General features: G+C 63.7%; 35 protein-coding genes (1 of these 35 running past the window's edge). 8 read left to right on the forward strand and 27 right to left on the reverse strand.

What is annotated here, in order from left to right; all coding sequences use genetic code 11:
• Nucleotides 1-94: 94 nt before the first annotated feature.
• The 18 genes from IPF85_RS07690 to IPF85_RS07775 form a co-directional block, all read right to left on the reverse strand.
• Nucleotides 95-499, reverse strand: coding sequence for a ParB/RepB/Spo0J family partition protein (locus tag IPF85_RS07690; protein WP_343407486.1), 405 nt, complete (start codon nt 497-499; stop codon nt 95-97).
• Complete coding sequence (locus IPF85_RS07695; protein ID WP_343407487.1) at nt 429-1,097, reverse strand: hypothetical protein; 669 nt, start codon at nt 1,095-1,097, stop codon at nt 429-431. The genes IPF85_RS07690 and IPF85_RS07695 overlap by 71 nt, the downstream gene beginning before the upstream one ends.
• 8 nt (nt 1,098-1,105) lie before the next feature.
• Nucleotides 1,106-1,378: a WXG100 family type VII secretion target gene (locus IPF85_RS07700; RefSeq protein ID WP_343407488.1), complete on the reverse strand. Its 273-nt coding sequence runs from the start codon at nt 1,376-1,378 to the stop codon at nt 1,106-1,108.
• Between the two features lie 311 nt (nt 1,379-1,689).
• Nucleotides 1,690-2,928 (reverse strand): calcium-binding protein, encoded by a 1,239-nt coding sequence (locus IPF85_RS07705; protein WP_343407489.1) that lies wholly within the window; start codon nt 2,926-2,928, stop codon nt 1,690-1,692.
• Nucleotides 2,882-6,103: a hypothetical protein gene (locus IPF85_RS07710; RefSeq protein WP_343407641.1), complete on the reverse strand. Its 3,222-nt coding sequence runs from the start codon at nt 6,101-6,103 to the stop codon at nt 2,882-2,884. The genes IPF85_RS07705 and IPF85_RS07710 overlap by 47 nt, the downstream gene beginning before the upstream one ends.
• 58 nt (nt 6,104-6,161) lie before the next feature.
• Nucleotides 6,162-9,707, reverse strand: coding sequence for a LamG-like jellyroll fold domain-containing protein (locus IPF85_RS07715; RefSeq protein WP_343407490.1), 3,546 nt, complete (start codon nt 9,705-9,707; stop codon nt 6,162-6,164).
• A gap of 131 nt (nt 9,708-9,838) precedes the next feature.
• Nucleotides 9,839-13,582, reverse strand: coding sequence for a hypothetical protein (locus tag IPF85_RS07720; protein ID WP_343407491.1), 3,744 nt, complete (start codon nt 13,580-13,582; stop codon nt 9,839-9,841).
• Between the two features lie 305 nt (nt 13,583-13,887).
• Complete coding sequence (locus IPF85_RS07725) at nt 13,888-14,223, reverse strand: hypothetical protein (RefSeq protein WP_343407492.1); 336 nt, start codon at nt 14,221-14,223, stop codon at nt 13,888-13,890.
• Nucleotides 14,220-14,456, reverse strand: a complete 237-nt coding sequence (locus tag IPF85_RS07730) for a hypothetical protein (RefSeq protein ID WP_343407493.1) — start codon at nt 14,454-14,456, stop codon at nt 14,220-14,222. The genes IPF85_RS07725 and IPF85_RS07730 overlap by 4 nt, the downstream gene beginning before the upstream one ends.
• Entirely contained in the window at nt 14,453-14,710 is a 258-nt protein-coding gene (locus tag IPF85_RS07735; protein ID WP_343407494.1) for a calcium-binding protein, read from the reverse strand. The genes IPF85_RS07730 and IPF85_RS07735 overlap by 4 nt, the downstream gene beginning before the upstream one ends.
• Before the next feature lie 40 nt (nt 14,711-14,750).
• Nucleotides 14,751-14,891 carry a hypothetical protein gene (locus IPF85_RS07740; RefSeq protein ID WP_343407495.1) on the reverse strand — a complete coding sequence of 47 codons (141 nt, stop codon included), beginning with the start codon at nt 14,889-14,891 and terminating at the stop codon, nt 14,751-14,753.
• Nucleotides 14,858-23,068: a LamG-like jellyroll fold domain-containing protein gene (locus tag IPF85_RS07745; protein ID WP_343407496.1), complete on the reverse strand. Its 8,211-nt coding sequence runs from the start codon at nt 23,066-23,068 to the stop codon at nt 14,858-14,860. Before IPF85_RS07745 ends, IPF85_RS07740 begins: the two co-directional genes overlap by 34 nt.
• Nucleotides 22,954-24,186, reverse strand: coding sequence for an FG-GAP repeat protein (locus IPF85_RS07750; protein WP_343407497.1), 1,233 nt, complete (start codon nt 24,184-24,186; stop codon nt 22,954-22,956). The genes IPF85_RS07745 and IPF85_RS07750 overlap by 115 nt, the downstream gene beginning before the upstream one ends.
• A gap of 515 nt (nt 24,187-24,701) precedes the next feature.
• Nucleotides 24,702-27,806 carry a hypothetical protein gene (locus IPF85_RS07755; protein WP_343407498.1) on the reverse strand — a complete coding sequence of 1,035 codons (3,105 nt, stop codon included), beginning with the start codon at nt 27,804-27,806 and terminating at the stop codon, nt 24,702-24,704.
• A 262-nt stretch (nt 27,807-28,068) separates the two neighbouring features.
• Entirely contained in the window at nt 28,069-28,410 is a 342-nt protein-coding gene (locus tag IPF85_RS07760; protein ID WP_343407499.1) for a hypothetical protein, read from the reverse strand.
• Nucleotides 28,398-28,712 (reverse strand): hypothetical protein, encoded by a 315-nt coding sequence (locus IPF85_RS07765; protein ID WP_343407500.1) that lies wholly within the window; start codon nt 28,710-28,712, stop codon nt 28,398-28,400. The genes IPF85_RS07760 and IPF85_RS07765 overlap by 13 nt, the downstream gene beginning before the upstream one ends.
• Before the next feature lie 162 nt (nt 28,713-28,874).
• Nucleotides 28,875-30,377 carry a calcium-binding protein gene (locus IPF85_RS07770; RefSeq protein WP_343407501.1) on the reverse strand — a complete coding sequence of 501 codons (1,503 nt, stop codon included), beginning with the start codon at nt 30,375-30,377 and terminating at the stop codon, nt 28,875-28,877.
• 2,314 nt (nt 30,378-32,691) lie between these two features.
• Nucleotides 32,692-33,459, reverse strand: coding sequence for a hypothetical protein (locus IPF85_RS07775; RefSeq protein WP_343407502.1), 768 nt, complete (start codon nt 33,457-33,459; stop codon nt 32,692-32,694).
• A 224-nt stretch (nt 33,460-33,683) separates the two neighbouring features.
• Between IPF85_RS07775 and IPF85_RS07780 the strand changes: the two genes are divergently transcribed.
• Nucleotides 33,684-34,808 carry a hypothetical protein gene (locus tag IPF85_RS07780; RefSeq protein WP_343407503.1) on the forward strand — a complete coding sequence of 375 codons (1,125 nt, stop codon included), beginning with the start codon at nt 33,684-33,686 and terminating at the stop codon, nt 34,806-34,808.
• Between the two features lie 141 nt (nt 34,809-34,949).
• Here IPF85_RS07780 and IPF85_RS07785 read toward each other — a convergent pair whose 3' ends face one another.
• Nucleotides 34,950-36,638 (reverse strand): tRNA uridine(34) 5-carboxymethylaminomethyl modification radical SAM/GNAT enzyme Elp3, encoded by a 1,689-nt coding sequence (locus IPF85_RS07785; RefSeq protein WP_343407504.1) that lies wholly within the window; start codon nt 36,636-36,638, stop codon nt 34,950-34,952.
• Nucleotides 36,639-36,778: 140 nt separating this feature from the next.
• Here IPF85_RS07785 and IPF85_RS07790 point away from each other — a divergent pair, with 140 nt between their 5' ends.
• A complete protein-coding gene (locus IPF85_RS07790; protein WP_343407505.1) occupies nt 36,779-37,522 on the forward strand; it encodes a class I SAM-dependent methyltransferase in 744 nt (247 codons plus the stop codon).
• Nucleotides 37,523-38,020: 498 nt separating this feature from the next.
• Here IPF85_RS07790 and IPF85_RS07795 read toward each other — a convergent pair whose 3' ends face one another.
• The 8 genes from IPF85_RS07795 to sat all read right to left on the reverse strand — a co-directional run bounded on the left by IPF85_RS07795 (nt 38,021) and on the right by sat (nt 53,386).
• On the reverse strand, nt 38,021-40,498 hold the full coding sequence (locus IPF85_RS07795) for a right-handed parallel beta-helix repeat-containing protein (protein WP_343407506.1): 2,478 nt from the start codon (nt 40,496-40,498) through the stop codon (nt 38,021-38,023).
• Nucleotides 40,499-40,654: 156 nt separating this feature from the next.
• Nucleotides 40,655-43,048, reverse strand: a complete 2,394-nt coding sequence (locus tag IPF85_RS07800) for a right-handed parallel beta-helix repeat-containing protein (RefSeq protein WP_343407507.1) — start codon at nt 43,046-43,048, stop codon at nt 40,655-40,657.
• 387 nt (nt 43,049-43,435) lie between these two features.
• Nucleotides 43,436-46,444, reverse strand: coding sequence for a right-handed parallel beta-helix repeat-containing protein (locus IPF85_RS07805; RefSeq protein ID WP_343407508.1), 3,009 nt, complete (start codon nt 46,442-46,444; stop codon nt 43,436-43,438).
• A gap of 344 nt (nt 46,445-46,788) precedes the next feature.
• Nucleotides 46,789-48,402 carry a CAP domain-containing protein gene (locus IPF85_RS07810; RefSeq protein WP_343407509.1) on the reverse strand — a complete coding sequence of 538 codons (1,614 nt, stop codon included), beginning with the start codon at nt 48,400-48,402 and terminating at the stop codon, nt 46,789-46,791.
• Nucleotides 48,403-48,588: 186 nt separating this feature from the next.
• On the reverse strand, nt 48,589-49,980 hold the full coding sequence (locus tag IPF85_RS07815; RefSeq protein ID WP_343407510.1) for an alkaline phosphatase family protein: 1,392 nt from the start codon (nt 49,978-49,980) through the stop codon (nt 48,589-48,591).
• Between the two features lie 79 nt (nt 49,981-50,059).
• Nucleotides 50,060-50,677 carry an adenylyl-sulfate kinase gene (gene cysC, locus IPF85_RS07820; RefSeq protein ID WP_343407511.1) on the reverse strand — a complete coding sequence of 206 codons (618 nt, stop codon included), beginning with the start codon at nt 50,675-50,677 and terminating at the stop codon, nt 50,060-50,062.
• 70 nt (nt 50,678-50,747) lie between these two features.
• Nucleotides 50,748-52,121 (reverse strand): alkaline phosphatase family protein, encoded by a 1,374-nt coding sequence (locus IPF85_RS07825; RefSeq protein ID WP_343407512.1) that lies wholly within the window; start codon nt 52,119-52,121, stop codon nt 50,748-50,750.
• A 29-nt stretch (nt 52,122-52,150) separates the two neighbouring features.
• The gene (gene sat, locus IPF85_RS07830) at nt 52,151-53,386 is read right to left on the reverse strand and encodes a sulfate adenylyltransferase (protein WP_343407513.1); all 1,236 of its coding nucleotides are present in this window, start codon (nt 53,384-53,386) and stop codon (nt 52,151-52,153) included.
• A gap of 283 nt (nt 53,387-53,669) precedes the next feature.
• On the opposite strand from sat, the gene lepB reads away from it, so the two are divergent.
• The 6 genes from lepB to IPF85_RS07860 form a co-directional block, all read left to right on the forward strand.
• The gene (gene lepB, locus IPF85_RS07835) at nt 53,670-54,362 is read left to right on the forward strand and encodes a signal peptidase I (protein WP_343407514.1); all 693 of its coding nucleotides are present in this window, start codon (nt 53,670-53,672) and stop codon (nt 54,360-54,362) included.
• A 57-nt stretch (nt 54,363-54,419) separates the two neighbouring features.
• Nucleotides 54,420-55,133, forward strand: a complete 714-nt coding sequence (rpiB, locus tag IPF85_RS07840) for a ribose 5-phosphate isomerase B (protein WP_343407515.1) — start codon at nt 54,420-54,422, stop codon at nt 55,131-55,133.
• Nucleotides 55,134-55,342: 209 nt separating this feature from the next.
• Entirely contained in the window at nt 55,343-56,005 is a 663-nt protein-coding gene (gene deoC, locus IPF85_RS07845; RefSeq protein ID WP_343407642.1) for a deoxyribose-phosphate aldolase, read from the forward strand.
• Nucleotides 56,006-56,112: 107 nt separating this feature from the next.
• Nucleotides 56,113-56,364: a hypothetical protein gene (locus tag IPF85_RS07850; RefSeq protein WP_343407516.1), complete on the forward strand. Its 252-nt coding sequence runs from the start codon at nt 56,113-56,115 to the stop codon at nt 56,362-56,364.
• Between the two features lie 21 nt (nt 56,365-56,385).
• Nucleotides 56,386-56,676 carry a EutN/CcmL family microcompartment protein gene (locus tag IPF85_RS07855; protein WP_343407517.1) on the forward strand — a complete coding sequence of 97 codons (291 nt, stop codon included), beginning with the start codon at nt 56,386-56,388 and terminating at the stop codon, nt 56,674-56,676.
• A 10-nt stretch (nt 56,677-56,686) separates the two neighbouring features.
• A protein-coding gene (locus IPF85_RS07860; protein WP_343407518.1) for an aldehyde dehydrogenase family protein crosses the window boundary here: on the forward strand, nt 56,687-57,671 show its 5' portion. 530 nt of this gene lie beyond the right edge of the window; the window shows 985 of its 1,515 coding nt (coding positions 1-985); its start codon is at nt 56,687-56,689; its stop codon lies beyond the right edge, outside the window.

The raw sequence follows: 57,671 nt of genomic DNA on the forward strand, positions 1-57,671 counted from the left end.
ACCTGGTCGGTCCAGGTTTCGCCGGTGGCGTCCCAACGGGCCTGCAGCAGCTTCCAGGCGGCGTCGAGATCGGCGGCGTGGGCGGAAAGGGTGGTCATGAGTTTATTACCTTTGCCGGGATCGTCGTCCAGCCCAGTTCCTGTGCGACCGCCAGCCGGTGGTAGCCGTTGAGCACCCGGTAGCGGTCGCCGACTCGTTCCAGGACAATGGCGTTGTCACCGTAGAAAACCCGGTAGATGTTGTAGTGGCTCTGCGCCTCTGTCGTGCCTCCCTCCCGCGCCTCCTGAGCCGCGTCGTAAAGCCATTGATCGGTTGCACCCTGGCTGATCCAGCGGCGTACCTGCGTCAGCTTCGCAAACCCTGCGACCATCTCCGCCTTGGATACTTTATGGTAGTCGGCTTCGTCACGCACCGGCGAATCGCTGAGGTCAATCATGTTCAAGGGGATGTCGCGGATGTCGGGATGGAATTCTTGCAGGGTGGGTTCCCGGCCAGACAAGTCTGGCGCTCCGGCTCCGGACGGCGGAAGAACCGTCCTCGCCTGCCCGTCCCATGGCGGCGCCGATGACTACCCCAGCGCCGAAGGCCAGCGCGCCGGCCAGTACGCCGCCGGCCGTGATGCCGCCTGACGCGTACGATCGCAGCACGGTGACCTTGCTGCGCAGCACTTCGATGGATTTGACCGTCTCGGTCTGCAAGGTGACGCGCAGGCGGCTGGCATCGCGGGCGTAAATTTCCGCTTCGGCCTGGACCGCCTGCCGCGCCTGGGTCGCCATGCGCTCCTCGGTCTCAGCCTGCGCCAGGCGGCGCCGCGCGTCGAGAAACGCCAGTTCTTCACGGCCGCACGAGGGCGGATGGTCGCGGTCGCCGGAATTCAGGCAGCGCTGGTAGGCCGCCAAAGTCAGTCGCACCTCCTCTTGCCGGCGCTGCACCTCACCCCGCCAATGGCGTTGGCGCTCCTCCAGCCAGTCGAGCGTGCGCTGCACCTCGCGGGCGATCGCGGCCAGCGTGGCCTGCGCCTGGTCGGCGTAGCGAACCAGGCCGGTCTGCAGCTCTTCGAGGGCGTCAATGGCGCGGACTTCGACGGTTGGGGACATGGTGTGTGTTAGCGCTGCGACAGATACTCGCGCAGGCGGCTGGCCTTGCGCAAGAGGAATGGGATATGCTCATCAGAGGAGTGCATGAACTGCGCCAGCACGCGCATCGTTTGCTCGAACTCCTGGCCGTACTTCTGGTGCTCCTGGTCGCGCCAGGTGTCGCCCAGTTGGCGAAATTGGGCGTTCAGACGTGTCATGCTCTCTTTGAGTTGGCCGTTGAACTGCTTGAGATCGCGCGCGAAGCGCTCTAGCTCTTCAGGGTTAGCAATGGCTTGGGACACAGCGGATGCTCCTTTTTCAGGCGATGCAAAGGAACGATTGGATGCGGCGCTATTGTAGCTGGTTTTTTTATTTCGCAAATCAGGCTTAGTCTGACCGGGCTGCGGGCGCAAGGATGAAGATACGGGCCTCACCTCAACCCCCGGCCCCTTCTCCTCTCCGCGCGGCGGAGAGGAGAAGGGGGGAGAGGGCGAGCGTCTTTGTAGGTCCGGCCTCCTGGTCGGACGGCGTCGGCGCAGGGAAGCGTGACCTGCCGCAGAGGGCGTCGTCACGCCGGAGACGTGACCTACGGGTGGGGGGCGCTATTCCAAGTTTAGCAGATGACACTCTCCACGGTACTGACCGCATCCGGCCCGCTGAGCACATCGTAGGCGGTGTCGGCGCCGCTGCCGCCCTTGACCGTGTCCAACGCGCCGTCGCCGCCGCAGCCGCCGCCGGCGTAGAGGATGTCGTTGCCCGCGTCGCCAAACACCTTGTCCGCGCCGGCGCCGCCATCGAGGGTGTCGTTGCCGACCTGTCCAGAGAGGGTGTCGTCGCCATTGCCGCCGTTCATGATGTCATCGTTCGGCCCGCTTTCCGTACCGCCAACCAGCGTGTCATTGCCGTCGCCGCCGTTCATGGTGTCGTTGCCCGCGTTGCCGTAGAGGGCATCGTCCCCGCCATCCCCAGCCAGCAGATCGTTGCCATTGCCGCCGTTGATCGTGTCTGCGCCGTCGCCGCCGGCCAGGGTGTCGCTGCCATTGTTGCCGTTCAGGCGATTGGCGCTGCCGTCGCCGCTGATGACATCGTCGAAGTTGGAGCCGTTGACATTCTCGATGGTCCCCACCACCAGCACATCGCTGTTGCCAAAGCCGTCGTTGCTTGCCACGCCCGCGCCCAGGTCAAGGGCAATGCCCGCCGACGCCACCTGGTAGCTGGCCGTGTCGTTGCCCGCGCCGCCGTCGAGGGTGTCGTTGCCATCGCGGCCAACCAACGTGTCGTTGCCGTCACCGCCGTTCAGGCTATCGTCGCCCTCTGCACCGGCCAGGGTGTCATCGCCCAGGCCGCCGCCCAGGGTGTCATCGCCCAGGCCGCCGCGCAGCAGGTCGTTGCCCGCACCGCCTGTCAGTTGATCGTTGCCCACTCCGCCGAACAGCATGGAAGGGCGGGGCGCCGTCAACCCAGAGGCATCAACGCTGTCATTACCGCCGTGCGCGCGCACCGACAAGGCCGTCACATCGCCGGTCGCATAGGCATAGCTGCTGCCATTGAACGTCACGTTGCTGATCGTTCCATCGCCGCTGACCGTCAGGCTGTCATCCGTGGCATCCGCGCCATGCACATAGACCGGGGATGCGCCCAGGTGATAGACCCCGTCGAAGACCGCGGTGTGGCCCAGCGAGGAGACCGCCAGCAGATAGTAGTCCCGGTCCGTGTCCACCACCGGCAGCACGATTTCGGTACCGAGGGCGAACTGCTTGCTGCCCACGGTTGCGGCCGGCACGATCGTCACCACCGACGTGCGTTCATCGCCGCTGCTCAGCACGGTATCGTCCGAGACGTAGAAGCTCACGCTGAAGGACTGTCCGGCCGTGGCGGTGGTGTAGGTGATGATGCCGGTGGCGAAGCCGTTGGCCGTGGAAGCTCAGCGGCGCGCCTGGTGTGGCCGTGGGGGTAGCCGTCGGCGTGACGGTTGGGGTTGGCGTGATCGTCGGGGTGCGGGTCGGCGTGCCTGTGGCCGTGGGGGTTGCCGTTGGGGTGGCGGTGGGCAACGGCGGGGCGCCGATAGCCGCGAACAGCGAGAGGTGACTGATGGTCACAACCAGGCGATTATTGACAGTGTCACGCTCGATGAGTGTGATGCCGGCGGAAGACCACTGGTTAGCGGCGGTGTCGAAGTAGGAGAGCATCAGGGTGTTCTCATCCAGCCCGACCAGGTCGCTGTCGGCATAATCCAGGGTGACGGTGACGGGCGCCAGGAAGACGAAGCCGGGCTGCAACACGCTGTTGACCGAGGCGTCCAGGGTGAAGGCATGCCCAGCAAGCTGGAAGCCGACCGGCGCCGATGGCTGAGAGCCGACTTCCTGCATGGTCAGCGTGGTGGTCTGCGTCACCGCATCGCCGGGAACCTGCACCGTGATCTGCATCCCGGAGGTCGCGGTGTAGGTCAGGGTGGCTGCGACGCCGGCGTCAACCACCACGGTGGCGATAGGGCCGGGCGCAGCGGTCGGCGTAGCTGTGGGCGTTGGGGTAACCGTGGGCGTTGGCATGGCTGTGGCGCAGCTGCCAACGGCCAACCCACCGCCATTGGTGGCCGCATAGACGATATCGTTGACGAAGACGCCGCGAACGTCGTTGCTGCCCAGACCGTTGGCGGTGGTGCGACGGGTGAAAGTGGCGCCGCCGTCGGTTGACGCATAGAGGCCACGACGGGTGGCGGCGTAAACAGCGCTGCCAGTGGCCGAGACGCCGCCGACGTCGTTGTTGGTCGAGCCGGAGTTACCGAGCTTGTTGACAAAGGTGGCGCCGCCGTTGGTCGAGATCGAAAGGCCCGACTGCGTGCCGGCATACACCGCGTTACCGCTCACAGCGGCGGCCAACACCAGGTTACTGCCCAGGCCGTTGGCGGTGGTGCGGTTGCTGAAGGTCGCTCCGCCATCGGTCGAGATGGAGAGGCCGGCGGTGGTGGCGACGTAGACCGCACTACCGTTGGCGGCCACGCCGTTGACGTCGTTGCTGCCCAGGCCGTTGGCGGTGGTGCGGTTGCTGAAGGTCGCACCGCTATCGGTGGAGATAGAGAGGCCGCCCGCGGTCGCCGCGTAGACCGTGCTGCCGTTGGCGAACACGCCCTTGACGCTGTTGTGGCCGAGACCCGCGGCCGTGGTCTTATTGATGAAGGTGCTGCCGCCGTCGGTCGAGATCGCCAGGCCGCCCAGGGTTGCGGCGTAGATCGTGCTGCCCAGGGCATGGACGCCGCGCACATCATTGTGGCCCAGGCCGTTGGCGGTGGTGCGGTTGACGAAAGAAGCGCCGCCGTTGGCGGAGATGGCCAGGCCGTTGGCGGTTGCGACATACACCAGGGCGCCATCGGCGTAAGCGCCCCAGGTCTGGTTGCTGCCCAAGCCGTGGGCCGTCGTCCTGCTCGTAAACGTTCCGGGCGGGCTGGCCTGACAGACGGGCGGCGTCGGCGTCGGCGTTGGGGTGATCGTCGGCGTGACTGTCGGCGTGCGCGTCGGGGTTGCGGTCGGCGTGCGCGTCGCCGTTGGCGTAGATGTGTCAGTCGGGGTGGCCGTTGGCGTCGGGGTTGGCGTGTCAGTCGGCGCGGCCGTCGGGGTGGGCGTTGGCGTCGCAGTGGCAGGCAGCGGGGTGTCGGTCGGTGTGGCCGTTGGCGTCGGTGTATCGGTCGGAGTCGCGGTCGGCGGCACAGGCGTGTCGGTCGGCGTGGCCGTCGGTGTGCGAGTCGGGGTCGCGGTCGGCGGCACAGGCGTGTCGGTCGGGGTGGCCGTCGGTGTGCGAGTCGGGGTGTCGGTTGGGGTGGCGGTCGGCGGCACAGGCGTATCGGTTGGGGTGGCGGTCGGCGGCAGCGGGGTATCGGTCGGGGTCGCGGTTGGCGGCACAGGCGGCGGTCGGCGTGGCGTCGGCGGCAGTGTCGGGGTCGCGGTTGGCGGCACAGGCGTGTCGGTCGGCGTGGCCGTCGGGAGTCGGGGTCGCGGTGGCACGGCGTCGTCGGGGTGGCGGCACAGGCGTGTTGGTGGCAGTGGTGGCCGTCGGCGGGTCGTCGGGGTGGCGGTCGGCGGGGTCGTGGGGTGGCCGTCGGGGGGGTCGGGGGTGTGAGTCGGAGTCGCCGTCGCCGTGTTCGTTGGCGTGACGGTCGGGGTCGCCGTCGGGGTGTGAGTCGGAGTCGCCGTCGCCGTGTTCGTTGGCGTGGCGGTCGGGGTCGCCGTCGGGGTGTGAGTCGGAGTCGCCGTCGCCGTGTTCGTTGACGTGGCGGTCGGCGTGGGCGTCGGCGTGCGAGTTGGGGTCACTGTCGGCGTGTCCGTTGACGTGGCGGTCGGCGTACTCGTCGGCGTGGGCGTCGGGGGGCCGCAACCGCCGATGGACAAGCCGCCTTCCGTGGCGACATAGACCGCGCTGGCCGTGACATGAACGCCATAGATCCGGTTATCACCCAAACCGTCCGCAGTGGTCTTGTTGGCAAAGCTGCTGCCGTCGGTCGAGATAGACAGGCCGATTGCCGTCGCAGCATAGATCGTGCTGCCGCTGGCATAAACGCCATAGAGGTAGTTGTCTCCCAGCCCGTTGGCAGTCGTCTTGTTGGCGAAAGTGCCGCCGCCATCGGTCGAGATGTACAAACCGTTGCTCCGCGTTGCCGCATAAATCATACCGCTGCCGGCATATGCTCCGGTAACGTACCTACCGCCCAAGTAATTCGTGAAGGTGGCGCCGCCGTCGGTCGAGATGGACAGGCCGCCATAGGTCGCGGCGTAGACCGCGCTACCGCTCACATACACGTCCGTGACATAGTTGCTGCCCAAGCCGTTCGTGGTGGTCCGGTTGGTGAACGTAGCCCCGCCATCGGTCGAGACCGATAGGCCGCCTCCCCATGTCGCCGCGTAGATCGTGCCGCCGCTGGCATAGACACCCTTCACCCAGTCGTTGCCCAAGCCGCCGGCGGTCGTTCTGTTGGTGAAGCTGCTGCCGCCGTCGGTGGAGATGGACAGGCCGCTCCCCGTCGCGGCATACACCATGCTGCCGCTGGCGTAAACGTCGCTGACCTGGTTGCTGCCCAAGCCGTTGGCGGTCGTTCTACTGACGAAGGCATTGCCGCCGTCGGTCGAGATCGCCAGGCCGCCGCCATAGGTCGCAGCATAGACCGTACTGCCGCTGACATAGACGCCAAGGACATTGTTGTAGCCCAAACCGTTGGCAGTGGTCTTGTTGACGAACGAAGTGGGCGGAATGAGTTCGCAAGCGAGCGCCGACGTATTGGTTGGGGTCACCGTCGGTGTGGGCGTGTGGGTCGGCGTGCTCGTCGCTGCGGGCATGGGCGTCGGTGTCGGTGTGCGGGTCGGCGTGCGAGTTGGGGTCACTGTCGGCGTGTCCGTTGACGTGGCGGTCGGCGTACTCGTCGGCGTGGGCGTCGGGGGGCCGCAACCGCCGATGGACAAGCCGCCTTCCGTGGCGACATAGACGCGCTGGCCGTGACATGAACGCCACAGATCTGGTTATCCCCAAACCGTCCGCAGTGGTCTTGTTGGCAAAGCTGCTGCCGTCGGTCGAGATAGACAGGCCGATTGCCGTCGCAGCATAGATCGTGCTGCCGCTGGCATAAACGCCATAGAGGTAGTTGTCTCCCAGCCCGTTGGCAGTCGTCTTGTTGGCGAAAGTGCCGCCGCCATCGGTCGAGATGTACAAACCGCTGCCCCATGTTACTGCATAGATCGCGCTGCCGGCATATGCTCCGGTAACGTATTTACTGATCAAGTAATTCGTGAAGGTGGCGCCGCCGTCGGTCGAGATGGACAGGCCGTTATAGGTATCGGCGTAGACCGCGCTGCCGCTCACATACACGTCTGTGACATGGTTGCTGCCCAAGCCGTTCGTGGTGGTCCGGTTGATGAACGTAGCCCCGCCATCGGTCGAGACCGATAGGCCGCCTCCCCAGGTTGCCGCGTAGATCGTGCCGCCGCTGGCATAGACACCCCTCACCCAGTCGTTGCCCAAGCCGCCGGCGGTCGTTCTGTTGGTGAAGCTGCTGCCGCCGTCGGTCGAGATCGAAAGGCCGCTCCTCGTCGCGGCATACACCATGCTGCCGCTGGCGTAAACGTCGCTGACCTGGTTGCTGCCCAAGCCGTTGGCGGTAGTTCTATTGACGAAGGCATTGCCGCCGTCGGTCGAGATCGCCAGGCCGCCGCCATAGGTCGCAGCATAGACCGTACTGCCGCTGACATAGACGCCGTAGACATTGTTGTAGCCCAAACCGTTGGCAGTGGTCTTGTTGACGAACGAAGTCGGCGGAATGAGTTCGCAGACCGTTGGGAGCGGCGTGTTCGTCGGCGTCGGGGTGAGGGTCGGTGTGGCCGTCGGCATAGGCGTTGGCGTCGTCGGTGTGTTCGTGACGGTTGGGGTCCCGGTCAGCATGGGCGTTGGCGTCGTCGTCGGCGTGACGGTCGGTGTTGGCGTGTGAGTTGGCGTCGCCGTCGGTGTGGGCGTGTGAGTCGGCGTGCTCGTCGTTGTGGACATGGGCGTCGGCGTACTCGTCGCTGTAGGCGCGGGGGTATCACACGCGCCAATGGACGCACCGCCATCGGTTGCAGCATAGACTGTAGTGCCACTGGCATAGACGGCATTGACGAAGTTATCACCCAGACCGTTGGCAGTCGTCCTGTTGATGAAAGTGCTGCCACCGTTGGTCGAGATGCTCAAGCCACCAGATGTTGCGGCATAGACAGCATTCCCGCTGGCATAGACCCTGTAAACGATACCACTGCCCAAGCCACTGGCAGTCGTCCTATTGATAAAGGTGTTGCCGCCGTCGGTCGAGATAGACAGGCCGCCATATACCGCAGCATAGACCGTGCTGCCACTGGCATAGACGCCCTGAATCCAGTTGTTGCCCAAACCATTGGCAGTTGTCTTGTTAATGAAACTGTTGCCGTCATCGGTCGAGATGGACAAGCCGCCATAGGTCGCGGCGTAGACCGTGCTGCCGCTGGCGAACACGCCATAGACATTGTTGCTGCCGAGGCCATCGGCCGTGGTCTTGTTGATGAAACTGGCGCCGCCATCGGTCGAGATGGACAAGCCGGCATAGGTCGCGGCGTAGACCGTGCTGCCGTTGGTATGCACGCCATCAACACTGTTGCTGCCGAGGCCGTTGGCCGTAGTCTTGTTGATGAAACTGGCGCCGCCGTCGGTCGAGATGGATAAGCCGCCAGCGGTCGCTCCATAGAGCGTGCCGCCGTTGACATACACGTCAGCGACATAGGTGTGACCGAGGCCGTGAGCCGTACTCCTGTTGACGAAGGTATTGCCGCCGTCGGTAGAAATCGCCAGGCCGCCGCTGGTCCCAGCATAGACTACGCTACCGCTGACGTAGATGCTTTCAACGAATCTGCTGCCGAGGCCATTGGCGGTGGTCTTGTTGATGAACGAAGTGGGCGGATTGAGTTCACAGGCGGATGGCGTCGGCGTGAGGGTCGGCGTCGGCGTCGCCGTAGGAGCAGGTGTGGCGGTGGGCGGTGTGCCGGTGATCGTCGGCGTAGCCGTGAACGTCGCCGTTGCGGTGGCAGTGGCTGTCGGCGTGACGGTCGCCGTCGGCGTCGGGGTGTACGCGGGGTTGCCCTGCGCCAACGCCGTCACCTCGGTCGCGCTCAGCGCTGCGCCGTAGATGCGCGTTTCGTCCACGCTGCCCGCAAAATAGTTATTGGCGGTCGGCGCCAGCCGGCCGATGTTCACCGCGCCGCTGCCGGCAAAGTCCGCGCTGGCCGTGTCGCTGCCGATCAGCGCGCCGTCCTTGTACGCCTTGCGGCTGTTACTCGCCGCGTCATAGGTGCAGGCGTAATGATGCCAGTTCGTATCGGTGGTGGCCGTCGTCGTGTCCAGGTCGTTGGCCCAGAACGCGCAGGTGAAGTTGTCGTTGCTGCGGAAACCCACCTGCAAGGTCTGATTGGCGCTGCCGCTCGTCCCCTGGCTCAGCAGAAACTCCTGCGTGCCCGTGCGGGTACGCTGCGCCCACACGGCCACGGTGAAGGATTGGTTCGCCAGGTTGATCGTCCCGGCCGCCGCCGCGTATTGGCTGCTGCCATTCAACGCCAGCGCGTAGGGGTTGGCGAAGGCCAGGGGCGCACTGCTGCCTGTCCAGCTCGGGCTGTTGTAGAGCGTCAGGTCACGGCCGTTGCCCGATGAATCTGCTACGCTGCTCCCCGTCCCTTCGTCGAACCTCCAGTACGCCAGAAGCGGCGCGTCCAGGACCGCCGGGGTCGGCGTGGCGGTCGGCGGCCCTGGGGTGTGGGTGGCCGTGGGTGTGGGCGTGGGCGTAGGCGCGCTACATGCGCCGATCGCTAACCCGTTCACTGTCGCAACATAGAGCGCGCTGCCGCTGGAATAGACCGCGCGGGTACTGTTGCTGCCCAGGCCGCTGTCCGTGGTTAACATGGTGTAGCTGCCGTTGCTGGCGGCCACAATGAACAAACCATTGCTGGCGGCCGCATAGATCGTGTTACCGCCACCATAGACACCGTTGACATAGATCGCCGGTAGCCAGTACGATCCGATATTCACGCCGGCGTCGCTCGTGAAAGAAACATCATAATTGGCGGCCACATAGACCGTGCCATTGTTCCCATGCACATCAGCTACGCCTGACAGGTAGGATACATTATGATAGGAGCTGCCGCCATCAATTGATATGGACAGACCATAATCGGTCGCCGCGTAGATTTCGTTAGCGTCAGCGTAGATATCAGAAATAGAGTTGCCGCCTAATCCGTGATAGGTCGTGTTGTTGAACGTGCTGCCGCCGTTCGTAGAGATGGAAACCCCCGAATCGGTCGCCACATAGATTTTGCCCCGTCCGCATAAACATCATACACGTAATTGCTGCCCAAGCCGTGGGCGGTCGTCTTGTTGCTGAAGCTCGCGCCGCCATTGGACGAAATGGAAAGCCCGCTAAACGTCGCCGCGTAGACGTTGTTGCCATCCGTATAGACCCCTTTTATAACATTATTGCCCAAGCCGTTAGCTGTGGTGCGATTGCTGAAGGTGGCGCCGCCGTCGGTTGAGAGGGATAGGCCATTGAAGGTTGCCGCATAGATCGTATTGCCGCTGACATAGACATTATTCACTTGGGCGTCGCCCAGGCCGTCGTCGGTCGTCTTGTTGATGAATGAGGCGGGCGGATAGAGGTCGCAGTTGGGTGCCTCAGTCGTGGGCGTGGCCGTCGGGGTGGCGGTGGGTGTGGAGGTTGCGGTGTTGGTTGGCGTCGGGGTTCCTGTAGGTGCAGGCGTGTTGGTGTGCGTCGGGGTCCGCGTCGGCGTTGGAGTGCCGGGCGCCGGTCCGCGCAGTTCGACATCGTCCAGGTAGATGTCGTTGCCGTATTCCGATAGGCCCTTGAACGCCACCAGGAGCGAGGCTTGGCCGGCGTAGGCGCTGAAGTCCAGGTTGTGCTGGCTCCAGCCGCTAGACACGCTGTAGCGGGCGATGGTCGCGCCGACGTCGCTGTACGTTCCACCGCCATTGGTCGAGACCTGAATCTGCAGGCGATCAGCGTTATTGTCGTAGCCGGGATCGTGATACATCCAGAAATAGAGGCGATAGGCGCCCGACATGCTCAGGTCTTGCGGCGGCAGAATCAGTTGTCTGTAGTTGCCTGCATTGCAATTGTAAGAATTGAAGCGCGCTTCGGCCACACCGGCATGGGGCGTCTGGCTGGGATTGCTGCCGGAGGTGACGCGGCTCCACGCGCAGACGCCCGATGAGTCAACGCTCCAGCCGGTGGGGGGGAAGGCGGCGCCCTCGAAGCCCTCGCTGACCAGCGCGTAAGGAGGAGGTACGGGCGTGTTAGTCGGCGTGGGCGTGATCGTGGGCGTGGGTGTCAGCGTGGGCGTCGGGGTGTTGGGCGCAGGCCCGCGCAGTTCGACATCGTCCAGGTAGATGTCGTTGCCGTATTCCGAGAGGCCCTCGATCGCCACCACAACCGCAGCTTGCCCGGCGTACACATTCAAGTTCAGGCTGTGCTGGCTCCAGCCGGTGGACGCGCTGTAGCGGGCGAAGGTCGGGCCGACGTTGCTGTACGTTCCACCGCCATTGGTCGAGACCTGAATCTGCAGGCGATCAGCGTAATTGACGTAGCCGGGGTCGTGATACATCCAGAAATAGAGGATGTAGGCGCCAGATACACTCATATCTTGTGTGGGCAAGATGAGTTGCCTTTCGGCGCCGGCCGCACAGTCATAAGAATTGAAGCGCGCTTCGGCCGCGCCGGTGTGAGGCGTCTGGTTGGGATTGCTGCCGGACGTGACGCGACTCCACGTGCAGGCGCCCGATGAGTCAACGCTCCAGCCGGTGGGGGGGAAGGCGGCGCCCTCGAAGCCCTCGCTCACCAACGCGTACGGTGGGACTGCCACAGGGGTGTTGGTCGGCGTGGGCGTGGCCGCCTGGCAAGCGCCGACGGACAGCCCTGAAGTGGTTCCGACATAGAGCGCGCTGTCGTGGCCATAGACACCGTAGGTCGAATTGCTCCCCAAGCCGTGGGCGGTGGTCCGGTTGCTGAAATTGCTGCCGCCATCGGTGGAGATGGACAGGCCATTATTTGTCGCCGCAAATAGGACACTGCCGCTGGCGTAGACGCCGGCAACTTCGTTACCCCCCAAGCCATTGGCGGTCGTAGCGGTCACAAAGGAGCTGCCGCCGTTGGTGGAGATGGAGAGACCTGCACTGTAGGTTCCTGCAAGCACCGTGTTGCCATCGGCGTAGACCGACAGGATGTGAAGCTGACCCAGGCCATCGGCCGTGGTCTTGGTGCGAAAGGTGCTGCCGCCATCGGTCGAGATGGACAGGCCGCCGCCCCAGGTCGCCACATAGACCATATTGCCGTCGGCATGCACGTCGCGGAGATAGTTGTTGCCCAGGCCCTCGGCGGTCGTCCGGTTGACAAACGTATTGCCGCCGTCGGTCGAAATGGACAAGCCGCTGACTGTCGCGGCGTAGATGGCGTTGCCGTTGACAAAGAGGCCGTCAATCGTATTGTTTCCCAAACCGTTAGCGGTGGTTCTATTGGTAAAGGTGGCGCCGCCGTCGGTGGAGATGGACAGGCCGCCAAACGTCGCCACATAGACCGTGTTTTCGATGCCGTAGATGCCGTAAGTCTGGTTGTGCCCCAGGCCGTTGGCGGTCGTTTTGTGAGTGAAGGTGCTGCCGCCGTCGGTGGAGAGATAAACCCCGTCGGAGCCGGTCGCCACGTAAACCTTGCTGCCGCTGACAAAAACGCCTTCAGCGAAGGCAGTGCTCAAGAGGCTCGTGAAAGATGATGGGGTATAGGTCTGGCAGGCATCGGCGCGCGCCTGCTCATCGCTGCCGAACCCCCAGGTCGAGGGTAGCGTAACGCCAGTCTTGGAGAGCCGGTTGTAAGGCGCATCCATGAACGTGAGTCCCCCGGTATCCCAAGTAGAGCCGGTCCAGCGCCAGAGTTTCAGAGAGCTTTCGCTGTGTCCATTCAGTTCGCTCAGAGTCTGATAGTCACCATCCATATATTTGAGCGTAATGTTCGCGGTGGGCGAGCAGCCGCTCGCGGTGAGGGAATAGGTTCGCCGGCCGACGCTCTGGCCAGAGTCCCAGTTGCCCAGCACATCCGCCCTGACGTTACAACCCGCGCCGCCGCCGCTGGTAACGGTAACCAGGACAAAATAGTCGAGCAGCGAAAAATTGCCGTCGGCATTTAATTGGGTCTCGTTGCCTTTATGTGCGCCGTAGGTGCGGGCTGAACGATTGCCGTCTGTCGTGAAAAAATAGACCTGGGTTGACATATAGGCAGCCGTGCCGCTGGTCTGCGTGGCGTTGGAAGGCGGCCAGACCGAGTAGGTCTTTTCGTTCGGGTATTCGTCATACGAGGCATAGAGATACAGGCCCACGGAAGCGCTGCGAGACCACAGCCCGATGTTGCTCCACGGAATTTGAAACTCGACGCAATTCATGACGCCGCTGCACGCGCCATTGCCCACCACGGTTGCGCCGGAATTCCAATCGCCGTTCCAGCCACTGCCCGAGCCGCTGGCATCGTACTGCATCCCCGCGACGGTGGCCTGGATGGCATAGTCCGGCTTGCCATCGTCACCGAAGAAGGCGCCGGCAAACGCCGCGGCGCTGCCGCCGGCGCCATCATTGGCGGTGCCGGTGTCATTCGGGTCCGTGTCAATCAGGACATTGTATTTGTCGGCATCGCCTTCGCCGCCTCTAATGCCAACGTACAGGTAGTTGCCGTCCCACGTTACGAAATAGGCGACGTTGTTGTTTTCGCCAAGCCGATCGTCTATCTTCCACTCGGTCAGATCGTTCACCATGCCGTCAATGGTGGGTGAAGAATAGGAAGACGCTACAGCCACCGCCGGCAGCGCCAGTCCGCACACCAGGATGAGGGTGCAGATCAGCAGGATAGGCTTGCTCATTTTCATGGGCAGATTGGCCAACGGGGTATAGATTGTTGAAAACTGCATAGATTTGGCGTTCATCTGAATCTCCGATCGTCGCACTCTTCTTCCTGGTCAGCTGCCGTGGCGAAGACAAAATAGTCCGACAGGCAGGCAGCATTGACTCGTTTTCACTTGCTTGCTGGCTGAAAAACATACGGGAGGCATCAAACCAACTGTGGAACATGCAGAGCATCGGTTGCTCCGTGGCTTGACACCAATACTATAAACCAGGACTTTTCGCTTACGTATAGTACCGGCTTCTCACAAAAAACACTGACCCGGTCGTGCGACTCCGCTCTGTGGACGACCGCTGATGGCCCCAAGCGTTGGAGCAGGTTTCAGGTCTAACAGACCACGCTCTCGACGGAATTGACCGCATCCGGCCCGCTGAGGACGTCGTAGGCGGTGTCGGCGCCGCTGCCGCCCTTGACTGTGTCGAGGGCGCCGTCGCCGCCGCAGCCGCCGCCGGCGTAGAGGATGTCGTTGCCCGCGTCGCCAAACACCTTGTCCGCGCCGGCGCCGCCATCGAGGGTGTCGTTGCCAACCTGTCCAGAGAGGGTGTCGTCGCCATTGCCGCCGTTCATGATGTCATCGTTCGGCCCGCTTTCCGTGCCGCCAACCAGCGTATCATTGCCGTCGCCGCCGTTCATGGTGTCGTTGCCCGCGTTGCCGTAGATCACATCGCCCCGCCATCCCCAGCCAGCAGATCGTTGCCATTGCCGCCGTTGATCGTGTCCGCACCCGCACCGCCGGCCAGGGTGTCGCTGCCATTGTTGCCGTTCAAGCGGTTGGCGTTGCCGTCGCCGCTGATGACATCGTCGAAGTTGGAGCCGTTGACATTCTCGATGGTCCCCACCACCAGCACGTCGCTGTTGCCAAACCCGTCGTTGCTCGCCGCACCCGCCCAGGTCAAGGGGTGATGCCCGCCGGCGCGACCTGGTAGGTGGCGGTGTCGTTGCCCGCGCCGCCGTCGAGGGTGTCGTTGCCATCGCGGCCAACCAACGTGTCGTTGCCGTCACCGCCGTTCAGGATGTCGTTACCCTCGGCGCCGGCCAGGGTATCGTTGCCCAGGCCGCCGCCCAGGGTGTCATCGCCCAGGCCGCCGCGCAGCAGGTCGTTGCCCGCCCCGCCTGTCAGTTGATCGTTACCCACTCCGCCGAACAGCATGGAAGGGCGGGGCGCCGTCAACCCAGAGGCATCAACGCTGTCATTGCCGCCGTGCGCGCACCGACAAGGCCGTCACATCGCCGGTCGCATAGGCATAGCTGCTGCCATTGAACGTCACGTTGCTGATCGTTCCATCGCTGCTGACCGTCAGGCTGTCATCCGTGGCATCCGCGCCATGCACATAGACCGGGGATGCGCCCAGGTGATAGACCCCGTCGAAGACCGCGGTGTGGCCCAGCGAGGAGACCGCCAGCAGATAGTAGTCCCGGTCCGTGTCCACCACCGGCAGCACGATTTCGGTACCGAGGGCGAACTGCTTGCTGCCCACGGTTGCGGCCTGGCGATCGTCACCACCGACGTGCGTTCATCGCCGCTGCTCAGCACGGTATCGTCCGAGACGTAGAAGCTCACGCTGAAGGACTGTCCGGCCGTGGCGGTGGTGTAGGTGATGATGCCGGTGGCGAAGCCGTTGGCCGTGAAGCTCAGCGGCGCGCCTGGTGTGGCCGTGGGGGTAGCCGTCGGCGTGACGGTTGGGGTTGGCGTGATCGTCGGGGTGCGGGTCGGCGTGCCTGTGGCCGTGGGGGTTGCCGTTGGGGTGGCGGTGGGCAACGGCGGGGCGCCGATAGCCGCGAACAGCGAGAGGTGGCTGATGGTCACAACCAGGCGGTTGTTGACAGTGTCACGCTCGATGAGTGTGATGCCGGCGCTTGACCACTGGTTAGCGGCGGTGTCGAAGTAGGAGAGCATCAGGGTGTTCTCATCCAGCCCGACCAAGTCGCTGTCGGCATAATCCAGGGTGACGGTGACCGGCGCCTGGAAGACGAAGCCGGGCTGCAACACGCTGTTGACCGAGGCGTCCAGGGTGAAAGCATGACCGGCAAACTGGAAGCCGACCGGCGCCGATGGCTGAGAGCCGACTTCCTGCATGGTCAGGGTGGTCGTTTGCGTGACCGCGTCGCCGGGAACCTCCACCGTGATCTGCATCCCGGAGGTCGCGGTGTAGGTCAGGGTGGCTGCGACGCCGGCGTCAACCACCACAGTGGCGATGGGGCCGGGCGCGGCGGTCGGCGTAGCTGTGGGCGTTGGCGTGGCTGTGGCGCAGTTGCCAACGGCCAACCCACCGCCATTGGTGGCCGCATAGACGATATCGTTGACGAAGACGCCGCGAACGTCGTTGCTGCCCAGACCGTTGGCGGTGGTGCGGTTGGTGAAAGTCGTCCCGCCGTCGGTTGACGCATAGACGCCGCGACGGGTGGCCGCGTAAACGGCGTTGCCGATAGCCGAGACGCCGCGGACGTCGTTGTTGGTCGAGCCGGAGTTGCCGAGCCGGTTGACAAAAGAGGCGCCGCCGTTGGTTGTGATCGAAAGGCCCGACTGGGTACCCGCATACACCGCGTTGTTGCGCACTGCGGCGGCCAACACCAGGTTGCTGCCCAGGCCGTTAGCGGTGGTGCGGTTGCTGAAGGTCGCTCCGCCATCGGTGGAGATGGAGAGGCCGGCGGTGGTGGCGACGTAGACCGCGCTGCCGTTGACGGCCACGCCGTTGACGTCGTTGCTGCCCAGGCCGTTGGCGGTGGTGCGGTTGCTGAACGCAGCGCCGCCATCGGTGGAGATGGCGAGGCCGCCCGCGGTCGCCGCGTAGACCGTGCTGCCGTTGGCGAACACGCCCTTGACACTGTTGTGGCCGAGACCCGCGGCGGTGGTCTTGTTGATGAAGGTGACGCCGCCGTCGGTCGAGATCGCCAGGCCGCCCAGGGTTGCGGCGTAGACCGTGCTGCCCAGGGCATGGACGCCGCGCACATCATTGTGGCCCAGGCCGTTGGCGGTGGTACGGTTGACGAAAGAAGCGCCGCCGTTGGTGGAGATGGCGAGACCGTTGGCGGTTGCGACATACACCAGGGCGCCATCGGCGTAAGCGCCCCAGGTCTGGTTGCTGCCCAAGCCGTGGGCCGTCGTCCTGCTCGTAAACGTTCCGGGCGGGCTAACCTGACAGACGGGCGGCGTTGACGCGGGCGTTGGGCTAACGGTGGGGGTGGTGGTCGGCGTAGAGGTTGGTGTGGCCGTTGAGGTCACGGTACGGGTGGCCGTCGGTGTTGGCGTTGACACGGGGGTGTTGGTTGGGGTCGCGGTGGGCGGCACGGGCGTGTTGGTTGGGGTGGCGGTGGGCGGCACCGGCGTGGCGGTCGGGGTCGCGGTGGCCGTCGCTGTGTCAGTTAGAGTCGCGGTGGGCGGCACGGGGGTGTCGGTTGGAGTGGCCGTCGGCGGCACAGGCGTGGCGGTCGGGGTGGCCGTCGGCGGCACGGGGGTGTCGGTTGGGGTCGCGGTCGGCGGCACCGGCGTGGCGGTCGGGGTGGCCGTCGGCGGCACCGGCGTGGCGGTCGGGGTGGCGGTTGACGTGGCCGTCGCTGTGTCAGTTGGGGTCGCGGTGGGCGGCACGGGCGTGGCGGTCGGAGTGGCCGTCGGCGGCACCGGCGTGGCGGTCGGGGTCGCGGTCGGCGGCACAGGCGTGACGGTTGGGGTCGCGGTCGGCGGCAGCGGGGTGGCGGTCGGGGTCGCGGTGGGCGGCACAGGCGTGGCGGTCGGGGTCGCGGTGGGCGGCAGCGGGGTGACGGTCGGGGTTAGCGTGTCAGTCGGCGCGGCCGTCGGGGTCGCAGTGAACGGAACCGGGGTGCCAGTCGGGGTTGGCGTGTCAGTTGGGGTCGCGGTCGCCGTGACCGTCGGGGTCGCAGTGAACGTAACCGGGGTGCCAGTCGGGGTTGGCGTATCAGTCGGGGTTGCGGTCGGCGTGACCGTCGGGGTGTCAGTCGGGGTTGCAGTCGCCGTGACCGTCGGCGTATCGGTTGGCGTCGGGGTGTCCGTTGGCGTTGCGGTGGCCGGCGCCGGGGTGGCGGTTGCCGTTGGCGTCGGGGTGTTGGTGACCAGCGGGGTGGGCGTGGGTGTGCCGGGCGAGGCGCAGGAGCCATCGGCCAGGGCGATGTCGTAGGGCGTGCCCAGGGTTCCGTTCAGATCGCCCAAATCCACGCCGCCCTGGCCGTTCAGCTCGGCCCGGAGAACGACGTTATTATCATCGGTGATGTACATCTTGTTGGCCGCTACGTCCAGTGCAATGCCGGTCGGATAGCCCAGCAGGCCGCCCAGGTTGCCCAGGTCTTCGGCGCCTGTGCCATCCAGGTTGGCGCGCAGGATGTTGCTGCTGCCGTAGTTGGCAACGTACAGCTTGCCCGCGGCCACGTCGAGGGCGATGTCGTACGGGCTGTACAGGTTGCCGCCGAGATCGCCCAGGTCTTCGGGGTTCGTGCCGTCCAGGTTGGCGCGTACGATGTTCGACCCGCCGTAGTTGGCGATAACCATCTTGCCCGCGCTCAGATCGAGGGCGACGCCGCGCGGACTGTTCAGCAGCCCGCCCAGGTCGCCCAGGTTGACCGCGGCCGTGCCGTCCAGGTTGGCGCGGACGACGGTGCTGTCGCCGTAGTTGGTCACGACCATCTTGCCCGCGCTCACATCGAGTGCGATGCCGTAGGGTCTGTTCAGGTTGCCGCCCAGGTCGCCCAGGCCGGTCACGCCCGTGCCGTCCAGGTTGGCCCGGCTGACGGTATCGTTGTCGTAGTTGGTCACGTAGAGTTTGCCGCCGGCCACATCCAGGGCGACGCCGTAGTTTTTCGCCAGTGGGCTGCCGAGATCGCCCAGGTCTTCGCCGCCGCTGCCGTCCAGGTTGGCGCGGACGACGGCGTCATAATAATCGGGAACGTACATCTTGCCGTTCGTCACATCCAGGGCGATATCGTAAGGGTAACTGATCAGGCCGTCGAGGTCGCCCAGGTATTCGCCGCCGCTGCCGTCCAGGTTGGCGCGCACGACGTAGCCGTCTTCATCGGTGACGACCATCTTGCCGCCGGCCACATCCAGGGCAATGCCGGTCGGGTAACTCAGATTGCCGTCCAGGTCGCCCAAATCTTCGGGGCTTGTCCCGTCCAGGTTGGCCCGGATGATGTTGCTGCCGTAGTAGTTGGCGACATAGAGTTTGCCGGCGGCCACGTCCAGGGCGACGTCATAGGGATCGTCCAGGTTGCCGCCGAGGTCGCCCAGGTCTTCGGGATTCGTGCCGTCCAGGTTGGCGCGGATGATGTTGTTGTCGCCGTAGTTGGCGATATACATCTTACCCGCGCTCAAGTCCAGTGCAATCCCTAGCGGAGAGTCGAGCAGCCCGCCCAGATCACCCAGGCTGACGCCGCCCGTGCCGTCGAGGTTGGCGCGAATCACGGCGCTGTCGCCGTAGTTGGTCACGACCATCTTGCCCGCGGCCGTATCGAGCGCGATGCCGTAGGGTCCGTCCAGCAGGCCGTTCAGGTCGCCCAGGCTCTCGCCGCCGCTGCCGTCCAGGTTGCCCCGGCTGATGGTGTTACTGTTGAAGCTCGTCACGACCATCTTACCGGCGGTGAGATCGAGCGCGATGCCGTACGGCTCATCAACGCTGCCGCTCGAACCGCCCAGGTTTTCGGCGCCGGAGGCGTCCCAGTTGGCGCGGGCCACGGTGCGGCTGCCGTAATTGGCGACATACAAGCACATTGCGGACGGGGGCACGGTCGGCGCCAGGGTGGGGGTGACGGTCGGCGTGGGGGTGACGGTCGGCGTGGGGGTGATGGTGGGGGTGGAGGTGGGAACGAACAGGGGGCAGTTGCCCGTATTCAGGGCAATGCGGAAGGCGCCGCTCAACAGGCCGCCGAGGTTGCCCATGCTGGTGCCGCCTGTGCCGTCCAGGTTCGCCCGTGTGACTGTCTCGTTGCCGGCGTTCGTGACATACATTTTGTCGTTGGCCGTGTCCAGGGCAAGGCCGAACGGTTGGTTCAGCGTGCCGCCCAGGTTGCCCAGGCTGACCCCGCCCGTGCCGTCCAGGTTGGCCCGGCTGATCGTGTTGTTGAAAGTGTTGGTGACGTACATCTTGCCAGCGGCGATATCGAGGGCAATGCCCGACGGTTGAGACAGCGTCCCGTTGAGGTCGCCCAGGTTGACCGCGCCTGTGCCGTCCAGGTTGGCCTGGATGATGACGTAGTTGCCAGCATTGGTGATGTACATCTTGCCGGCGGCCACGTCCAGCGCAATGCCACGCGGCCAGTTCACGAGGCCGCCGAGGTCGCCCAGGTTCTCCGCATTGGTCCCGTCCAGGTTCATGCGCACAATACGGCTGCTTACATAATTGACGATGTACGCTTTCCCGCCCGCGGTATCCACCGCTACATCGTAGTCGGAGTCGAGGAACGAAACCACTCCGAGGCTAACGCCGCCCGTCCCGTCGAGATTGCCCTGGATAATTTTCTGGTAGTAGGATGTACTCGAGATATACATCTTTCCATTCGCCGCGTCCAGGCCAATGCCCGCGGGCCGCCACAACAAACCGCCGAAACCGCCCAGGTTGACGGGATCGGAGCCGTCCGAGCTGACGCGAACGATGCTGTTGTTGCCGTTGTCGGTGATGTATAGACAGGCCGCGGGGGCGGAGGCGGTGGGGCCTGCCGTCGGCGTGGCGGTCGGCGTGATCGTCGGCGTATGCGAGGGGGTGGGGGTGGGGACGAACGGCGGGCAATCGCCCGAGGCCAGCGCGATGCCAACCGGGTTGTTCAACAGGCCGCCGGGGTTGCTCAGGCTGACGACGCCCGTGCCGTCCAGATGCGCCCGGCTGACGATGTCGTCACTGGCGTCCACAACGTACATCTTGCTGCTCGCCACATCCAGCGCAATGCCGCGCGGGTAACTCAGCGAGCCGCCGAGATCGCCCAGGCTGACACCGCCCGTGCCGTCCAGGTTGGCACGAAGGATGGCGTCCATGTTCGCAATGTACATCTTGCCGCCGGCCACATCCAGCGCGATGCCCCACGGTGCGAATACCATGCCGCCGAGGGTACCCAGATTTTCGGGATTCGTACCGTCCAGGTTGGCCCGGCTGACGGTGAAATAGTTGGTGATATACATCTTGCCGGCCGCGACATCTAGCGCGATGCCGCGCGGGTCGTACAACAGGCCGCCGAGGTTGCCCAGGCTGACGCCGCCCGTGCCGTCCAGGTTGGCGCGGCTGACAGTGTTGTTGCCCGTGTTCACGATGTACATCTTGCCACCCGTCGTGTCCAGCGCAATACCTGACGAAGAGTTCAGCGTGCCGCTGAGATTGCCTAGATTCTCTCTGCCCGTGCCGTCCAGATTGGCGCGGGTGACGGTGTTGCTGCTTGTATTGGCGATGTACATCTTGCCGGCCGCCGTGTCCAGCGCGATGCCTAACCCGCCGCCGAGATTGCCCAAATTAACGCCGCCCGCGCCCTCCGAGTTGGCCCGGATCAGGTAGGAGTTGGCATTGTTCGTGAGATACATGCACATGGCGGTGGCCGCCAAAGTAGCCGTCGGCGTCGGGGTGTGGGTCGGGGTGACGGTCGGCGTCGGCGTTGGCGTATGGGTCGGGGTTTGGGTAATGGTTGGGGTCTGCGTAGTAGTCGGCGAGGAGGTTGGTGTGGTGATGTGTGTCGGATTGCCTTCGGCAAGCGCTTGAACCTGATCTGGCGTCAAAACGTCGTTGTAAATGCGCGTCTCATCCATGCTGCCCGCGAGTGATCCAAAGCCTAGCGGCCGCTGTCCGATGTACACAACGCCGCCGCCGGCGAAGTCCGCGGTGGCAGTATCGCTCCCCACCAGCACGCCATCCTTATATGCTTTGCGGCTGTTGCTGGCCGCGTCATAGGTGCAGACGTAGTGGTGCCAGTCAGTGTCGGCCGTGGCCGTCGTTGTGTTCAGGTCATTGGCATAAAATGCGCAGGTGAAGTAATCTGAGGAGCGGAAGCCAATGTGAAGCGCTTGATTGGCGCTGCTGCTGGTCCCCTGATTGAAAAAGTATTCATTTGTACCCGTACGAGCACGTTTCACCCACATGGCCACGCTAAAGGATCGGTTGGCCAGGTCAATCGTTCCCGCCGCAGCCCCGTATTGGGAAGAACCATCGAACGTGAGCGCGTAGGGATTGGCAAACACGACGGGCGCGCTGTCGCTTGTCCACGCCGGGCTGTCATACAAGGTCAGCGTATGCGCGTTGCCCGCATCATCCGCCACACTGCTTCCCGCGCCTTCGTCAAATCTCCAATACGCCAGCAAAGAGCCGAAAACAGCCGGCGTGGGGGTGTGAGTAGATATCAGTGTGGCGGTTGGCGTTGGGGTGATGGTCGGTGTCGGCGTATCGGTCGGCGTTGGGGTGATGGTCGGCGTTGGCGTGATGGTCGGCGTTGGGGTATCGGTTGGCGTCGGGGTGTTGGTCGGCGTTGGCGTATCGGTTGGCGTTGGCGTGGACGTCGGCGTTGGCGTGGGCGCCACGTAGCCAAATACATACGCCGAACCTGCATCATCCAAAAGACCATAGGTCTGCCAGGGCGCTCCCACCACCACGGTGTTTCCGCTGACCGCAACGGAATGGCCAAAATAGTCTTCGTTGAACCAGGCCGAAGGGAGAAATTTCGATGTCTGGGTCAGATCGCCCGACCACCCGCCGCCGGGTTTCAGGTATTCATACGCTGAGCCAGCGTCGAACGCGCCGCGCTCGTTGTCCCAGGGTGCTCCCACAATCACGATGTCTCCGCTGACAGCTACTGACATACCGAAGTAGTCACTCGTCGCTCTATCGGAGGCGGTGAGCCGGGCTGCCTCGGTCATGTCTGACCATCCGCCGCCGGGCTTGACAAAAACGTAGGCCGCGCCCGCGTCGGTCACACCGCCAGGATTGGCTGCATAGGCCCCAACGACGGCCACATCCCCGCTGATGGCGACGGCGTAGCCAAAATAGTCATTTGCCGCCCTGTCGGAGGCGGTCAAGATGGCAGCCTGGGTCAGAGTTCCCAGCCACCCGCCGCCCGGTTTCTCGAACACGTACGCCGCGCCGGCATTGCTTGTGCCGCCAGGATCCGCGAGACGCGCCCCTGCGACCACCGCGTCACCACTGATGGCAACCGAGTTGCCGAGTTGGTCATTTATCGCCTTGTTGGATGCGGTCAGCTTGGCAGACTCGGTCAGACTCCCCGACCATCCGATGCCAGGCCTGGTGAACACATACGCGGCGCCCGCGTCTGATACGCCGCCGGGAGCAGCGTAGAGCGCCCCCACCACCAACGTGTCTCCGCTGATGGCAACGGAGTAACCGAAGAAGTCGTCGGTCACTTTGTCCGATGCAGTCAGCTTGGCGGACTCAGTCAGGGTTCCCGTCCAGATGCCGGGTTTCACGAACACGTAGGCTGCGCCGGCCTCGTCTGCGCCGTCGGGGTCAGCATAGGCGCCCCTACGACCACCACATCCCCACTGATGCCGACGGAATAGCCGAACTGGTCGCTCCATGCCTTGTCCGAGGCAGTGAGTTTGGCCGTGTGGGTCATATCAGCCCAGCCGCCGCCCGGCTTCTCGAACACATAGGCCGCGCCCGCGTCGCCCACGCTGCCAGGATCGGCCTGGAACGCCCCCACAACCACGACATCGCCGCTGATGGCGACAGACCAACCGAACAGATCGTAACTCTGCCTATCGCTCGCGATCAATCTGCCTTGCTCGACGAAGGGGTCTACGGTGATGGGATACTGCGCGCCCGCGACGGACACGCGGATGTGGACCTCACCCCCGGCCCCTCTCCTGGCTGGAGAGGGGAGGTAGACCTCACCCCCGGCCCCTCTCCTGGCTGGAGAGGGGAGGCGGACCTCACCCCCGGCCCCTCTCCTGGCTGGAGAGGGGAGTTCGAGCCACGCGGTCAGTTCACGCCCCGCGGCATCGAAGGCGGTCAGGCCGCTGTAGCGCAGCGTCGTTCCTTCAGCGCCAGATAGGGTCAAACCGCGCTTGTCTGCGCTGAGCTGCGCCTGCAGCCCTGGGTCGAGCGCAAGCGCCAGGGTGAGGGTGTCGGGCGGCGCCTGGAGGGCGGGAGGCGGAGCGTGGATGGTGAACCCCTGCTGCACGCCCTGCGGGCCGTTGACATACCACTCGGTGAGCGCGCCGCGCGCGTACTCCACGCGGTTCTCCGTGGCGCGCGGCGCAACGCGGGCAGCGGCTTGCAGTTGATTGCCAAAGCCCCAGGCGCGCAGCAGCAGATTCCAGGCCAACTCCCTGGTGCGCACCGTCGCCGCGTCCGCGGAGAAGACGGCATCGAGCTTTTGGGCTGGGTTGGTGAGCGTCAGACTGCCGTCGTCTCGCACTGCCGTGTGATACGTCGCCCGGTCGCGGCCAATGGCGGCCGAGATGGCAGCCTGCGCCGGCGTGGGTAAATCTGCCAGGGTTTGCACCGTGGCAGGCTGGCCGGCGGTGTCTGCCTGGCCTGGCCGGCCGGGCAGATCAATGAACGTCACTGCCGGCAGCGCCAGCCCGCTCAGCAGGAGCAAGATGAAGATCAGCAGCAGAGGCGTGCGCATTTTCTGGGAGAGACGGGCCAACGGGGCATTACGACCTGAAACAAGCATAAATCCAGCGCTCATCTAAGCCTCCAATCGTCGTATCACTGCACCTTGCGCCCACAGGCGCTCGCATAACCGATCGCAAATGGGGCGTGGGACGCCCCGCTCCTTGTCACCAGGTCACCTTCTTCAGCCAGGTTGCCTTGTCCGGTTGGCGCTCACTGACCTGGATGCCGAAATCATCGGGGCAGATCTGGAAATCTCCCCTGCCGTTGGCAACTCAGATGGCAAAGAAGTCTTGCATGGACGTGATTTTGACTTGGTCATTCGGGCGAGCTGAGGATGCGACCCCCCCCCGCGCCTGGTGAGGATCAGCGCTGCGGCAGTTTGGCGTGAGCATGATATACCAGGACAGTGTGCTTGCGAATAGTACGAGTGTCTTACAAATTCACACTGTTCGTTTTCATGTCCGTGTTGAGCCGTGTACCAATTCTAAAGGTACACGGATTGGCACAGATGGACACAGATATTCTTTATTTTCTGTCCGTGTGAATCGGTGTTGATCCGTGTACCAATAATCTGGCGCGGTGATGCGCCTACTGCGCCAAGAGCCTCCACAGCCAGGCGAGCAGGCGCTGACCCGGGGAGCCAGGGCTGACCGTGAAGACATCCACCCCCAGCGCGGTGGGCGCTTGCCAGGTGGCCGACAGCGGGCCGTGACGCTCATGGGCGCCGCTGAACTCCACCACGTCGAGCCAGTAGTAGTAGGTGACGCCCATCACCAGGTTGTCCTGATCGAGCCAGGCGTAGCTGAAACCCTGGCTGCTGCCCGGCGCCTGCGAGGGAATGAGTGCGGCGTTGAGGCGCTGCGTGGGCGCGTTCGGCGTCTCCCCGCGCCACAGGTCGAAGCCCAGGTTTCCCAGTTCACTGGTAGTTTCCCAGGCCACGAGGATGCCTTGCTCCTGCACCTGAACGGTGAAATCGGCCAGCCCCGCAGCCAGGGGCGTGAAACCATACGCGGCAAAATAGTCAGCATCTGTGATGGCGATCCCGCCGTTGTTCGCATTCGTAAAGTCCCCGCCCACGTACAGGTCCTCGCTGCCAGGTGCAAGGGCATAGACGCCGTAATTGAGCGACCCGTTGCTCGCGCCGTTCGAACCCAGCGCCGACCAGTTCGTCCCGTCCCATTTGGCGACGTAATCGGCGGCGGGGAGCGAGGTTTCGTTGCTCACATTCGTAAAGGCGCCGCCCACATAGACATCCGTCCCGCTGACCAAGATGGCGAGAACGCTGCCGTTAAGCGAGCCGTTGCCAGCGATGCCCGAGCCGAGCGCGGACCAGGCGCTGCCGTTCCATTTGGCGACGTAATCGGCTTCGGGAAGGGAGGTCCCGCCATTGTTGACATTCGTAAAGCCGCCGCCCACGTACATATTCGTCCCGCTGATGGCGATGGCGTTGACTCGTCCGCTGAGCGAGCCGTTGCCAGCGCTGCCCGAGCCGAGCGCGGACCAGTTACTGCCGTCCCATTTGGCGATGTAATCGGCTTCGGGGAGGGGGGTCCCGTCGTTATTCACATCCGTAAAGGTGCCGCCCACATAGACATCCGTCCCGCTGATGGTGATAGCATTGACTTGTCCGCTGAGCGAGCCGCCGCTCGCGCCGTTCGAGCCGAGCGCGGACCAGGCGCTGCCGTTCCATTTGGCGATGTAATCGGCTTCGGGGAGGGAGATCCCGCCGTTGGTTATATTGAAAAAGCCGCCGCCCACGTAAACATCCGTCCCGCTGATGGCGATGGTATAGACGGCGCCGGTGAGCGAGCCGCCGCTCGCGCCGTTCGAGCCGAGCGCAGACCAGGCGCTGCCGTTCCATTTGGCGATGTAATCGGCTTCGGGGAGCGAGGTCCCGGCGTTGTTCACATCCGCGAACGTACCGCCCACATAGACATCCGTCCCGCTGATGGCGATGGCGTAGACGGTGCCGTTGATTGAGCCGTTGCCAGCGCTGCCCGAGCCGAGCGCAGACCAGTTACTGCCGTCCCATTTGGCGATGTAATCGGCGGCGGTAAGCACTGTCCCGTTGTTCGAGACATTCGTAAAGGAGCCGCCTACATACACATTCGTTCCGCTGACCGCGATGGCTCTGGCTGTACCGTTGAACGAACCCTCCACGACGCCGTTCGAGCCGAGCGCGGACCAGGCGCTGCCATTCCATTTGCCGATATAGTCGGCTGCCGGCGCACTCCCGCCATTACTGAAACCGCCGCCCACATAGACATCCGTCCCGCTGACGACGATGGCGAAGACGCCGCTGTTGAGCGAGCCGTCGCCCGCGCCGTTCGAGCCGAGGCTGGACCAGTTCGTCCCGTCCCATTTGGCGACGTAATCGGCTTCGGGGAGCGAGGTCGCGTTGTTGTTCACATTATAGAAATTGCCACCCACATAGACGTCCGTCCCGCTGATGGCGATGGCGCTGACGACGCCGTTGATTGAGCCGTTGCCAGCGCTGCCCGTGCCGAGCGCGGACCAGGCGCTGCCGTTCCATTTGGCGACGTAATCGGCGGCGGGGAGCGAGGTCCCGTTGTTGTTCACATTCAGAAAACTGCCGCCCACATAGACATCCGTCCCGCTGATGGCGATGACATTGACTGATCCGCTGAGCGAGCCGTTGCCCGCGCCGTTCGAGCCGAGCGCGGACCAGTTGCTGCCGTCCCATTTGGCGACGTAATCGGCGGCGTTGAGCGAGGTCCCGTTGTTGCCCACATTCAGAAAGAAGCCGCCCACATAGACATCCGTCCCGCTGATGGCGATGGCATTGACTTGTGAGTTGAGCGAGCCGTCGCTCCAGCCGTTCGAGCCGAGCGCGGACCAGGCACTGCCGTTCCATTTGGCGACGTAATCGGCGGTGGGGAGCGGGGCCCCGTTGTTGTTCACGTTCGTAAAGTTGCCGCCCACATAGACATCTGTCCCGCTGGTGGCGATGGTTTTGACGCCGCTATTGAGCGAGCCGTTGCTCGCGCCGTTCGAGCCGAGCGCGGACCAGGCACTGCCATCCCATTTGGCGACGTAATCGGCTTCGGGGAGCGAGGTCCCGGCGTTGTTCACATTCGTAAAGAAGCCGCCCACATAGACATCCGTCTCGCTGATGGCGATGGCATTGACGGCGCCACCTAGCGAACCGTTGCCAGCACTGCCCGAGCCGAGCGCGGACCAGTTGCTGCCGTTCCATTTGGCGACGTAATCGGCGGCGGTGAGCGAGGTTCCGGCGTTGTTCACATTCAGAAAGAAGCCGCCCACATACACATCCGTCCCGCTGATGGCGATGGCATAGACGGGGCCGACGAGCGAACCGTTGTTCATGCCGCTCGTGCCGACCTTACCCCACTCGCCGGCCGGCGCCAGGGCAGGGGCAAAGACCGGCCCGCGCTGCGGGTCCAGCGACACGTTCCACCCGCTCAGGTTGATTGCGCCGCTGGCTGCGCCGTCCAATCTCAGCGTGCCGTCGGGGTTGAGCAGCGAGGCCGCGGGAATGGCGGCCGGTTGGGCCTGGGACAGCGCGGCGGCGGGCGCGGCGCCAAGCACAATCGCCAGCAGCAGCGCAGTGTGCAGTACGATCTGCGTGGTGCGCCGGGCCGTGTGAGATGCGGGCGCGGTGTATCGAAGAAGACGTGCAGGGGATGCGACGAGTGAATGCGTAGTAGACATGGTGATGTACTCCTTTTCCGAACCTGGCGGACTGTCAGACTGCTCATGAGACATGCAGGAGATCGGTTGCAGAAGTTTCGTGAATGACTGCCGGAACATGATAAACCAGCATTACTCGTTTACGAATAGTATCCTCGGTTCATCCGGCGCGAGATGATTGGTATTCTGCAGCGGCAGATTGGAGCGTTGGAAAAGCACAGAGCCGGCCACATGGCCGGCTCTGATCCTACGAAATGCATCGAGCGAAAATGTTTTTGGCTAACTAAGGGTTCAGGTGAATTTCCACTGATCGCAAGAATTCAGAAAACGACATCTCATGGCACGTAACATGCTGATCCGGATCGGCGAAAGGATGATAATGCCAACCCGTCTTGGCGTTATCTGCGCCGTAAATTCGTCGTCCGTCTCGAACCAATGCGAACGCAGTTTTGTCAGTCGCCAGGTTATAGAAGACATTGATGAAAGTATCAGATTGGGCAAGGTGAACCCGAACATGCAAGACATCAACATCCAATATGCGTTCTTCGAGGCGGTCTACCAGCGAAGAATCATAGCAGACACGGCGTAATTCGTGGAGAAGTTGGATCGTCGTCATGGCAGCCATGCAAAACTTCCCGTAAGTCGGTTTCGCCGCGTGACCAGCCCTTCCCACATGAGATAATCGTTCTCTGCCTCGAATGTGTAGTACTCCGGGCGATCTTCGCTTTCCCACAGACGGCGGTAAGTCTCGAAGGACATGCCGTACTTGGCTTCGAACTGGCGCAACCCGGTTTCGAGTTCCATGAGCTTTTGGCGAGCAAAATCCCGAATCACCCTGGTCAAGGCGGTGTCTACCCTCGCTTCACCTGTCAGTTCGACAAGCGCCTGAGCCGTTTCTTTGGGAAGCATTACTGTTGTATCGAACATCTGGCTACTCCTGAGAAGGCTGATTTGGACATTACAAAGGCAGCCCAAATTATAACATACATTCCCTCACGGCGGTAGTGCAGCTCACCTCAACCCCCGGCCCCTTCTCCTCTCCGCGCAGCGGAGAGGAGAAGGGGGGAAGAGGGTGAGCGTGTTTCAGGTTTAGCAGACCACGCTTTCCACGGTGTTGATGGCGTCGGGGTCGCTGAGGACGTCGTAGGCGGTGTCGGTTCCGCTGCCGCCCTTGACCGTGTCGAGGGCGCCGTCGCCGCCGCAGCCGCCGCCGGCGTAGAGGGTGTCGTTACCCGCGTCGCCGAGCAGTGTGTCCGCGCCGGTTCCGCCATTCAGGGTGTCGTTGCCGGCGTCGCCGCTGAGCTTGTCGTTGCCCGCGCCGCCGTTGAGGGTGTCGTTGCCGGTCTGGCCGTAGAGGAAGTCATCGCCCGCGTCGCCGTTGAGGATGTCATCGTTGGCGCCGCTCTCGGTGCCGCCGTAGAGCGTGTCGTTGTCATCGCCGCCGTTCATGGTGTCGTTGCCGGCCTTGCCGTAGAGGGTGTCGTTGCCCGCGTCACCGTTGAGCAGGTCATTGCCATTGCCGCCGTTGATCGTGTCCGCACCTGCGCCGCCGTTGATCGTGTCGTTGCCATCGCCGCCGTTGAGGGTATTGGCGTTGTCGTCGCCGATGATGACGTCGTCGAAGCTGGAGCTGCTGACAATCTCGATGGTGTTGAGCGCCAGGGTGTCGCTGCTGCCGTTGCCGTCGTTGCTGGCAACGCCGACGGCCAGGTTGAGGGCGATGGGGCCTGTGGTGGCCTGGTAGTTGGCGGTGTCGCTGTCGGCGCCGCCGTCGAGCGCATCGCTGCCCTCGCGACCGAACAGGGTGTCGTCGCCGGCGCCGCCGAAGAGGGCATCGTTGCCTTCGGCGCCGTTGAGGGAGTCGCTGCCGGGGCCGCCGCTGAGGGAGTCGTCGCCGGTTCCGCCGCGCAGGGTGTCATTGCCCATGCCGCCGGAGAGTTGATCGTTGCCTGCCCCGCCGATCTGGACCGAAGGGAGCGCGGCGGTCAGCCCGGAGACATCAACGGCATCGTCGCCGCCGTGGGTGCGCACGGAGAGGGCGGTGACATCCGGGGTTGAGTAGTTGTAACTTGTGCCGTTGAAATTCACGGTCATCGTACCGCCGTCGCCGCTGACGATGACGGCGTCGCCGGTGAGTTCATCGCCATGCACGTAGATGGGCGATGCGGGCAGGTGATAGACGCCGGTGAAGAGGGCGGTGTGGCCCAGGGACGAGACGGCCAGGAGGTAGTAGTCCTGCTTGGAGTCCACGACCGGCAGCACGATCTCGGCGCCGAGGGCGAAGCGTTTGCGGCCGGCCGCGGCGGTGGGCAGGATGGTCACCACCGAGGTGCGTTTATCTCCGCCGTTGAGCAGTGTGTCTTCGGACACGTAGATACTGACGGTGAACGGTTGGCCGGGGATGGCCATGGTGTAGGTGAGGACGCCGGTGGCGAGGCCGTCGGCGCTGAAGAGCAGGGGGATGGAAGGTGTGGCCGTGGGGGTGGCGGTCGGCGTCTCCGTCGGGGTTGGGGTGTTGGTTGGCGTCTCCGTCGGTGTGGCCGTGGGCGTATCGGTTGGGGTGGGCGTGTTGGTGGGCGTATCCGTCGGCATGGCCGTGGGCGTATCGGTTGGGGTGGGCGTGTTGGTGGGCGTATCCGTCGGCATGGCCGTTGGGGTTGGGGTTGACGTATCGGTGGGAGTGGGCGTTGGCGTGTCCGTCGGCGTCTCGGTGGGAGTGACGGTGAACGGAACTGGGCGTGTCCGTCGGCGTCTCGGTGGGGGTGACGGTAGGCGGGACTGGCGTGTCGGTCGCTGTCAAAGTGGGGGTGGCGGTGGGCGGAACTGGCGTCTCGGTGGGGGTGGCGGTGAACGGAACTGGCGTGTCCGTCGGCGTCTCGGTGGGGGGGGGGGGGGTCGGGGCGTCGTGGGGTGGCGGTGGGGTGGGGTGGTCCTATCTCGGTGGGGGTTGGCGTCGGGGTGGCAGAGAACGCGAAGCCATACGCCGCAAAATAGTCGGCGTCCGTGATGACCGCCCCGCCGTTGTTGACGTTGAAGAATGGACCGCCCACGTACAGGTCCTCGCTGTCAGGTGCAAGGGCATAGACGTTGCTACTGAGCGAGCCGCCGCCCGCGCCGTTCGAACCCAGCGCCGACCAGTTCGTCCCGTCCCATTTGGCGACGTAATCGGCGGCAGTGAGCGACGTCCCGCCGTTGCTCACATCTATAAAGCCTCCGCCCACATAGACATCCGTCCCGTTGACCGCGAGGGCATAGACGGTGCTGCCGATCGAACCGCCGCCCGCGCCGTTCGAACCCAGCGCGGACCAGTTCGTCCCGTCCCATTTGGCGATGCAGTCGGCGGCGGTGAGCGAGGTCCCGCCATTGTTGACATTCGTAAAGAGGCCGCCCACGTACACATCCGTCCCGCTGATGGCGATGGCATAGACCCAGCCATTGAGCGAGCCGTTGCCCGCGCCGTTCGAGCCGAGCGCGGACCAGTTTGTGCCGTTCCATTTGGCGACGTAATCGGCGGCGGTGAGCGAGGTCCCGTTGTTGTTGACATCCGTAAAGTTGCCGCCCACATAGACATTCGTCCCGCTGATGGCGATGGCATTGACGGCGCCGCTGAGCGAGCCGCCGCTCGCGCCGTTCGAGCCGAGCGCGGACCAGGCGCTGCCATCCCATTTGGCGACATAATCGGCGGCAGTGAGCGACGTCCCGCCGTTATTCACGTCCGTAAAGTTGCCGCCCACACAGACATCTGTCGCGCTGGTGGCGATGGCATTGACGGCGCCGCTGAGCGAGCCGTTGCCCGCGCCGTTCGAGCCGAGCGCGGACCAGGCGCTGCCGTTCCATTTGGCGATGTAATCGGCGGCGGTGAGCGAGGTCCCGGCGTTGTTCACATCCGAGAACGCACCGCCCACATAGACATCCGTCCCGCTGATGGCGATGGCCTGGACGGCGCCGTTGATTGAGCTGTTGCCAGCGCCGTTTGAGCCGAGCGCAGACCAGTTACTGCCGTCCCATTTGGCGATGTAATCGGCGGCGGTAAGCACTGTCCCGTTGTTCAAGACATTCGTAAAGGAGCCGCCTACATACACATTCGTCCCGCTGACCGCGATGGCTCTGACTACACCGTTGAACGAACCTTCCACGACGCCGTTCGAGCTGAGCGCGGACCAGGCGCTGCCGTTCCATTTGCCGATATAGTCGGCCGTCGGCGCACTCCCGCCATTACTGAAAGAGCCGCCCACATAGACATCCGTCCCGCTGACGGCGATGGCGTTGACGACGCTGACGCCGCTGATTGCGCCGTTGCCCGCGCCGTCCGAGCCGAGCGCGGACCAGCTCGTCCCGTCCCATTTGGCGATGCGGTCGGCTTCGGGGAGCGAGGTCCCGGCGTTGTTGACATTGGTAAAATTGCCGCCCACATAGACATCTGTCCCGCTGATGGCGATGGCATAGACGGTGGCGCTGAGCGAGCCGTTGCTTGCGCCGTTCGAGCCGAGCGCGGACCAGGCACTGCCGTTCCATTTGGCGACGAAATCGGCGGCGGTGAGCGAGGTTCCGTTGTTGTTCACATTCGTAAAGGCGCCGCCCACATAGACATCTGTCCCGCTGATGGCGATGGCGAAGACGCTGTAATTGAGCGAGCCGTTGCTCGCGCCGTTCGAGCCGAGCGCGGACCAGGCACTGCCGTTCCATTTGGCGACGTAATCGGCGGCGGTGAGCGAGGTCCCGTTGTTGTTCACATTCGCAAAGAAGCCGCCCACATAGACATCCGCCCCGCTGATGGCGATGGCGAAGACGGTGTTATTGAGCGAGCCGTTGCCCGCGCCGTTCGAGCCGAGCGCAGACCAGTTCGTCCCGTCCCATTTGGCGATGTAATCGGCGGCGGTGAGCGAGGTCCCGCCGTTGTTCACATTCAGAAAGAGGCCGCCCACATAGACATCTGTCCCGCTGATGGCGATGGTGTAGACGGAGAAGCCGAGCGAGCCGTTGCTCGCGCCGTTCGAGCCGAGGCTGGACCAGGTTCGCCATCCCATTTGGCGACGTAATCGGCTTCGGGGAGCGAGGTGCCGTTGTTGTTGACATTCGTAAAGCCGCCGCCCACATAGACATCCGTCCCGCTGATGGCGATGGCGAAGACGCTGTTATTGAGCGAGCCGTTGCCCGCGCCGTCCGAGCCGAGCGCAGACCAGTTCGTCCCGTCCCATTTGGCGATGTAATCGGCTTCGGGGAGCGAGGTCCCGCCGTTGTTCACATTCGTAAAGGCGCCGCCCACATAGACATCCGTCCCGCTGATGGCGATGGCATTGACTTGTCCGCTGAGCGAACCGTTATTCAATCCGCTCGAGCCAACATTGTCCCACTTGCCGGCCGGCGCCAGGGCAGGGGCAAAGACCGGCCCGCGCTGAGGATCCAGCGACACGTTCCACCCGCTCAAGTTGATTGCGCCGCTGGCTGCGCCGTCCAATCTCAGCGTGCCGTCGGGGTTGAGCAGCGAGGCCGCGGAAATGGCAGCCGGTTGGGCCTGAGACAGCGCGGCGGCGGGCGCTGCGCCAAGCACAATCGCCAGCAGCAGCGCAGCGTACAGTACGATCTGTATGGTGCGCCGGGCCGTGTGAAATGCAGGCGCGGCGTATCGAAGAAGACGTGCAGGGGATGTGACGAGTGAATGCGTAGTAGACATGGTGATGTACTCCTTTTCCGAACCTGGCGGACTGTCAGACTGCTCACAAGACATGCAGGAGATCGGTTGCAGAAGTTTCGTGAATGACTGCCGGAACATGATAAACCAGCAGTGGCCGTTTGCGAATAGTACCCTCGGTTTTCCGGCGCGAGATGCACATGAGATGGTGATTTATGTTTCTCCGGGCTTGACAGTTTGCCCTTCTTGCCGCATACTGCGGCCCTATGAAATCACCTAACTTCCTCTCTCATTTTACTTTGCGCTCGCGCCCGCCCTTCCTGCTGCTGGGCGCGTTGAGTCTGCTGGCCGGACTGTGGGCCGGCCTGCTGCGCATCGGTTGGCAACTGCCGCCGCTCAGCGCAGGTCTGGCCGCCAATCACGGCCCGTTCATGATCTGCGGCTTCCTCGGCACCCTCATCTGCCTGGAGCGCGCGGTGGGGTTGAACCGCCCCTGGGCCTATGCTGCGCCGCTGGCCGCGGCGCTGGGCGGGCTGGCGCTGCTCCTCGGCCTGCCTATGCCGGTTGCGCCGCTGCTCCTGCTCCTCGCCAGCCTGGTCCTGACGATCATCTTCGTGGCGATCTACCGCCTGCGCCCGGACAGCGCCAGCGCGGTCATGGGGAGCGGCGCCGCGCTCTGGGTGGTGGGCAATCTGTTGTGGCTGTTGGGAAGTCCGCTGGCGTCTGTGGTGCCCTGGTGGGTCGGCTTCCTGGTGGTCACCGTGGCCGGTGAGCGCCTGGAACTCTCGCGCGTGCTCATGCTGCGGCCCGGCATCATGCGTTCGTTCTTGCTCATCATCGCGCTGTTCGTGGCCGGCCTGGCGCTCTCACTGTTCAACCTGGCCTGGGGCGTGCGCGTGGCCGGACTGGGGCTGTGCGGACTGGGCGCCTGGCTGCTGCGCTTCGACATCGCCCGGCGCACCATCCGCAAACAGGGGTTGGCGCAGTTCATTGCGGCCTGCCTGCTCCCCGGCTACCTCTGGCTGATGCTGGCCGGCGGCGCCTGGGCCGTGTGGGGCGAGCGCTTCCTGGCCGGGCCGCCCTATGACGCCATGCTGCACATGATCCTGCTCGGCTTCGTCTTCTCCATGATCTTCGGCCACGGCCCCATCATCCTGCCGGCCGTGCTGCGCATCGAGATGCCCTTCCGCCCCGCCTTCTTCGCCCATCTGCTCCTGCTGCACCTCTCCCTGCTGCTGCGCGTGGCGGGCGACCTGGCGCCCCAGCAAGCGTTGCGCGCCTGGGGTGGCATGTTCAACGTGATTGCGATACTCCTTTTCCTGGCCAATACGATCGCCTCGGCACGGCAGGGTATGGTGCAAGGCCGGTCCTCTGCGCCCGCCGGCGGTTGATGAACATTCAAGAAATAAACCGGCGGCGCCAGCCTCGGCCCTCGTCCGGCTCGCCTGAACCGTAGGTCACGTCTCCGGCGTGACGACGCCCTCCGTCTCAAAGCGCGCTTCCTTACGGCGGCGCCGGTCTGAAGACCGGGTTCACAGCCGAAGGTGCATGTACAAATCGCCCAGCTCGAAGCCCAGGCGCCGGTAGTAGTCCCGCGTACCGGCGGCCGCAATGACGGTCAGTTGTTTGAAGCCCTGCGCCTGCGCCAACTCCTGCGCCGCGGCCACAAGCCGGCGGCCCACGCCCACATGCTGCGCCTCGCCGCGGCTGTCCGCGCCCACCACCAGGGCCGGCCCAACCACATGAACCTCACGAATCATCGCCGCGCCCTGAATCTCCGCGCTCACGTCGGCCGGCGTCAGAGGATTGGCCGCATCGAAAGGCCGCGGCAGGGACAGCCGCAAGAAACCGGCCAGGCGCCCGGCAGGCGTGAGCATGCGCAGGAACCACTCCTGGCTGATGTCGGTCGGGTGGCTCACGGTGTCCAGGGTCAAATGCTGCGCTTCGATGGCATGGCCGCGCACCTCCTGGCAGCGAATGCAGTGACAGATCAGCCCGCGGCGCGCCATCTCCTGCTGCACCACCTGACGCAGGTTCACCGTCCGGTTGCCGGCCACGATGTGGTCAGACGGAATGTCGCGAATCACGCGGTTGAGCCGGCAATCGGGCGGCACTAGCGCCTTGCAGCCGATGAGCAGTTCCAGCAGTTCGCCCCGCGTGTAGGGCCGATAATGACCCGCACGCCAATGCGCCATCAACTCCGTTCCTTCCAGCAGCGAGCAGGGGTAAATCTTCAGCTCGTCCGGCCGCAAGGCAGGGTCGCTCCACAGGCGCTGAAAATCGGCCAGATCGCTCTCTGGCGTCGCGCCCAGCAGATTGGGCATCCAGTGCAGATGCAGCTTGAAACCGGCCGCGCGCAACAGACGCACCGCGCGGCGGCTCTGCTCCACGGTGTGCCCGCGCTTGTTCAACGCCAGGATACGGTCATCCAGGCTCTGAATCCCCAGTTGCACCTTGGTGACGCCCAGGCGCCGCAGCCACAGGACCTCCTGCGGCGTGATCCAATCGGGTCGCGTCTCGATGACCAGTCCCACGTTGCGATGCGGCGCGGACTCATTGTGGCGCTGCGCCTCCGCCAGGTTGACCGCCGGCTGCTCGTTCATGGCTTCCAGGCAGCGCAGCACGAACGTTTCCTGGTAGTGGCGCGGGTAGGCTGACCAGGTGCCGCCCAAAATCAACAGCTCGATCTTGTCGGCGGCGTGGCCGATCGTCTCCAGCGCGGCGATGCGGCCGGCCGTCTGCGAAAAAGGGTCGAACTGTTCCAGGTACGCACGCTGCGCGCCCGGCTCATCCCGCAGATAACTCTTGGGCATCCACTCGTCGGTGGGACAAAAAATGCAAGCGCCGGGGCAGGCGTAGGGTTTGGTCAGGACAGCCACAGGCGCCACCCCGGAAATGGTGCGCGTCGGTTTGCGCTGCAGCCGCGTCAGCGTCTCACGTTCAAAATCGAGTTTGCCCGCGTCCACCAGGGCTTGATAGGCCTGCACCAGGCGGTCGCGTGTAAACCGGGCCGCCCCCGCCGGCCCCAGGTGCTGGCGAATCAGGCGGTCGAGCGTGCGCTGAGACCAGGTGCGCACGGTCTGCACCTCAGCCAGCAGCGCCAACAGCGCGTCCTCATGCGCCGTCAGATCCAGAGGATCGGCATGCGCACGGCGCCATTGAGCCAGGCGTGCAGGGTCGAACGGATCAGATTTTTCGCCCAAATACGAGTCGTTTGTCATGACAGTGTTCTATGCGCTCTTATGCTCATGTTCATGAGCCTACATTGCCTACATTGCCTACATTGCCTACATTGCCTACATTGCCTACATTATATCATGCCTTATATCATGCGCTTTGATTCTTATGCTACAATGCCCGCATGAAGATGGACACCGCGCAACGTCTGCTGACGCTCAATCGCCAGTTCTACACCACATGCGCGGGCGCTTTTGCCCGCACACGCGGCGTCAATCAGGCTGGACTTCTGCCCAGCCTGCCCTTTCTGCCGCCGACGCCCATCGTGCTCGACCTGGGCTGCGGCCAGGCGCGCCTGGCTGGCTGGCTGGCGAATCAGCGCCCGTCGCTGACCTACATCGGTCTGGATGCCAGCGCGGGCTTGCTGCACGCGGCGGCCCGCACGGTGGCCTCGTTAGCCACGGTGCGGGCGCAGTTACTCTTGGCCGATGTCACCGCGCCTGATTGGCCGGCGGCCGTGCTGCCCCTGCTGCCGACCGGCGTCCGGTTCGATGCCATCTACGCGCTGGCGCTGCTGCATCACCTGCCCGGCTTTGATTTGCGCGCCACGGTTCTGCGCCAGGCGGCGCGGCTGCTGGCGCCCGCGGGCGTGCTGGTCGTCTCCTATTGGCAATTCCTGGACGAAGCGCGCTGGCGCCAGCGCCAACTCCCCTGGGAAACCATCGGCCTCACGGCCGGCGAGATGGATCCCGGCGACGCGCTGCTCGATTGGCGTCGCGACGGCCAGGGTCTGCGCTACGTGCATCACGTCACCCCGGCCGAAGCCAACGACCTGGCGGCCGCCGCCGACCTGCAGGTCGCCACAACCTACCACGCGGACGGCCAGAGCAAGCATCTCAACTTCTTTCAGATCCTCGCCGCCGAATGAATTCGGGGCGAAGGGGCGTTCCGCTACGGCCGCCGCCGAATGAATTCGGGGCGAAGGGGCGTTCCGCCGCCAGGTCGGCCTACGCCGACCCGGATTGCGTCCACGGACGCCCGGCGAAACGCCCGTGAGGTGCGATTTCGATCGCCAACCGGCGCCGCCGCCGAATGAATTCGGGGCGAAGGGGCGTTCCGCCGCCAGGTCGGCCTACGCCGACCCGGATTGCGTCCACGCAGGTGGACGCCCGGCGGAACGCCCGTGAGGTGCGATTTCAATCGCCGACCGGCGCCGCCGACCCGGATTGCGTCCACGCAGGTGGACGCCCGGCGGAACGCCCGTGAGGTGCGATTTCAATCGCCAACCGGCGCCGCCGACCCGGATTGCGTCCACGCAGGTGGACGCCCGGCGGGACGCCCGTGAGGTGCGATTTCAATCGCCAACCGGCGCCGCCGACCAGCATCGCGTCCACGCAGGTGGACCCACCAGACGCGATTTCAATCGCTACGGCTGATCTATGTTCAGCCGCGGTAGCCACAGCCGCGGCCGGCCGCTGAACACCGGATAATGCACCCCCAGGTCCACCAGGCCGCTGTCGCCCACGCCATCGGTGCGCGTGGTCCAGCGGTCAAGCCCCAATGACGCGGCCGTCTGCGTGCCCGCGTCCACCAATGGGCTGTTGCGGCCCTGCCCGGCCGCCACCTGGCTCAGGTAGAACTGTCCAAACGGGCCGCGGATGTAGAGCGGATCGAGCGAAACATCGCTACTGCCCCCCTCCGCGCCGCGGTAGTTGGCATCGGAGTTGTTCCAGACATTGTTGCGCACCAGTGCCGCCTGGCTCGACGCCTCAACCCGCACACCCACCACGTTGCTCGTGATGATGTTCTCCGTCAGATCAACGTCCGACGCGGCTACAATGTTGACCCCTTCCCCCGCATTGTTCGTGATGGTGTTGTTGCGGATCACCGGCTGCGACGCGGCGACATGCACACCGGCGCCCGCATTGGCGGCCGTGTTGTAGCGAATCTCATTGTTCGAGATCGTTGGCGCGGCATTGGCCTGGATCAGGAAACCGCCGCCAAAGGTAACAGCCGTGTTATTGAACAACTGACCGTTGAGGATCTGCGGATTGCCGGCATTGATCAGAATTCCACCGCCGCCGCCGCTGGCGTGATTGGCCCCCACCTGGTTGCCATCCCAGGTGCCGCCGCTGCTGAAAAACGCAATGCCCGCGCCGATGGCCGCCTGGTTGCCGTTGATCGTGTTGTTCAGCATGGTCGGTGTGCTGCCGCCTTGCACCAGCACGCCGCCGCCCAGTTGTGCAGCCACATTCTGGCTGATCGTGTTGTTTTGCGCGGTGAGGTCGCTGGCGTTCAACACCAGGCCGCCGCCATGCGTGCCTGCCTCATTGCTACTGATGCTGTTGGCACGCAACTGACCGCCGGCCGAGAGAAAAACCACCCCGCCGCCCAATGCCGCCGCCACATTGTGGGTGATCGTGTTGCGTTCAAGGGTAACGCTGGCTTGGTCGTTGACAAAAACGCCGCCGCCGTTCAGACCGCTGGTATTGCTGTCAATCAGGTTGTCACGAATGATCGGCCGCGAGCCGGAGGTGACGCCGATGCCGCCGCCATACTCGGCGCTGCGATTCGAACGGATGACGTTGCCCATGATGAGCGGCGTCGAGAGCAGCTCCACATAGATGCCGCCGCCATCCTTGGCTTCGTTATTCTCGATCACATTCTGGCTGATGACCGGGTTGGACAGGTTGTAAACCTTGATCGCGCCGCTGTTGCCGTTGGTCGTGCTGGCGCGATTATTGGTGAATGTGTTGCGCGTTACGTCGCCGCCCGAACTGTACTGCACAATCAGCGCCCCCGCATCCACGCCGGCCCGATTTTGATCAAAAACGTTCTGACTGACGCTCACTTGCGCGCTTTGGTTAGCCACCATGCCGCCGCCAAAACGCGTCGCCAGGTTGTTGCGGAAGGTGTTGCCCGTGACGCTGACATTCGCAGCTTGCACCATCAATCCCCCGCCATCCACGCTCTGATTGCCCTCGAACAGATTATTGGCGATCGGTGAAGTAGCCGCGGAGAAGATTTTCACCGCACCGGCAATGGCATTTGACGCCTGCGTGCGGTTGTTGCGAAACACATTGTTGCGCAGCGCGGTGCTGGCCCCATCCTGCGCCACGACCGCGCCGCCATGACCGGCCACCGCCACATTGTTCTCGAACGTGCTGAACTGCACCTCTCCGCCACTGCCCTGCGCAAAGACCGCGCCGCCGCCGTGCTGCGCGGCCTGGTTGGTGCTGAACAGCGTGTCACTGATGGTTACAGTGGCGTTGGCGCTGTACAGTCCGCCGCCGTTCTGCGCCTGATTATTGAGCAGATCGCTGCTCCTGATCGCGCCAAACGTCAGCGCGTCGAAGAAAGCGGCGCCGCCGGTTGTTCCCGCCACATTGTTGCGCAGGATGCTGTCTGTCATCACCACGCGGCCACCGCCGAGCACCGCGATGCCGCCCCCGGTACCGCTGGCTTGATTATTCTCGATAATCAGGTCTTCCAGGGTAGGCGCCGCCGCCTGAATCAAGACGCCAGCGCCAGCCGGCGCGCGCCCGTTGCGCAGGGTCAACCTGCGCACCACGGTGCTGACCCCAATGCTGCTCAGAGTGGCCCGCACCACACTGTTGCGCTGGCCGGCGTCCACGATCGTCGTGGCCGCATCCGCGCCCTCGACCACCACACCGGCGCGCAACTGCAAATTCTCGCTATACACGCCGGCGCTGACAGACACGGTATCGCCGGCGGCCGCATTATTGATCCCATCCTGAATACGCGTAAACATACAGCCGGACGGACAGACGGTAATCGTCGCGCCCGGCGCGACGGCCACGGCGATACCCGGCCACAGAAGCAGCAATCCGAGCAAGGCGCTCAACGCCGTACGTCCGCCGCCTGCCAACTTGAAACACCACATAAACCACCTCTTCCAAATGCAACAGGGAAAATGGAATCTAAATTCCAATATACAGAGGGGCACAATGCACGGATTATAACACGTGGAGGCAGATCAGAGAAGTTTATTACACAACAGGCGATGATGCACATAGTCGCTTCCTCAGCGTCGTCACCATCAATGCCCGCTCAGCGCCACGGGCAGCCAAACACGCGGCCGGCCGGTGAATGGCGGGTAATGGATTCCCAGGTCCACCAGGCCTGTGTCAGGGATACTATCGGTGCGCGTGGTCAGTTGATCCAGTCCAAGCTCAGCCGCCGTGTGGGCGCCGGTATCAACCAGCGGGCTGGTGGCACCCTGGCCCGCTGCCATTTGGCTCAGATAGAAATTCCCCAACGGCCCGGTGGCGAACAACGGATTCAGGGTCAGATCGGTCGCGCCGGCAACCAAGCCGCGGTAGTTACCGGTGGCATTGGCCCACAAATCGTTACGCAGCAGAGTGGCCTGGCTGCCTGTAACGGCCGTGATGCCGACATCATTGGCCGTGAGGATCGTCTCGGTCAGCGTCACCACGGCCCCCGCGCCCAGGCTCAAGCCGGCGCCGCGGTTGTTGACGATCGTCTGGCCGCCAATGTCCACGTGTGCGTCGGCGACATAGATCGCGCTGCGATCGAGCGCGACCGCGTTGCCGAATGTGCCGTCATGAACCAGGTTGTTCCGCAGGCGCACCACGGCATCGGCCTGGATCAGCAGCCCGCCGCCGTAGATGAGGGCCTGATTGAAGGCCAGGTCGTTGTCTTCCAGGACGGCGCTTCCGCCATCCAGCAACAGACCGCCGCCGCTGTCGCTGGCGCGATTACGCCAGAAGACATTACCGCGCACCTGCACTGAGGAAGCGTCGGTCACAAAGATACCACCGCCCTGCGTCGCTTCGTTGCTCACCCAGTGGTTCTGATTCAAAATGGGTTGACTGTTGGTCTGAATGGCCGCGCCTCCGCCCAGGTTGGCGGCCCGGTTGCCCTGGATGATGTTGTGACTTGCCGACAGGTTGCTGCCGCTGAGCAACATGCCGCCGCCATGCCCGCCCGGTTGGCCGCCGGCCGCGGTACCCAACGCCTGGTTGGCCGTAAGTACGTTGCCGGTCATTGCGCCCGTCGAGGCCAGAAAGACCAGGCCGCCGCCGGAGCCGCGCGCGGTGTTGTGGCTGATCGTGTTGGCGTCCAGGGTCACCGACGAATCGTCGGTGATGAACAGGCCGCCGCCGTTCAGGTCGCTCTGGTTGAAAGTGATCTCATTGGCGCGCAGTGTGGGTGAGGCCTCGCGAATGCCCACCCCGCCGCCGTAAGCCGCGCTGTGATTGTCGCGAATGGTGTTTTGGGTCACAACCGATGCCGACAGGGTTTCGATGTAGAGACCGCCGCCGTCTCTTGCCTCATTGCGCTCGATCAGGTTTTTGTGGATCAGGGGCGATGAGGCGCTGTAAACCTTGATTGCACCGCCGTTGCCATTGACCATGCTGGCGCGATTGTCGGTGAAGCTGTTGCCGATGACCTGCCCGCTCGATCCATGCTGAATCACCAGGGCGCCGCCATCCACACCGGCGCTGTTACGGGCAAAGGTGTTGTCTTGCACCAGCATCTGCGTGCTGTCGGTGGCTACCAGCGCGCCGCCGAATTGGGTCGCCGAGTTGCCGACGAAGGTGTTGGCCAGCACCTCAACATGCGCGCCTTGAATATGCACCGCGCCGCCGCTCGCGGCCTGGTTGTTCTCGAACCAATTCATTGTCAGCGTCACGGTTGCCGTGCCGGTGGCGTAGATCTTGACCGCGCCGCCAATGGCGTTCGCCGCCAGCGCCTGGTTACTGCGGAACGTGTTGCGACGCAGCGCAGCGTTCGCCTGGTCTTGAATAATCACCGCGCCGCCATGACCTGCGACGGCCACGTTACCGGTCAATGTGCTGTCTTCGATCTGGCCTGTGCTCTGCTGGGCAAACAGCACACCACCGCCAGACTGTGACGACTGGTTGTTCGTCAGCTCAACACCCAGCAGTTGCAGGGAGCCACGCAAACCAACATATGCGGCGCCGCCGGCGGTGGTGGCGCTGTTATCATCGAGGGCGCCGGCGGTCATCTGCGCGCGTGCCGTCACGCCGGAAATGCCCAGGCCACCGCCGTTCGCGGCGCGATTGTTGCGCAGGGTCACCCCTTGCAGCGCCGGCGCACCGCTGTTGAGCACCGCCAGGCCCCCACCGAGCGCCACCGCCTGGCAGTCTTCGATCATGAGGTTGCGCAGGGTGGGGCTGGCGCCCTGCAGCAACATCCCACCGCCGTTCACCGCGCGACCGTTGCGCAGGGTCATCTCGGTCAGCGCCACATCCGGCCCAATGGCAGCGCTCAGACCGCGCACCACGCTGTTGCGTTGGCCGCCGTCAATGATCGTCGCGCTCGCGCCCGCGCCCTGCAGCGACACCCCGGCCGCCAGCACGATGTTTTCCTGGTAGACGCCCGCGCCGATCATCACCACGTCGCCGGCCGCGGCATGGGCGATACCTTCCTGGATCGCGGTGAACATACAGCCGCTGGGGCAAACCGTAATCGCCTGATACGCGCGACTGCATCCCGGTAAGGACGCAGTCAACAAGCTCAGAACAAGGCAGGCAATCCATACGCGGCGCTGGAGACCGGGCATCAGGATGAATGGAAGGGGGGCATGAAACGGCTGTGTGCTCATGGGCGTTTGCTTTCGATCAATCATCACGCCCTTCATTATAGAATGCCGGATGGCGCGTCGCAGTGAGCCATGATACACATCACAACCGGGCCACCACGCACAAAAACGACTCCTGGAGATCCGCATCTCCAGGAGTCGCTCGTGTCCAAAAACTAGGTCACGCCTCCGGCGTGACAACGTCGTCGGCGACTGACCGTGCGTCACTGCGCCAACGCGGCTACTCGCCCGCTATTGCCCCAGACGCATGAAAGGCATCCACAGCCGCGGCGCGCCGAAAAATGGCGGGTAATGAACGCCGAGGTCAACCATCCCGGTGTCGCCCACCCCATCGGTGCGGGTGGTTGTCTCATTCAGTCCCAGTGACGCCGCGGTCACCGGGCCGGCATCCACCAGCGGGCTGGTTTGGGATTGGCCGGCCGCCCGTTGACTGAGATAAAACCCACCAAACGGCCCGGTCACATACAGCGGGTCCACTTTCAGATCGGTAGGCCCGCGATTGATACCGCCATAATCCACCGTATTTTCCCACAGGTTGTTGCGGTCAAGATCCACCTGGTTGTTGGCATTAGCGCTGATGCCGACCCGATTTCCTACGATGACATTGCCGGTCACCTCGACCCCGCTCACATTGAACAGGCGCACCCCTTCGCCGGGGCCAGCGCCGCCATTATCGGCAATCGTGTTGTTGGCCAGGCGTGGGTTGGCCGCGGAGACCATCACGCCCGCGCCTTGACTGCCGGCGCTGTTACCGCGAATCTCGTTGTTATGGATGTTGGGTGCGGAACTGTCCTGCACCAACAGGGCGCCGCCATAGCCGCCGGCCGTGTTGCCCAGAAACCGGTTGTCATCTACCACCGGATCGCTCTGATTGAACGTCATGGCGCCGCCGCCGCCGCTGGCGCTGTTGGCCGTAAATTGGTTGCCGCTCACCTGGCCGTGCGTGTTGAACATCAACAGCGCGCCACCGGCGCCGCTGAGCGCCTGGTTACGCGTCACCTGGTTGCCGGTGAACAGCAGGTTCGTGCTGTCCGTCACAGAAACGCCGCCGCCCGCGTTCGCGGTGTTGAAGCCAATCACATTGTCGTTCACCACAGGCCGGGAGCCGCCCTGAATGAGCAGGCCGCCGCCGTACTGACCGCCCTGGTTCCAGCGAATCACATTGTTCACCAGCGCTGGATGGCTGCCAGCCAGGGCGATGCCGCCGCCGCCCTGGCTGGCCTGATTGCGTTCCACCTGGTTCGTGTTCAGCGTCGCCTGGGATACGCCCGTCATGAACACCCCGCCGCCGGTCGCGGCCCTGTTCTGGCTGATCGTGTTGTCATGCACGGCCGCCTGGCTGTTGGCCTGCATCACCAATCCCCCGCCGAGCTGCGCCGCGGTGTTGCCCTCGATGGCATTATGGCTCACCTGGGGATTGCTGGCATTCAGCAACACGCCGCCGCCGTTGACCGCGGCCTGATTCCCCCGAATCTGATTGCCACGCAACGCGCCGCCAGACGAGAGAAGGACCACGCCGCCGCCGGAACCACTCGCGACATTGTCACTGACGGTATTTTGTTCGAGCACCGGCTGCGACTCATTGACGAAAATTCCGCCTGCGTTGCTGGCCGCGGTATTGGCGCTAATCGTATTGCCCCTCATCGTGGGCGACGACCCGGAGTTGATAACCACACCGCCGCCATAGCGCAGCGCACGATTGGCACGCAAGATGTTCCCGCTGACGAGCGGCGCAGAGTATTGTTCTACATACAGGCCGCCGCCATCGTACGCCTCGTTGTACTCCAGCGTGTTCTGGCTCACCGTCGGCGAGGAACTGTTATAGATCTTCAGGGCGCCGGCAATGCCTGCTGTCGGGCTCGCGCGATTGGCGCGAAAGAGGTTGTTGCTGACGGTGCCGGTTGAGCTGTTCTGAATGATCAGGCCGCCGCCATCTACGGCCGCGACATTGCCCTCGAAACGGTTCTCCGTAATCGTCACGGTGCTGCCCTCGTTCGCTACCATGCCGCCGCCAAACTGCGAAGCGGTGTTGTTCAGCAGTGTGCTGCCGGTCAGGCTGAGGGTGGCTGCCTGCACCAGGATGGCGCCCGCGTCAGAAGCCTGATTGCTCTCGAACAGGCTCTGTTCAATGGCGACATTCGCATTGGAAAAAACCTTCACCGCGCCGCCGATGCCGGCTGCCGCTCGATTGTTGCGAAACGTGCTTCCGCGCACCACGACCGTCGCCGCATCCTGCATGAGGAGCGCGCCGCCGTGCCCGCTCACGGCGCGGTTACCTGTGAAAACCGAATTAGCGACCGACCCGCTGCTGCGCTGCACAAAGGCCACCGCGCCGCCATGGCTCGTGGCCACGTTGTCGGTAAACTCGACCCCGCTGATCGGAATGTTAGCATTGACAATGTACACCGCGCCGCCATCACGCGCCTGGTTCCCCGAGAAGCGCCCGCCCTCGATGCTGCCGCCCGACAGGATGTCGAACATCACCCCCCCGGCCGCGCCGGCGCTCACATTGTTCTCCAGCGCAGTATTGACCAGGCTAAACGTGCCGCGCAGCCCGGCCAACGCACCGCCCGCGCTGACGCTCGCACTGTTCGCGCTGATCTGGCTGCTCACCACCGTCAACTGCGAATTGGCCCCCGCCACCGCCACGCCGCCGCCGCGCACCGCGCGGTTGTTGCGCACCACCACGTTGGTCAGGGTGACACGACCGCCATCCAGGACCGCGACGCCGCCGCCCTGGTCCTGCCAGGCTTCGTTATTCTCGATGACCAGGTTCTTGAAGGCCGGGGCGCCCTGGCGCACCTGAACGCCGCCGCCGCTGGTCGCGCGTCCATTGCGCAGCGTCAGCCCGCTGACCATCGTGCTTGCACCAATGTCCGCGGTCAGCGCCCGCACCACGCTCTGAGTAGCGCCGCCATCCACGATCGTCGCGTCGCTGCCCGCACCTTGAATGGAAACGCCGGCGTGCAGCACGATATTTTCCTGGTAAAGCCCTGCGCAGACCGTGATGACATCGCCGCTGCTCGCGGCATTGACGGCCGCCTGAATCGTCGTGTAATCACCGCCGGTCGCACAGACTACGATCTGAGTTCCTGCGGCCCAGGCCAGCGGGAAAATAGCCAGGGTAAGCAGGGCCGCCAGCAGGAACAGGCGCCACAGCGAGGGCTGCGCCACCCGATAGTAACTCTTCACAGCGGTTACGGATGAGGATCTCCGTCGCTCGATTGGTTTGTTGTTCATACGATGCTTCCTTTGGTGGACGCCTGTTCGCGTTATGTCATTGAAATAACGTTCGATCAGAACTACTCAGGCCCTGAGTGCGTGACTGCCGTGGCGTCATCCCTCAGATTATGCAGTTTCCACACGGTTTAGGTCAATATGACTTTGGTAGCATCGGGTGACAGGTAGAGTACGACTATTATGCCAGATGCGCCCACAGAATACAAGTCAGAACCGATACAATACCGATACAGTACCGATACAGGGGCGGACCTGACCTGGCCCAGGCCGTAACAAGATACCAGGCGCACGACCATGCCGACGTTGTGGGCGTATTTGGGGTCAAGCAAGATCATTAGTGAAGGTTAGTGAAGGAAAAGAGGCAGTGAAACGCGGAAACCGTCAGAGGAAATCAACATGGCATCCACAGGGCCTGCCAGGCGATTAGAAGGGGAGACGAGCAAACGGTACCAGTAGCGCACATTGCCCTGCACCGTTTCGTCCATGACGGCATAGACGCCATCACCGTGGCCGGCCACGGTGGCAACTGTCAGGTAAACACCGCGCAGTTGATCGGCCCGCTGCACCTGGTACAGTTCGTTGCCTGACTCACCCTGGGTCGTCCAGGTGACAACGATAGCCGTCTCCGGCTGCGGCCCTGCAGCCATGTCGGTGATCATGGGGCCGCTGCCGGAGACGAACCCGAAATCTACTTCGTCAACCCATTGACCCGACACCACATACACATAAGTCGGGTTCTGAGAGGTAGGGATGACCGAGGTCTGGGGCACGGTCTTGATGGCGTAATTGCCGCCTGCCAACGCGGTCAACGCGAATTGATACGCCCCGCTGTCGTCGGTCGTGGTTGTGCTCACCACCTGGCCGTCCTGATTCTTCAGAATGACGAGAGTGCCCGGCAGGCCAAAGACCTCATTGCTATCGTGCAGGCCGTTCTGGTTGGCGTCGTAGAAAGCGCTGCCTTGCAGATAGGTCACGTCCGGCGTCGGTGTATCAGTCGGCGTCGGTGCATCAGTCGGCGTCGGTGTATTGGTCGGCGCCGGTGTATTGGTCGGCGCCGCGGTTGGAGTTGCCGTGGGCGGCAGGGTTGTGGCCGTAGGCGTGGCGGTTGGGGCAGCGCCAGCATCGAGCCGGATGTCGTCCTGGTTATCCTGCGTGTTGCCGTAGGCGTCACGCAGACGCACATAGACGCTGCGCTGACCGCTGCCGGCCGCTAACGTCCATGTGAGTGTGGACTGATACGCCTGCCAGGTGGCGCCGGCAAAGTCCGCGGTGTTGGCCACCATCATCTGGGTGGCCCATTCGCTGCCATAAACGGAGAGCTGCACATCCTGGTTTTCAGTCGCCAGCGCCTCGGCATCAATGATGACCGGATACACATCGTAGCGTGCGCCAAAATTCTGCACCCAGTAGTGGTAGTAAGGCCCGCCCAGGGCGCCGCCTGGCAGGACAACGTTGGGCTGGTCATTAGCCTGAAAGACATAGCCGACACCTATTTCGCGCAGGTCATTGCGCAGGATGACCGCCCGGTGCGCCGGGCTTGCCATCCAGGCCGCCACCACAGCTTCGGCTGAAGGTTGGCCGGCCGCGATGTTCTCGGCCACAATCGCCCAATTGAAATAGCCGGCCACGCCAACCCGATCGCCCACGCGGCTGCCATCGGAGCCGGTGTGGCTGAAAAAATCATGGGTGGCCATATCATTGGCGTGGGTCGTGCCAGAGGCGTCCAGTTCAGACACCCGCTTGAGAGGAAGCAGACCATTGGCCAGACGCTGCTGATTGGTGACATAGACCACATCATCCGCGGCTGAAGCGGGCGCCAACCGCGGCTGCGCAGCGACCTCGCGAACAACAGGCGCTTCTGCAAAGGCAGACAGGGCGCCGGCAAACAACAACGTTGTTGCCACAACCACCCACAGACTACGCTGTTTTCGCGGGCCATGATTGAGTTCGATGCGCATGCAGACCACCTCGCCAGTCCTCTGTCTGGTCGTAGTCTAACTGCGCCCATGCGCTTTCTCAATGGGAACTAGGTCACAAGGCGCCCAAAAATAGCCGCAACTCCGACGCCAACAAAAACCGGCCTGAAGGTCCGATTCTTGACCTCCAGGCCGGCGACTCGCGGCTGCAAATGGCGGATGGGCGGGTCAGCCCAGCAAGGAATGACTGTCGAGGTCGGGCGGCGCGGGCACGTCGAGCAGGTGCAGGATGGTTGGCATCACAGCCCGGATGTCCACCTCCTGCGGCGGCAGGTTCTGCCCACCGATGTAGACCATCGCATCGTCGTAGGTATGCATGCCGACCATCATCTTGTCCTTATAGGTGAACGTCTCTTTGGCCAGGGCGCCCTTCGGGTCGTAGCCATTGGCCGGCGCGAGAATGATGTCGGCCGCGCGGTCAAGATAAGGCCCGTGGTAGATTTCCTCACGCCGGTAGGCCTTGAGCAGCAGGCGCTCGCCGCTGGCGGGATCGGTCAGCGCCTCCGCACCTTGAATCAGCTCATCGCGCAGGCGCTCGTACTCCGCGCCCGGCGCCACACGCCCATCCTTTTCGCGACCTTTCAGGTTGATGAAAATACGCCCCGGATCCAGGCTGTAGGCCAACGACGCCGGCGCCAGCGCGGTCAGATCAGGCCCCTTGATCTGCTCCGGCGGCTTGCTCAGCTTCAGATAACCCGCCTGCGCCAGCCAGTGGTTGTAGAAAACTTCCTGCTTGATCGAACAAAAGCCATGATCCGACATCAGCATCAACGTGGTGTCTGCGTCCAGTTTGGCGCGCACCTGGCCGATGGCCTCGTCAATGCGGCGATAGACATCGAAAAAGGCCGGCGCCCACACCGGGTCGTTCTGTTCCATCGGCTCGAAGTAGAAATGATGCAGGCGGTCGGTCTCCATGATGACCAGCATGAAGTAGTCCCAGTCTTCATTTTCCAGCAGGTAGAACATGGTGCGCACACGCTTTTCCAGCGCGTCGAGAATGTCAGCCATGCCCGCCTCGCGGCTCGCGCGGGCCTTCCAGGGATCGGTATCCACCCTGTATTCCAGGCGCTGCAGCGTGGGTAACAGCGATTCGGGATAGACGGTCTTGTCCAGGCTGGGGCTGAGAAAACAGCCCACCAACACCCCGTTGACCGGCTTGGGTGGAAAGGTGACCGGTACGTTGACCACGACCACGCGCTTGCCCGCGCGGCTGAGGATCTCCCACAGTGTGGGCGAAAGCATGTTGCGCGCGGTGGGGATGTAGGTCTTGAGCGTAGCCGGGTCGCGATCCACGAAGCCGAAGATGCCATGTTTGGCCGGATTCTGCCCCGTCATGAAACTTGACCAGGCGACCGAACTGACCCAGGGGTAGATCGAGTGCATCGGACGCAGAGAGCCGGCGCGTGTCAGCGCCGCGATATTGGGGGTGATGCCCTCACGGATCATGCGCTGCAACAGGGAATAGGGCGTGCCATCCAGCCCGATGAAACAGACACGCTTGCGCACCGGCCTGGCCGGCGCCTTGGGGTCCTTACCCCGCAGACGATTCAGAAAACTCATCCAGCCCCCCTTGAACGCAAAGGCGCCAGGGCGCAAAGGGAAACGCAAGATTCCCGCTGTGCCCTGACGCCTGATTTTTTCAGAGGTATCCCAGCGCCTCCAGGTGCGCAGAGACGGCCTGCTCTTCAGCGGCCGAATAACCGGCCTGCTCTGGCAGCGGTTCGATCAGGCCCCGGGCCTCCAGATAGCCGATGATGGCGTCGAAGCTCTCATCAATGGTCTCCGTGCTGCTATTGACGTGTACCTCGGGATGCAAAGGCGCTTCGTAGGGATCAGAGACCCCAGTAAACTCCTTGATCTCGCCGGCCAGGGCCTTCTTGTAGAGTCCCTTGACATCACGTTGCACCAGGGTGTCGAGCGTAGCCTCGACGTAGACTTCGACGAACCGGTCCGAACCGATCAGCGCCCGATTTTCGTCACGCACCGCACGGTAAGGGCTGATGGCCGAGGCGATGGCGATCACGTCATTGCGTGAAAGCAGGTCGCACACAAAGCCAATGCGTCGAATGTTGGTGTCGCGGTCTTCCTTGCTAAAGCCCAGGCCCTTGCTCAGGTTGGTGCGCACCACGTCGCCGTCCAGCTTTTCCACCTTGAGGACGCGGCGCCCCTTTAGCTCATCGTAAACCCTGTCGGCCAGGGTTGTCTTGCCGGCGCCGGAAAGGCCGGTAAACCACAGTGTGAATCCTTTTTGAGACATTGCTTCTTCCTAATTTCTAACGATTTTGGCCGGTCTCCTGACCAGGCCTCTGCAGATCAAACCGGGGGGGTCAGTCCCATGCGATGACCGGCGCCGTCATGGTTGGCGGCACGGGCACACCCAGCGCGGTCAGGATGGTGGGCGCCACCTGCTGTAATTGCAGCCCGTCCAGCCTGCGTCCGCCCAGGTCGCGGCGCGGATCATCTATAATGAAGATGCCGTGCCAGTCGTGGTTGGCATCGTCCGGGCCGGTGTCGTTCTCGAAGGTATGCACTTTGCCGCCGCCCACGGAGCCGAGCGCGCGCCAGGAGAGATCACCGAAGTAGACCATCAAGTCGGGCGGGATATTGACGGTCTGCCGGTAGATGCGCGCTGGCGCCACCGCCGTGGTGCCCAACAGCCGGCCGTGCTGATCGGTGGTGGCGTGCAGCCGTTGGATCATCTCGTCCACAAAGGCGTTGTATTCCGCCCGCGGGATGATCCCCTGCGGCTCCCGGCCCTTGACGTTGAAGTGCATGCGCGCGTAATAGCCGCCGCTGCCCCACACCTTCGTGCGGCTCCAGTCCACTTCGCACTTCTCCAGCGGAACCTGGGCCTCCGGATATTCCTTGAGCACCAGCAAACCTTGCCCGATCAGCCACTCGTTGATACAAAAAGCGCCCATCATCGGCTTGGCGCCATGATCGGAGACCACCATGACCAGGGTGTCATCGCCCACCTGCGCCAACAGCTCACCGATGAGGCGGTCCACATGCCGGTAGTAGTCCCTGATGGCGTTCTCGAACGGATTGCCCGGCACGTAGTTGCGATGGCGAGGGTCCATGAAGGCCCAAAAGCCATGGTGAATACGGTCGGTGCCCATCTCCACCACCATGCCGAAGTCCCACGGCTTGTGCAGCAGGTGATGAAGCACCTTGAAACGCTTGTCGGTCATCCGATACAGATCGGCCAGTAACTGCGCCTTGTTGTCGGTGCGGAAGTTATGAACATCCACCTCATAGGGCGCGCCGTCGAGCACCTGGCCGATTTCATCCTTCAGTTCCGGCGGCCAGGTGAATTTCTCAGCGCCCGGCGGGGTCAAGAAACAACTGACCAACCAGCCTTCCATAGGTTTGACCGGGTAGGTTTGCGGCACGCCCACGACGACCGAGCGTTTACCAGCCTTACCGGCCACATCCCACACCCGGTCAGCCTTGACCGAGGCGCCGCTGGCGATCGTCATGCCTTCATATGAATAGTCACGCCGATTGCGAAAGCCGTAGAAGCCCAACTGCCCGGGGTCCAGGCCGGAGAGCATCGAGGCCCAGGCCGGCACCGTGATGGGCGGGTCGGATGAGCGCAGGCGGCCGAAGGTGCCGTGGGTCAACAGACGATTCAAGGTTGGCAGCTCGGAACGCCACTGCTCGAAGACCAGCGTTGGCTCTGCACAATCCAGCCCGATCACTAATACCCGGCGCCCAGTCCCGACCGCTGTCAGGCTGGCGCCGCGCTCACTTTTTTTGCTTCATCCCTGCGGATTTCTTCTTCGCGCTTGCGCGCCATCCCATCAACGAGCACCTTGCTCACTTCCGGTCGTGTAAACTCCGGCGGCAACTGCTGACCAGCTTCGAGCATCTGGCGCACCTGGGTGCCGCTCAGGGACACATGATACTTCTTGTCGTGCGGACAGATCTTGGGCGACACAATCGTGCCGCACTGCGTGCAGAAGAAGGCGTGCTCGAAGAAGAGCGGCGTAATGGCTAGTTCGTAGGGCAAGAATTCATCGAAGATGTAGTGGGCGTCATAGGTGCCGTAATAGCGGCCGACGCCGGCATGGTCGCGCCCCACGATGAAATGGGTGCAGCCATAGTTTTGGCGGGCGATGGCGTGGAAAATGGCCTCACGCGGGCCGGCATAGCGCATGGCGGCCGGGTAAACGCCCAGCAGCACGCGCTCCGGCGGGTAGTAGTCACGCAGAATGGCCTGATAGCTCTCGATGCGCACATCGGCCGGAATGTCGTCGCTCTTGGTTTCGCCAACCAACGGATGCAGGAACAGGCCGTCCACAATCTCCATCGCGACCTTCTGGATGTATTCATGCGCGCGGTGGATCGGATTGCGTGTCTGAAAGGCCACGATACGGCGCCAGCCGTTGGCGGCAAACAGACGCCGCGCCTGCGCGGGATCGTGGCGTAGTTCCGGGAACTCAAGCACACTGGGGCGGTTCAGCAGGAAAATGTCACCGGCCAGCAGAACGTCGCCCTGGGCGTAGAGACGAGCCACACCGGGGTGCGCGCTCTCCGTGGTTCGGTAGACCTTTTCCGCTTCTTCTGGCTGGTCATAGCCAAACTTCTCGGCCAGTTGCAGGATGCCCATGATGTTGTCGGCGCCCGCTTCGGTGCGCTCAACCAGGGCAATCTCCTGGCCTTCGGACAGCGTCGCGGCCTGTTCGCTGGTCACCGGCAGCGTCACCGGGACGGTCCAGGCCAGGCCGTTGGGCAAGCGCATGTCGTCCAACACGGTCTGGTAGGTCAGCTTGTCCATGAACCCGGTCAACGGGCTGAAGGCGCCCACGGCAATCATCTCCAGATCGGAGACGGCCATCGGCGCAAGATAGACTTTGGGCAGGGATTGGGCGCGTTCAAGCGCAGCTTCGCGTACGACGCCGCGCAGCACCCGATCCACCAAAACGCCCCCGTGGGGCGTCATCTGGCGAATCGCAGCAGGCATAATGTGATAAAGCTCCTTGGAACAAGAGCCGTCAGCAAGCGGTTATAAACCGGCGGTCGGCGGCCAAAATAATACGCCAGGCAGCCTGGCGCATGTACGGGCAGTATAGCAAAGGGGCTAGGGGCTGTCAAATCAATTGGACAGGTTGGGAGAAGGGTTTTGGCTTTTCACTGGCAGGGTGTTATAATTCAGCCCAGATTCTGAACGAGGCTTACTAGTGACTTCCGAAAATATACCTGAACAAGCTCAAGACAGACTGCCCGTGGCAGAAACAGGAGCTATGATGCCAGATGCACCCGTCGCAGGGCGCACAGGCTGGCAGTTGTCATTTCCAGTCAGCGAACCGACACCGGTCACGGTGACGGACGACACGCCACCACCCGCGGCGGTGTTGCCGGTTAGTGCGGTCAACGCAGGCAATGCCGTAAATGAGGGTAATACCGCCACGAACCTGGGCAGTATCCTACGTGAACTGGTCGAAACAGTCGTTCTGACCCTGGTCATCTTCTTCCTGGTGCGGACGGTCATGCAGAATTACCGCATTGACGGGATCAGCATGGAGCCGAACTTCCAAAACGGTCAGTTCCTGATCATCAACAAGCTCTCCTACAGGCTGGGCGAGCCACAGCGGGGCGATGTCATCGTGTTCCACTACCCGCGTGATCCCTCGCGGGATTTCATCAAGCGCGTGATTGGTCTGCCCGGCCAAACGGTTGAGGTGCGGAGCGGCCAGGTGATCATTGACGGCAAACCGATTGACGAACCGTACGGGCCGGCGCCTGGCTCCTACGATGCCGCGCCCACCCTGGTGCCGGCCAATCAGCTCTTCGTTCTGGGCGATAATCGCAACAATTCGAGCGACTCGCACAGTTGGGGATTGCTGCCGATGGACAAGGTCATCGGTCGCGCCATCGTGTCGTACTGGCCGCCCAATGCGTGGCGTATCATCAGTAACCCGGTTGCGGCCAGCCCCTGAGCCTGCCCGCGTGGGCGACCGCAAGGATGCGCCCCTACTTTCAGATGTCGAGGTGCCATGGTTGCCACGGAGACAAAACACCAGACAGACCTGCCCAACGGCGGCGTTGCGCCGACCAGAGCCGGTCGCGCTGTGCTTTCCGCAGCCGCAGTGCAGAGCACGGCCCTGGGTGCAGAACTGTGGGTTGCAGCGGACACCCTGATTACGCCCCTGGCCCGAGAAGAGGCCGAACGCCGCCGCATTACGCTGCGCGTGGGTGACGTACCGGCTGCATCGGCGATACCCGCTGCGGCTCCCGCGCCGTCGCCTGACGCGTCACGCACCGTGGCTGTTGGCGCGGACCACGGCGGTTTCGAACTCAAGACCTTGCTCAAAGCCTACCTGGCCGAACTGGCCTACACGGTGACCGATGTGGGCTGCTTCAGCCCGGAAGCGGTTGATTATCCCGACCTGGCGTATGCGGTGGCGCGGCTGGTGGCCGATGGACGCGCCGCGGCCGGCATCATCATTGACGGCGCCGGCATCGGCTCGGCTATGGTCGCCAATAAAGTGCCGGGGGTGCGCGCCGCCCTCTGCTACGACCTTTCCTCCGCCCTCAACAGCCGCGAGCACAATCATGCCAACGTCCTGACCCTGGGCGCGAGCTTGATCGGCCCTGGCCTGGCGCGTCAGATCGTCAAGACCTGGCTGGAAACCCCGTGGGGCGGCGGGCGCCATGCCAAGCGCGTGGCCAAGATCATGCAGGTGGAACAGCGTTTTCTCAAATCGTAACGCAAAGCTAGGCGGAGTTGCGTGTGAACACTGAAGAACTGGTTCGCTTGATTACGCAGCAGGTGTTACAAAACTTTTCCGGCGCGACGGCGTGCGCCGGCTGCAGTGGGGGCTGCGCGGGCATGTGCGCGCAACAATGCCCGGATGATTGCCGCGTGGTGGTCAGCGCAGGCGCAGATCGCCTGAGCGCGCCGCTGGGAATCCGGCAGATTGCGCCTGACCTGGCTGCCATGATTGACCATACGCTGCTCAAGCCTGATGCCACCGCTGACCAGGTGATGCAACTGTGTCAGGAGGCGCGTCAATATCAGTTTGCCTCCGTCTGCCTGAACCCGAGCTGGGTGGCGCTGGCCGCACGTGAGCTGCGGGGCAGCAATGTACCGGTCTGCACGGTGGTGGGTTTTCCCCTGGGCGCGACGATGCCGGAAGTCAAGGCCTTCGAGGCGCAGCGCTGCATTGCGGACGGTGCGCGCGAGGTGGACATGGTCATCAACATCGGCGCGCTGAAGTCACGCGACTACCGCCTGGTGGCGCACGACATCAGCGCGGTGGTGCAGGCGGCGCACAGTTGCAACGTGTTGGTGAAGGTGATCATCGAGACCGCCCTGCTCAGCGACGAAGAGAAGGTGGAAGCGTGTGCGCTGGCGCAGGCGGCCGGCGCCGATTATGTCAAAACCTCGACCGGCTTCTCCGGCGGCGGCGCCACGGCCAGTGACATCGCCTTGATGCGCCGCGTGGTGGGGCCGGGCATTGGCATCAAGGCTTCGGGCGGCATTCGTTCGGCGGCCGATGCCAAAACCATGATCGAGGCCGGGGCCACGCGCATCGGCGCCAGCGCCAGCGTCAAGATCGTGCAGGAAAACCGAAAGTAATAGCCTATCCGAATAACTACCGTCGGGCGCCTGATCGAGGCGAATGTCAGGTTGTTCGGATAGGCGCTAAGGGCGGCGACCGCCAACGCCAGTGAGAAAGTGAGATCATGCGCAGCGAAAATCTTCTCATCGTCGCCGGGCACGCCTGGCAATGCCTGGACTGTCAAACCAAGCTATTGGCCGATCCTGTCAAGGCGGTGATCAGCCACCGTTTGATGGAGGAGGAACAGCAGGCTTTGAGCAAGCTCAGTCGCGCCGATTTTGCGACGGTGACGTCGCTGGCGCAGGCACTGCATCTCGACCGTCATGCGCTGGACGAAATCATGAACAACCCGCGCTGCCGGCTGCGCCATCTGTAGGGGTGGCAGGAACATAGCACCATGATGATTGCACGTGTGGTTGGCTCTGCCGTGGCAACCGTAAAAGATGATAAGCTCATCGGATTGAAACTCCTGGTGGTGCGCGAGGTCACGCCCGCCAATGAACTGGTGGGCAAGCCGTTGGTGGCCATTGACGCCGTGGGCGCCGGGGCAGGCGAGTTAGTGCTGATCGCCAGCGGCAGCTCGGCGCGGCAAACCACGATCACCAACAACAAACCGGTGGATGCAGTCATCATGGCGATCCTCGACTCGCTGGAAGTCGAAGGCGCGCTGACCTACGTCAAGAACTGAAGGGCGGAACATGGCTGAAGAATTCGATCTTGACCTGAAGTCCATGCAAGAAGCGCGGCGGTTGGCCGTGGCCGCGCGCGAGGCGCAGCGCGCCTTCTTCCATTTTTCACAGCAGCAGGTGGACCGAGTCTGCCAGGCCATGGCCGACGCGGCCTATCGCGAGGCGGCGCGGTTGGGGCGCATGGCGTACGACGAGACCAACTACGGCGTCCCCGATCACAAGACGGTCAAGAACCAATTTGGCAGCCGCGCGGTGTGGGAATCCATCAAAGATGTGCCGACGGTGGGGGTGCTGCGCCGCGACGAGGCGCGCAAGATCGTGGAGATCGGCTGGCCGGTTGGGGTGGTGGCCGCGTTGACGCCCAGCACCAACCCCACCTCGACCACCATGTTCAAGATCCTGATTGCGGTCAAGGCGCGCAACGGCATCATCGTCGCGCCGCATCCGGCGGCTAAGGCCTGCGCTTACGAGACGGCGCGCGTGATGGCAGAGGCGGGCGAGGCGGCCGGTATGCCCAGGGGCCTGGTCAGTTGTATGCAGTTCGTCACCCTGCCCGGCTCGCAGGAGCTGATCCGGCACTACGCGGTGAGCATGATCCTGGCTACCGGCGGCTCCGCCATGGTGAAGGCGGCGCACAGCGTGGGTAAACCAGCACTGGGCGTGGGGCCAGGCAATGTGCCGGTCTACGTGGATCGCAGCGCGGACGTGGCCAAGGCGGCCTGGGACATCGTCAATTCCAAGGCGTTCGACTGTTCGGTGATCTGCGCGACGGAGCAGGCAGTAGTGGCAGACAAGCCCATTGCCAGCCAGTTGAAGGCGGAGATGGAACGTCACGGCGCCTATTTTGTCAATGAAGAACAGGCGGCGGCCCTGGGGCGCACGCTGTTCGGCGGCGGGCAACTGATCAATCCTAAGATGGTGGGCAAGACGCCGCAGCAGTTGGCCGCGGCCGCGAAGATCAGCGTGCCGGCCTGGGCGCGCATCCTGGTGGCCC

It is taken from the genome of Candidatus Amarolinea dominans (assembly GCF_016704685.1).
Lineage (GTDB): Bacteria > Chloroflexota > Anaerolineae > SSC4 > Amarolineaceae > Amarolinea > Amarolinea dominans.

Coding starts and splice junctions, on each gene's coding strand:
- IPF85_RS07695 (WP_343407487.1), bottom strand. CDS start 1,097: ATGTCCCCAACCGTCGAAGTCCGCGCCATTGACGCCCTCGAAGAGCTG.
- IPF85_RS07710 (WP_343407641.1), bottom strand. CDS start 6,103: ATGGTGTATGCCGCGACGGGGAGCGGCCTGTCCATCTCCACCGACGGC.
- IPF85_RS07720 (WP_343407491.1), bottom strand. CDS start 13,582: ATGAACGCCAAATCTATGCAGTTTTCAACAATCTATACCCCGTTGGCC.
- IPF85_RS07735 (WP_343407494.1), bottom strand. CDS start 14,710: ATGCTGTTCGGCGGAGTGGGTAACGATCAACTGACAGGCGGGGCGGGC.
- IPF85_RS07745 (WP_343407496.1), bottom strand. CDS start 23,068: ATGGAGCGACCAGTTCGGCTATTCCGTCGGCATCAGTGGGGATGTGGT.
- IPF85_RS07750 (WP_343407497.1), bottom strand. CDS start 24,186: ATGAGCGCTGGATTTATGCTTGTTTCAGGTCGTAATGCCCCGTTGGCC.
- IPF85_RS07755 (WP_343407498.1), bottom strand. CDS start 27,806: ATGTCTACTACGCATTCACTCGTCGCATCCCCTGCACGTCTTCTTCGA.
- IPF85_RS07760 (WP_343407499.1), bottom strand. CDS start 28,410: ATGGCTGCCATGACGACGATCCAACTTCTCCACGAATTACGCCGTGTC.
- IPF85_RS07765 (WP_343407500.1), bottom strand. CDS start 28,712: ATGTTCGATACAACAGTAATGCTTCCCAAAGAAACGGCTCAGGCGCTT.
- IPF85_RS07770 (WP_343407501.1), bottom strand. CDS start 30,377: ATGCCGACGGATACGCCCACCAACACGCCCACCCCAACCGATACGCCC.
- IPF85_RS07775 (WP_343407502.1), bottom strand. CDS start 33,459: ATGTCTACTACGCATTCACTCGTCACATCCCCTGCACGTCTTCTTCGA.
- IPF85_RS07780 (WP_343407503.1), top strand. CDS start 33,684: ATGAAATCACCTAACTTCCTCTCTCATTTTACTTTGCGCTCGCGCCCG.
- IPF85_RS07785 (WP_343407504.1), bottom strand. CDS start 36,638: ATGACAAACGACTCGTATTTGGGCGAAAAATCTGATCCGTTCGACCCT.
- IPF85_RS07790 (WP_343407505.1), top strand. CDS start 36,779: ATGAAGATGGACACCGCGCAACGTCTGCTGACGCTCAATCGCCAGTTC.
- IPF85_RS07795 (WP_343407506.1), bottom strand. CDS start 40,498: ATGTGGTGTTTCAAGTTGGCAGGCGGCGGACGTACGGCGTTGAGCGCC.
- IPF85_RS07800 (WP_343407507.1), bottom strand. CDS start 43,048: ATGTTCACCGCGATCCAGGAAGGTATCGCCCATGCCGCGGCCGGCGAC.
- IPF85_RS07805 (WP_343407508.1), bottom strand. CDS start 46,444: ATGAACAACAAACCAATCGAGCGACGGAGATCCTCATCCGTAACCGCT.
- IPF85_RS07810 (WP_343407509.1), bottom strand. CDS start 48,402: ATGCGCATCGAACTCAATCATGGCCCGCGAAAACAGCGTAGTCTGTGG.
- IPF85_RS07815 (WP_343407510.1), bottom strand. CDS start 49,980: ATGAGTTTTCTGAATCGTCTGCGGGGTAAGGACCCCAAGGCGCCGGCC.
- cysC (WP_343407511.1), bottom strand. CDS start 50,677: ATGTCTCAAAAAGGATTCACACTGTGGTTTACCGGCCTTTCCGGCGCC.
- sat (WP_343407513.1), bottom strand. CDS start 53,386: ATGCCTGCTGCGATTCGCCAGATGACGCCCCACGGGGGCGTTTTGGTG.
- lepB (WP_343407514.1), top strand. CDS start 53,670: ATGCCAGATGCACCCGTCGCAGGGCGCACAGGCTGGCAGTTGTCATTT.
- rpiB (WP_343407515.1), top strand. CDS start 54,420: ATGGTTGCCACGGAGACAAAACACCAGACAGACCTGCCCAACGGCGGC.
- IPF85_RS07850 (WP_343407516.1), top strand. CDS start 56,113: ATGCGCAGCGAAAATCTTCTCATCGTCGCCGGGCACGCCTGGCAATGC.
- IPF85_RS07855 (WP_343407517.1), top strand. CDS start 56,386: ATGATGATTGCACGTGTGGTTGGCTCTGCCGTGGCAACCGTAAAAGAT.